Genomic DNA, 56,366 nt, shown 5'->3' on the forward strand with positions numbered 1-56,366 from the left:
GTTACATTCCGAACCCGGAAGCTAAGCCTTACAGCGCCGATGGTACTGCAGGGGGGACCCTGTGGGAGAGTAGGACGCCGCCGAACTATTTTTGAGAGGACCCTTGGTCCCGGCACACATGCTGGGACCAAGGGTCCTTTTTGTATTTCCAGAATTCTTCTCGGAGCGCGCCGGCACCCCGGCTGCGTGAGAATGATTGCGGTACCGAAGACAGGAGTCCCCGATGTCCACCAACTCTCCCGACGAGCGACCGGAGCGCGAGCAGCGCCGCCGGGACAGTGGTGACCGCGGCGGTTACCGCGGCGGCGACCGTCCGAGTCGAGACCGTCGGGACGACCGTCCGTCCTTCGGTGACCGTGACCGGGATCGTGGGCCGCGCCGTGACGGCGACCGTCCCCCGTTCCGTCGCGATGACCGCCGGGACGACAACCGTGGTGGCGGTGGCGGCTATCGCGGTGGTGACCGGCGCGATGACAACCGTGGTGGCGGTGGCGGCGGCGGTTTCCGTGGCCGTGATGACCGTCCGTCGTACGGCGACCGTGACCGGGACCGTGGGCCGCGTCGTGACGGTGACCGTCCGTCCTTCGGTGACCGCGACCGTGGGCCGCGCCGTGATGGCGACCGTCCGCCGTTCCGGCGTGACGACCGCCGGGATGACAACCGTGGTGGCGGCTTCCGCCGTGACGACAGCCGTGGTGGCGGGGGTTACCGCGGTGGTGACCGGCGCGACGACAACCGTGGTGGCGGTGGCGGCGGCGGTTTCCGCGGCCGTGACGACCGTCCGTCGTACGGCGACCGTGACCGGGACCGGGGACCGCGTCGTGACGGTGACCGTCCGTCCTTCGGTGACCGCGACCGTGGGCCGCGCCGTGATGGCGACCGTCCGCCGTTCCGTCGTGACGACCGGCGGGATGACCGGCGTGACGATCGTCGTGACGACAACCGTGGTGGCGGCTTCCGCCGGGATGACAACCGTGGGGGCGGGGGTTACCGCGGTGGTGACCGGCGCGACGACAACCGTGGTGGCGGTGGCGGCGGCGGTTTCCGCGGCCGTGACGACCGTCCGTCGTACGGCGACCGTGACCGGGACCGGGGACCGCGTCGTGACGGTGACCGTCCGTCCTTCGGTGACCGCGACCGTGGGCCGCGCCGTGATGGCGACCGTCCGCCGTTCCGTCGTGACGACCGGCGGGATGACCGGCGTGACGATCGTCGTGACGACAACCGTGGTGGCGGCTTCCGCCGGGATGACAACCGTGGGGGCGGGGGTTACCGCGGTGGTGACCGGCGCGATGACAACCGTGGTGGCGGTGGCGGCTATCGCGGCGGAGATCGCGGGCGCGACGACCGTGGTGGGCGTTCCGGTGGCTTCCGCGGGCGGGACGACCGGCGCGGCGACGACCGGCGCGGTGGCGGCGGTTACCGTGGCCGCGATGACCGTCCGTCGTACGGCGACCGTGACCGGGACCGTGAGCCGATCAAGCGGCTGCCGATTCCCGAGGATGTCTCCGGCTACGAGCTCGACAAGGACGTGCAGCAGGAGCTTCAGTCCCTGCCCAAGGGGCTGGCCGAGGACGTCGCGAAGAACCTGGTGATGGTCGCGCGGCTCATCGACGAGGACCCCGAGGGTGCCTACGGGTACTCCAAGGTGGCCCTGCGGCTCGCGTCCCGCGTCGCCGCCGTGCGCGAGGCCGGTGGCTTCGCCGCGTACGCGAACCAGAAGTACAGCGAGGCGCTCGCCGAGTTCCGGGCCGCGCGGCGGATGACCGGGAACGTCGAGCTGTGGCCGGTCATGGCCGACTGCGAGCGTGGGCTCGGGCGGCCGGAGCGGGCGCTCGACATGGCCGGGGCGCCCGAGGTGCAGAAGCTGGACAAGGCCGGGCAGGTCGAGATGCGGCTCGTCGCGGCCGGCGCGCGACGGGACATGGGGCAGCTGGACGCCGCCATCGTGACGTTGCAGAGCCCCGAGCTCGCCTCCCACTCCGTACAGCCGTGGACCGCGCGACTGCGGTACGCGTACGCCGACGCACTGCTGGCCGCCGGGCGTGAGGACGAGGCCCGCGAGTGGTTCGCCAAGGCCGTCGAGTCCGACAAGGACGGCAGCACGGACGCGTCCGACCGGCTCGCCGAGCTGGACGGTGTCGAGTTCGTCGACGCGTTCGACGAGAGCGATGACAGCGACGAGGACGACAGCGACGGTGTCGTGGCCGGCGGTCCGGACGAGGGCGACGACGCGGACGACGACGAGGAGCGCGACGAGCGGTAAGTGCCGCTTGTGGTGCGAGTGACGGGCGGGTTCCTTTCGGGGAGCCCGCCCGTTCGTCGTTTCAGTCGTCGGTGAGGGTGCGCAGGACCAGGCCCGTGGCCGGCTTCGGGCCGAAGGACGTCGACTTACGGGGCATCGTCACGCCCTGGCGTGCCAGTTCGCGTACGACCTCCTCGCGGACCGGGTGCATCAGGACCGCGGTGCCGCCGTCCCTGCGGGCCTTCTCGACCGTCGCCGCCGTGTCGTGGATGTACGCGATGTCGGCGGGGGAGTCCTCGGGGATGCCCCAGACATGGCCGAGGAGCGTCGAGTGCAGGACGGTCGCGTCCAGGGTGCGCCAGGCCTCGGGGCGGTCCGTCGGGATCGTACGGTCGAGGAGCGCGGCGTCCGGGCGGTCGAGCAGGTGGTACGTGTCGTCGGCGCCGGTGAGGAGGAAGGCGTTGCCGTGCGCCGCCGCCTCCGCCAGGGCTTCCAGCGCCTGATCGAGAGGGCCCGCGACGTCCCGTACGCGGAAGGAGACGCGGGCCGTCGCCAGTGCCTGCTCGATCGGGAGGCGGTGGAGGAGACGGTGGATGGCGCGGACGCGCAGCGGGTAGCGGGCCGTGTCGACGAGGAGGACCAGGCCGTAGTCCCACGGGGTGGGCGACGGGTGCTCCGTGCGCAGGCGCAGGTAGGTCGCCCAGCGGTGGTGGCCGTCGGCGATCAGGGCCTGGTGGGCGGCCAGGTCGGCGCGGACCTGACGCTGCTCCGCCGGGTCCGTGATCGACCAGAGGCGGTGGCTGTAGCCGTCCTCGGTGGTCGTCGTGAGGAGCGGTGCGCGCCGGACCGTGCGCTCGATGACGGCGGTGGCGCCGGTCGCGTTGCCGTTGCCGCGGTAGGTGAGCAGGAGCGGTTCGAAGTTCGCTTCCGTGGTGCGCATCAGGCCCGCGCGGTCCTCGACCACGTGCGGCATCACGTCCTCGTGGGGCAGCACCACGCCTTCCGAGGCGTCGGAGAGACGCAGGGCGCCGATGAGGCCGCGCTGGAGCATGTCGCCGCTGCGCTGCTCGTACACGTAGAGAGCCGGTGCGGGGTCGGCGGCGAGGACGCCCTCGGTGAGCCAGCGGTCGAGGGTGGCGGCGGCCTGTTCGTTGCGGGACTGCGGGGACGTGGCCTGCGGCAGGATCAGCCGGACGATGTTGTACGGGTCGGCGCTCTCGAGGTGGAGCAGTCCGTCGGGGCGCACGACGACGTCGTAGGGGGGCGAGGTCACGGCGGCGAGGCTGCCGACCCGTTCCGGGACGTAGCGCACCCCCCTGAAGGGGATCAGATCCAGGCCGTCACCTGCAGTGTTCATTCGTGCATCGTACGAGTGTCAGTGGCGTGGGGGATGATCGGGGGACTGGATCGAACGAGGAGCGATACGTAATGAGCCAGAGTGCGAGTGGGGCGGCCGGCGACGGTTCCCGGGTGCGGCCGCAGGGCAGTGAGCGGGCGCTGAGCGAGGCGTACGACACGGCGCTGCTCGACCTGGACGGGGTGGTGTACGCGGGTGGGCACGCCATCGCGCACGCCGTCGACTCGCTGGCCGAGGCCAGAGAGGGCGGCATGGGGCTCGCGTACGTCACGAACAACGCGCTGCGCACGCCCGATACCGTCGCCGAGCACCTGACCGAGCTCGGGATTCCGACGGAGGCGGGGGATGTCATCACGTCCGCGCAGGCCGTCGCCCGTCTCATCAGTGAGCAAGTGCCCGAGGGCTCGCGGGTGTTGGTAATCGGCGGGGAGGGCCTTCGGGTCGCGCTGCGGGAGCGGGGGCTCGTCCCCGTGGAGTCCGCGGACGACGACCCGGCGGCCGTCGTGCAGGGGTTCGGGGGGCCCGACCTGGCGTGGGGGCGGTTCGCCGAGGCCTCTTACGCGGTCGCGCGCGGGGTGCCGTGGTTCGCGTCCAACACCGACCTGACGATCCCCAGCGGACGCGGCATCGCGCCGGGGAACGGGGCGGCGGTCGAGGTCGTCCGGATCGCGACGGGCGCGGAGCCGCAGGTCGCGGGGAAGCCGCTGCCGCCGATGCACCGGGAGACCATTCTGCGGACCGGGGCGAAGAGGCCGCTGGTGGTGGGCGACCGGCTCGACACGGACATCGAGGGCGCGTTCAACGGGGAGGTGGACTCGCTGCTCGTGCTGACCGGTGTGACCGACGGGGCCCAGCTCCTCGCCGCGCCGCCGCAGCACCGGCCGACGTATGTGGACGTGGATCTGCGCGGGATGCTGACCGGGCAGCCCGAGGTGACGGGGGAGGCCGGCGAAGGGTTCCGGTGCGGTGGGTGGACGGCCGCAGCCGGGGACGGACGGCTCGAACTCGAGGGGGAGGGCGAGGCGATCGACGGGCTGCGGGCGTTGTGCGCCGCGGCGTGGACGGCTGCCGGGGACGGAGTGTGCGAGCTGGATTCGGCCAAGGCGCTGGCGCGGCTGGGGCTGTAGCGGGAGGCGGGCCGGGGCGGCGGGGACGCGGCGGGGTGTTTCTCCGGGGGTGCGGTCGAGCCCTGCGGGACGCGATCGACCCCTGCGGGATACGGCCGGATCGGAGGGTAGGCTAACCTAACTCCGTGTTGGTCGACAGTCCCCCAGAAGCCGGCGCGGCGACCACTCCCGCGCCCCCCGGCCGCCGAGCGGCGATACGCGGCGCCGGGCTCCTCGCCTCGGCTCTCGTGCTGCTGGTCGTGCTCGTCCTGAGCATCGCCATCGGCGCCAAACCGCTCTCCCTGGACCAGGTCTGGCACGGCCTCTTCCACGACACCGGCCGGTACGCCGACATCGTCGTCGGGGAGCGGATATCGCGGACCCTGCTCGGGCTCATCGCCGGACTCGCGCTCGGTCTCGCCGGCGCCGTGCTCCAGGCGCTGACCCGCAACCCGCTCGCCGACCCCGGCATCCTCGGTATCAACATGGGCGCGTCGGCCGCCGTGGTCACCGCCATCAGCTTCTTCGGCGTGACCTCGCTCAGCGGCTACGTCTGGTTCGCGTTCCTCGGCGCCGCTGTCGTCGGCGTTCTCGTCTACGTCCTCGGCGGCACGCGCAACGCGACGCCGGTGCGGCTCGCGCTCGCCGGTACCGCGATCACCGCGGCGCTCTCCGGCTACCTCTACGCCGTGATGATCACCGACGACGTCGCCCTGAACCGGATGCGCTTCTGGCAGGTCGGCTCGCTGGCCTCCGCCAAGATGGACACCATCCAGCAGGTCCTTCCGTTCATCGCGGTGGGCGCGGTGCTCGCCCTCGGGCTCGCCCGGCCGCTCAACGCGATGGCCATGGGCGACGACACCGCCCGCGCGCTCGGCGCCCACCTGGGCCGCACCCGCGCGCTGAGCATGGCCGCCGCGACACTGCTGTGCGGCGCGGCCACCGCGGCCTGCGGGCCCATCGTCTTCGTCGGCCTGATGGTGCCGCACATCGTCCGCTCGTTCACCGGGCCCGACATGCGCTGGATCCTGCCGTACGCGGCGATCCTCTCGCCGGTGCTGCTGCTCGGCGCCGACGTCGTCGGCCGGCTCGTGGCCCGCCCGGCCGAGCTCCAGGTCGGCATCGTCACCGCCGTCATCGGGGCGCCGGTCTTCATCTTTCTCGTACGACGCCGGAGGCTGGCCCAGCTGTGAAGACGACCAAGGCCATCCGCACCCCGGGCGGGCTCTCCGTACGGCTCGACTTCCGTTCGGTGGTCGTCGTCGCGCTGTTCGTCGTGGCCGCGCTCGCCGCGAGCGTCGTGCTCATCGGCACCGGCGACTTCCCGATCCCGGCCATGGACGTGCTGCGCACGCTGGCCGGACAGGGCGATCCCGGGCAGGAGTTCATCATCAACGACCTGCGTCTTCCGCGGGTCCTCGTCGGCCTCCTGGTCGGCGGCGCGCTCGGCCTGTCCGGCGCGCTCTTCCAGTCCATCTCCCGTAATCCGCTGGGCAGTCCGGACGTGCTCGGGCTGGGCCAGGGTTCGATCGCCGGCGCCCTGACGATGATCGTGGTCGTCGGCGGCAGTGCCACGCAGGTCGCGCTCGGCGCGCTCGTGGGCGGACTCGTCACCGGCCTCGCGATCTACCTGCTCGCCTGGAAGCAGGGCGTGCACGGCTACCGGCTCGTCCTCGTCGGCATCGGCGTCTCCGCGTTCATGACGGCCGTCAACGGCTATCTGCTCACCAAGGCCGACTTCGTGGACGCGGCCCGCGCCACCGTGTGGATGACCGGCTCGCTCGACGGGCGCGACTGGACCCAGGTCTGGCCGCTGCTCGTCCTGTTCGTGATCGTCGTGCCCGTCGTCGCCCTGTACGCGCGGCCGCTGCGCATGCTGGAGATGGGCGACGACGCGGCCGGCGGCCTCGGCATCCGCGTCGAGCGGACCCGCATGGTGCTGCTCGTCGCCTCCGTCCTCCTGACCGCCGCCGCGTCCGCCGCGGCGGGCCCGGTCGCCTTCGTGGCGCTCACCGCCCCGCAGATCGCCCGGCGCCTGACGAAGTCGCCCGGACCGAACCTGGTCGCCTCGACCTGGCTCGGCGCGACCCTGCTGATCGTGGCGGACCTGGCCTCGCAGCGGGCCTTCGGCGTCTCCCAGCTGCCCGTCGGCGTGGTGACCGGTGTCGTCGGCGGCGTCTATCTGCTGTGGCTGCTGGTCACCGAGCGGAAGGCGGGCCGGATATGAGCGCCCGCGGCTCTCATGACCCTCGTACGAACCAAAGGAGCACCGCTGTGAACAGGCTGACAGCCGACAACGTGACCCTCGGATACGACCAGCGCGTCATCGCCGAGCAGCTGTCGGTGGAGATCCCCGACCACTCCTTCACGGTCATCGTCGGCCCGAACGCCTGCGGCAAGTCCACGCTCCTGCGCGCCCTGTCGCGGATGCTCAAGCCGAGCTCGGGCCGGGTGCTCCTCGACGGCAGCGTCATCCAGTCGATGCCCGCGAAGAAGGTCGCCAAGACGCTCGGCCTGCTGCCGCAGTCGTCCGTCGCGCCCGACGGCATCACCGTCGGCGACCTCGTCGCCCGGGGCCGCTACCCGCACCAGGGCCTGCTGCGCCAGTGGTCGCCGCAGGACGAGAAGGTCGTACGGGAGTCCATGGAGGCCACCGGCGTCGCCGAACTCGCCGAGCGCTACGTCGACGAGCTCTCCGGCGGCCAGCGCCAGCGCGTGTGGATCGCCATGGCGCTCGCCCAGCAGACGCCGCTGCTGCTGCTGGACGAGCCGACGACCTACCTCGACATCCAGCATCAGATCGACGTCCTGGACCTCTGTGCGGAGCTGCACGAGGAGCAGGGGCGCACGCTCGTCGCCGTCCTGCACGACCTCAACCACGCCGCCCGGTACGCCACGCACCTCATCGCGCTGCGCGACGGCGCGGTCATCGCCGAGGGCGCGCCGAAGGACATCGTGACCGCCGAGCTCGTCGAGCGGCTCTTCGGCATGAAGTGCCAGGTCATCGACGATCCGGAGACGGGGACTCCGCTGGTGGTGCCGGCTGCGCGCAAGGCCCGTAGGCCCGAAGTCGCTAAAGCAGCGTCCTGAGGCGCAGCAGATCGCGGAACGACGCCTCCAGTTTGATCCGGCCGGAGGCCCAGGCCTTCGCGAAGTTCAGCTGCCCGTTCACCATCGCCACCAGGTCGTCGCCCGTCATCGCCAGGCGGATCTGCGCCTTCTGCGCGGGCGGGCCCTGGCGGGTGTCGAGCACCTTGATCCGGCCGTCTTCGAGACGGCCGGAAAACGTCACGTCCAGGTCGGTGATGCGGCAGCTCAGGGAGCGGTCGAGCGCCGCGGCGGCCCGGACGTCGCCGTCCGCGCCCGCCATGTTGTCCGAGAGTTTCTCGAGTGCCGCGCGGCACTCCTCCGTCGTCGCCATCGTGATCGACGGTACACCGGGCTTCCGGGGTAGCGTCGGGGCATGAGTGAGACTCCCCCCGAGGCGGCGGTTCCCGAGGAGCCGTCGTACGAGCCCGCGGCGCCCGCCCCGCTCGGCATCGAGCGCATCCCCACGGGGCACGCCGAGGTGGACGCGCAGCTGGAGCGGCTCGGCGACGTGGACCACCTCGCGGCGGACGGGCACGTCGAGGTGTACGAGGATGTACATCAGGGGTTGCGAGCGGCGCTGACGGCGCTGGACGCGCGGCCCCCGGCACCCTCTTCTTCGTTCGACAACAGGAGCTGAACCGACCGTGGCAGGTGTGGCACGTCGCCGCCTCGACGCTGAACTCGTCCACCGCAAGCTGGCGCGGTCGCGCGAGCACGCCAGCCAGCTGATCGCCGCGGGGCGGGTGAGCGTGGCCAAGATCGTCGCGACCAAGCCCGCGACGCAGGTGGACGCCGGTGTGTCGATCGTCGTCGCGCAGGACGACAGCGACCCCGACTACGTCTCGCGCGGCGGGCACAAGCTCGCGGGCGCGCTCGCCGCGTTCGTGCCGCAGGGGCTCGCGGTCGAGGGCCGCCGGGCGCTGGACGCGGGTGCGTCCACCGGCGGGTTCACCGATGTGCTGCTGCGGGCCGGCGTCGCCCACGTCGTCGCCGTCGACGTCGGGTACGGGCAGCTCGCCTGGTCGCTGCAGAGCGATGAACGGGTCACCGTCAAGGACCGTACGAACGTACGCGAGTTGACGCTGGAGGCGATCGATGACGTACCCGTGGACATCGTGGTCGGAGACCTGTCCTTCATCCCGCTCGGCCTGGTGCTGCCCGCCCTCGCGCGGTGCGCGGCGCCGGACGCGGACCTGGTCCTCATGGTGAAGCCGCAGTTCGAGGTGGGCAAGGAGCGTCTCGGCAGCGGAGGCGTCGTGCGGAGCCCCGAGCTGCGGGCCGAGGCCGTGCGGGGCGTCGCCGCGCAGGCCTGGAAGCTGGGGCTCGGCGTACGTGGCGTGACCGCGAGCCCCCTGCCCGGGCCCTCCGGCAACGTCGAGTACTTTCTGTGGCTGCGTGCCGGGGCGCCCGAACTCGACCCGGCCGACGTTGACCGTGCAGTGGCGGAGGGGCCGCGTTGACACAGACCCGAGCTCGTACTGTTTTCCTGCTCGCGCACACGGGGCGGCCCGCCGCCATCCGCAGTGCCGAGCTCGTCGTCCAAGGGCTGCTCAAGAACGGCCTGGGGGTACGGGTTCTGGAGTCCGAGGCCTCCGACCTGCCGTTGCCGGACACCGTGGAACTCGTGAAGGAGGCCACGCCGGCCTGTCTCGACGCGTGCGAGCTGCTGATCGTCCTCGGCGGTGACGGCACGCTGCTGCGCGGCGCCGAGTTCGCGCGGGCGTCCGGTGTGCCGATGCTCGGGGTGAACCTGGGGCGCGTGGGGTTCCTCGCCGAGGCCGAGCGCGACGACCTCGACCAGGTCGTCGAGCGGGTCGTCTCCAAGGAGTACGAGGTCGAGGAGCGGATGACGATCGACGTCGTCGTACACCGCAACGGCGACGTCGTGCACCAGGACTGGGCCCTCAACGAGGCCGCCGTGCAGAAGACCGAGCCCGAGCGGATGCTCGAGGTCGTCCTGGAGATCGACGGGCGCCCCGTGACCGGCTTCGGCTGCGACGGGATCGTGTGCGCGACGCCGACCGGGTCGACCGCGTACGCCTTCTCGGCGGGCGGGCCCGTGGTGTGGCCCGAGGTCGAGGCGCTGCTCATGGTGCCGATCAGCGCGCACGCCCTGTTCGCGAAGCCGCTGGTCACGTCGCCGAACTCGGTGCTCGCCGTCGAGGTGCAGCCGCACACGCCGCACGGAGTCCTGTGGTGCGACGGGCGGCGGACCGTGGAGCTGCCCGCGGGGGCGCGCGTGGAGGTGCGCCGCGGGGCGGTGCCGGTGCGCCTGGCCCGGCTGCACCACGCGGTGTTCACGGACCGGCTCGTGGCGAAGTTCGCGTTGCCGGTGGCGGGGTGGCGGGGCGCGCCGCACTGAGCGCAGGGGGCCCGGCGACGGGCCCAGGTCCACTCGGCCGGGTGACAGACCCCCTCGTAACGGCCCGCGCCACCTGCTGATTCGGGCCCGGAGGCCGGGGCCCGTCGCACGGGCGGCCCCCGACCTCGTATGGTCGTGTTCGTGTTGGAGGAGATGCGGATACGGTCGCTCGGAGTCATCGACGACGCGGTGGTCGAGCTGTCGCCCGGATTCACGGCGGTGACCGGCGAGACGGGCGCGGGCAAGACCATGGTCGTCACGAGTCTCGGGCTGCTGCTCGGCGGGCGCGCCGACCCCGCCCTCGTACGGATCGGCGCGAAGAACGCCGTCGTCGAGGGCCGTGTCACCGTGCCCGCGGACTCGGCGGCCGCGGCGCGCGCCGAGGAGGCCGGCGCCGAGCTGGAGGACGGGGTGCTCCTCGTCAGCCGCACCGTCTCAGCGGAGGGACGCTCTCGGGCGCATCTGGGCGGGCGCTCGGTGCCCGTCGGGGTGCTGAGCGAGCTGGCCGACGAGCTGGCCGCCGTGCACGGGCAGACCGATCAGCAGGGGCTGCTCAAGCTCGGGCGGCAGCGGCAGGCGCTCGACCGGTACGCCGGGGACGCCGTCGCGGGGCCGCTCGCCAAGTACAAGGCCGTCTACCGGCGGCTGCGCGCCGTCAGCGCCGAGCTGGACGAGATCACCACGCGCGCCCGGGAGCGGGCGCAGGAAGCCGATCTGCTCCGCTTCGGGTTGGACGAGATCGCGGCCGTCGAGCCGCGCGCCGGTGAGGACGTCGAGCTGACCGAGGAGGCGTCGCGGCTCGGGCATGCGGAGGCCCTCGCCTCGGCCGCCGCCGTCGCGCACGCCGCGCTCGCCGGGAACCCCGAGGACCCGGAGGGTGTCGACGCCACGACGCTGGTCGGCGGCGCCTCCCGGGCCCTCGACGCCGTACGGTCCCACGACCCGGCGCTCGCCGCGCTCGCCGAGCGGATCGGCGAGGTGCAGATCCTGCTCACCGACGTCGCCGCCGAACTCGCCGGGTACGCCGACGACCTGGACGCCGACCCGCTGCGCCTCGCGGCGGTCGAGGAGCGGCGCGCCGCGCTCACCCAGCTCACCCGCAAGTACGGGGAGGACGTCGCCGGAGTGCTCGCCTGGGCCGAGGCGAGCGCCGCGCGGCTGCTCGAACTCGACGGCGACGACGAGCGGATCGACGAGCTGGCCGCCGAGCGCGACGCGCTGCGCGGGGAACTCGGCGCGCTCGCCCAGGAGTTGACCAACGCCCGCACCGAGGCCGCCGCACGGTTCGCCGCCGCCGTGACCGAGGAGCTGGCGTCGCTCGCGATGCCGCACGCGCGGATCTCCTTCGACATCCGGCAGACCGAGACCGACGGCGCCGACGGCGTCGAGGTCGACGGGCGGATCGTGGTCTGCGGCCCGAGCGGTGTCGACGAGGTCGAGCTGCTGCTCGCGCCGCACCCGGGCGCCCCGGCCCGGCCCATCGCCAAGGGCGCTTCCGGCGGTGAGCTCTCGCGCGTGATGCTCGCCGTGGAGGTCGTCTTCGCGGGCACCGACCCCGTGCCCACCTACCTGTTCGACGAGGTCGACGCCGGTGTCGGCGGCAAGGCGGCCGTCGAGATCGGCCGCCGGCTCGCCAAGCTCGCCAAGTCCGCGCAGGTCGTGGTCGTCACGCACCTGCCGCAGGTCGCCGCGTTCGCCGACCGGCAGCTGCTGGTCGAGAAGACGAACGACGGTTCCGTGACCCGCTCGGGCGTGACCGTGCTCGAAGGCGAGGACCGCGTACGGGAGTTGTCGCGGATGCTCGCCGGCCAGGAGGACTCGGAGACGGCGCGCGCGCACGCCGAGGAGCTTCTCGCGGCGGCCCGCGCGGACGCCTGAGCCCCGCGTAGGGTGACCGCATGATCGACCTCAGCCGTGCCCTTCGGACCGCCTCCGTCGCCGCGGGCGTCACCCGTGGCGCCTGCGGCATCCTTCGCCGTACGAAGCCGGAAGGCGTCGGGGAGCGGAAGAACTACGCGGGCCGTACCGTCGACCTGTGCCCCGGGCCCGCCGCGGTGCTCGGTGTCGCGGCCGGAGCGCTCACCGCCGATCCGGGCACGCGCGGCGCCGCGCTCGTCGCCACGCTGGCCGCCGGTGCCTGCGGCGCGTACGACGACGTGGCCGGGGCGGGCGATCCGCGGCGCGGCTTCCGGGCCCACCTCGGCGCGCTGCGCTCCGGCGAACTCACCAGCGGCGCCGTGAAGTTGTTCGGCATCGGCGCTGCCGGGCTCGTCGCGGGCGCGCTGCTCAAGGAGCGCCCCGCCGACAAGGTGCTCGCGGGTGTCGTCGTCGCCGGCACCGCGCACCTGATCAACCTCGTCGACGTACGGCCCGGACGCGCGGCCCAAGTCGCCCTCGCCGTCGGCGCTCCGGGGCTGCTGCGCGGCTCGCTCGCGGCCGCGCCGATGGGCGCCGCCGCTGCCGTGCTCCCCGACGACCTCGGCGAACGCGGCATGCTCGGCGACTGCGGGGCGCACGCGCTCGGCGCCGCCCTCGGCGTGGCGATCGTCGCGGGCAACGGATGCGGCGGGCTGCTCGCGCACGCGGCCGCGCTCGTCGCCGCGACCGCGTACGGGGACCGGGTGAGTGCCCTCGCGCGGGGCACGGGCACCCCGCTCAACTCACCCGTGTGAGTGGTCCGGTGTGCCGTGTTGCCCGTGCGCGCGCGGTGCGGGACCGTGGCCGGTGCCGGAACGTGCGTACGGACTGGCATCCTTGGCCCGGACCCCCCTGGATCACGGTCCGCACCCGCCCGGTCCACCCGCCCCCGACCCCACAGGAGCCCCGCCGCGTGAGCCACGTGAGCAGCCACTCAGCGCACGGACAGTCGCCGCTGCGCACCGTGCAGGTGCTGGGTGGCGGCAGCGCGGGCAGCAGCGCCCATGTCCGGTCCCTGGCCGCCGGGTTGGTGGCGCGCGGGGTCCGCGTCACGGTGTGCGCGCCGTCCGAGGCCGAGCATGCGTACGGGTTCGGTGACGTCGGCGCCCACCATCTGCCGGTGCCGCGCCGCAGCGACCCGGCGTCCGTCGCCGCGCTCCGCGTGGCCTGCGCGGACGCCGACCTCGTGCACGCGCACGGGCTGAACGCCGCGCTGCGCGCCTCCCTCGCGCTCAGCGGCCGCCGCGTCCCGCTCGTCGTCACCTGGCACACCCGCTCGTACGCCGAAGGGACCCGCGCCCACCTGCTGCGGATCCTGGAACGGCGCGTGGCCCGGGCCGCCTCCGTGGTCCTCGGCACCTCGTCCGAGCTGGTCGACCGGGCCCGCGCCCGCGGCGCCCGTGACGCCCGGCTCGCCGCGATCTCCTTCCCGCCGCCGCGCCGCACGGACACCGGGGACGCGGCGGAGGAGGACGCCGAGCGCGCCCGGAACAAGACGCGGGCCGAACTCGGCGCCGTGGGCCGGCCGTTGCTGATGGCCGTCGGCAGCCTGGAGCGGCACCGCGGCTACGAGGTGCTGCTCGACGCCGCCCACGCCTGGCTGCACCACGACCCCGTGCCGCTGCTCGTCATCGCGGGGGAGGGGCCGCAGCGGGCCGAGCTCCAGCGGCGCATCGAGAGCGAAGGGCTGCCGGTGCGGCTCGCGGGCCGCCGTGACGACGTCGCCGAGCTGCTGCACGCCGCCGATCTCGCGGTGCTGCCCAGCAGTTGGGAGTCCCGCTCACTGCTCGCGCAGGAAGCGCTGCACGCGCGGGTACCGCTGGTCGCGACCGATGTCGGCGGCATCCCCGAACTGGTCGGCGACGCCGCCGAGTTGGTGCCGTACGGGGACGCGGCGGCGCTCGCCGAAGCCGTCGAGCGGCTGCTCCGCGACCCCGGGCGCTGCGCCGAGCTGCGCGAGCGCGGGGTCGCGCAGGCCGCGTCCTGGCCGAGCGAGGACGCCACCGTGGCCCAAGTCCTGAGCATCTACGACGAGTTGACCGGGCCCTACTAGGGCTTACCGGTCTACCTGGGTCTACCTGGGTCTGATAGGGGCTGATTGGGCCTTCTACTGCACGTGCCGCCGCGCCCGCAGGGCCAGGCTCAGCGCGAGCACCGTCTGCGGGTCGTCCAGGTCCGTGCCGAGCAACTCCCCTATCCGGGCGAGCCGGTTGTAGAGGGTCTGCCGGTTCAGGTGCAGCTCGCGGGCCGTCTCCGCCTTGCGGCCCGCGTGCGCCAGGTACGTCTGGAGTGTGGGGAGCAGCGGCGGCTTGGAACGCTTGTCGTGGTCACGGAGCGGGCCGATCGCGCGCTCCACGAACGCCGACAGGTCCGGATGGTCGCGAAGCCGCCACAGCAGCAGGTCGATGTCGAGACGCCGCGCGTCGTACCAGGGCCGGTCGTCCAGGCCCTGCGCCGCCGTCGCCGTCTCCGCCGCGTGCCGCAGGCCCGCGGCGGCCGCCGCCCAGCCGCCCGCGCCGCCGACCACCACGACCGGTGGCAGCGCGCCCGCCCGCTGCATCCCGGCCCGCTCGACGCCCGCCCGCAGCGCCGCCGCGACCCGGTCCGCGACCGCCGTGCGCTCCGACTCCGTGCGCAGCCCGAGCAGCAGCGGCACCCGCCCCTCGACGGGTCGTACACCGAGCAGGACCGGCACGCCGACCGACGCCAGCTCCTCGGAGACGGCGCGCGCGAGGACCGCCCAGCCGCCGCCGGGGGAGAGACCGACGGACCCGGCCGCCGCCTCCGGCAGCCGCATCACGACGGGGAGCAGCGGCCCCTGCCCGGTCGGCTTGAACCCGAGGACGCGGGCCTGCGCAGGCGCGTCGTCCGGAGTGATCCGCCCCTCGGCGAGGTCGGTGAGGAAGTCGCCGCGCCCGCGCGCCGCCAGCTCCTCCTCCTGGCGGGCCTGCATCAGGACCACGGCGAGGGAGGCGGCGGCCCGCTCGGCGGCGATCCGGTGCACAGGCGCGAGCGCCGTCGACACCGGCAGGAGCACGAGGCGCGCCCGCACCGATCCGGCCCCCGGCCCGCCGCCCGGCACGTCCACGAGCAGCGTCCCGGCCGGCGGCTCGTCCTTGTGCGTGCCGCGCATGCCCTCCCACACCTGGAGCGGATCGGCGACCTCGCCGTCGACCCCGGCCGCGTACAGAAGCTGTCCGTCGACGGTCTCCAGGAAGACCGGGTTGCCGCTGAACTCGGCCAGGATGCGCAGGACTTGGGGCACGCCTCCGCCGCCGAGCAGCGCGTTCGTGCACCGCCGGTGCACCTCCTCGGCGCGCTGGAGCAGGGCGTAGTGCCCGTTGACGATCTCGGTGTGGATCTCCTCGGTGACCGTCACGAACGGCACCTCACGGTGCAGCTGCACCAGCGGCAGGCCCGCCGAGCGCGCCGTCTCCACCAGCGCCGACGGCAGCCGCGCGAACCGCTGCCCCAGCTCGATGACGAGCGCCGCGATGCCCCGCTCGGCCAGCTTCCGGACGAACGCCCGCTGCTCGGCGGGCCGCGTCCCGATCCCGTATCCCGTGGTGAGGAGCAGTTCGCCGCCCTTGAGCAGCGACGCGATGTTCGGCACCTCGCCCGCGTGCACCCAGCGCACGGTCCGCTGCAACCGCTCGCCGCCCGCCACCACCTCGGGCAGCCCGCTGCGCAGCCCGGGCAGCTCCAGGGCGCGCTGCACGGTGATGCCGCCGGGGCTGCCGGCAGAGGAGTACTCGGGGGAGGTGCTGTCCATGACGTGGACGCTACCGGCGTGCGGGTTCCGGGAACATCTCCGGCCGGTTACGGGAGCGATCATCACCCCCGATTCCGCGACAACTCGTCGCGCCGTGGCGGAAATTGCGCGACCGGGTGTCTGTTGTGGCGTACGTCACTCCACCGCCACACTGACGCATCCGAACGCACTCCCCATGTTGATCTACGGATTTCGCAGCGGCAGCCCCCAGAGAGGGACGTAAATGCCAGAGACAGTGGAGAACGGCGCACGCGGCACCACCCCCGGACCGCCCCCGGTGCAACGCCTCAAGGCCAACTCGGTCGGGCTCGTCGGCGTGGTCTTCATGGCCGTCGCCACGGCCGCCCCGATCACGGCGATGACCGGCAACCTGCCCATCGCCGTCGGCTTCGGCAACGGCACGGGCGCCCCCGCCGGCTATCTCTTCGCGACACTCGTCCTGACGGTCTTCTCCGTCGGCTACGTCGCCATGGCCAAGCGCATCACGGCGGCCGGCGCCTTCTACGGCTACATCTCGCACGGCCTCGGCCGCATCGCCGGCATGGCGTCCGGCATGCTCGCCGTCCTCGCGTACGTCGTCTTCGAGGCGTCCATCGTCGGCGTCTTCTCGTACTTCGCGAAGACCACCGTCCACGACCAGCTCGGCGCGGACATCCCGTGGATCGTCTACGCGGCGGCCATGCTCGCGGTGACGGCGGTGCTGTCCTACTTCGACATCAACCTCACCGCGAAGGCGCTCGGCGTGATGCTGATCGCCGAGATCGCGGTCCTCTTCGCGGTGGCGACGGCGGTCCTGATCCACGGCGGCGGCCCCGACGGCATCCCGGTGGAGCCGATCAACCCGAAGAACGCCTTCACCGGCACCTCCGCCGGGCTCGGCCTGTTCTTCGCGTTCTGGTCGTGGGTCGGCTTCGAGTCGACGGCGATGTACGGCGAGGAGTCCCGCGACCCCAAGCGCGTCATCCCGAGGGCGACGCTGATCTCCGTGGTCGGCGTCGGCCTCTTCTACATCTACGTCTCCTGGATGACGATCGCGGGCAACGGCCTGTCCGGCTCGGTGAAGGTCTCCTCCGGCACCAGTCCGCTCGACCTCTTCTTCAACCCGGCCGAGACGTTCATCGGCGCGTGGGCGGTCGACGCGTTCCAATGGCTCCTGATCACCGGCTCGTTCGCCTGCGGCATGGCCTTCCACCAGTGCGCCTCGCGCTATCTGTACGCGATCGGCCGCGAGGGCTTCCTCCACCCCGGCCTCGGCCGCACGCACAAGAAGCACGGCTCGCCGTACATCGCCTCGTACGTCCAGTCGGTCATCGCGGTCGCCATCGTGGCCGCGTTCTGGCTCACCGGCCAGGACCCGTACATCCACCTGTACACGCTGCTCGCCATCCTCGGCACGATGGCGATCCTCATCGTCCAGACGCTGTGCTCGTTCGCGGTGATCGGCTACTTCCGCCGGCACCACCCCGAGGACCGGCACTGGTTCAAGACGCTGGTCGCCCCGCTGCTCGGCGGCATCGGCATGATCGCGGTGGTCGTGCTCCTGGTCCTGAACATGGACACCGCCGCCGGCACGGCCGCCGACTCCCTCTTCTTCAAGTCGATCCCGTGGATCGTGGGCCTGGTCTTCTTCGGCGGCCTCGGCCTCGGCCTGTACCTCAAGGCCCGCCGCCCGCACCGCTACGAGGTCATCGGCCGCATCGTCCTGGAGGACGCGGCCGAACGAGACGAGGAGCCCGCCACCGCGACCGTGTGATCCGCAGGCACCCACTCGCCCGTCAAAGGAGAACGTCATGGCTCGTACGAACCTGATGCACGCCCTGAGACACCTGGCCGCCGAACACCGGGCCGCGGCCCAACTGGGGATCCCGGTGGGGGAGTTCCGCGAACGCCGCGCCTCCCGCCGTACCGTCCTCAAGGCGGCCGCGGCGACCGGAGCGGCCGCCGCCGCGCTCCCCGCCCCGAAGGCGGCAGCGGCGGCCGCCGCCCCGAGGATCGCCGTGGTCGGCGCCGGCATCGCCGGACTGACCGCGGCCCTCACCCTGCACGACGCGGGCTACGCCTGCACCCTCTACGAGGCGAACCCGGACCGCGTCGGCGGCCGCATGTACTCCCAGCGCGACCACTGGGCGTACGGGCAGACGTCCGAGATCGGCGGCGAGCTGATCGACACCAGCCACAAGAAGATGCTGGAGCTGTGCCGCCGCTTCAGCCTGCCGACCGAGGACTTCCTGGGCGGCGGCCCGAACGGCGCCGAGGAGATCCTCTGGTTCAACGGCTCCTACTACCCGCGCGAACAGGCCGACGAGGACTTCAACGCCGTCTACCAGGCCCTCCACCAGGACCTGCAGAACTCCGGCGAGGTCTTCTGGAACCAGACCACGCCCACCGGCACCGCCCTCGACACCATGTCCCTCTACGAATGGATCGACTCGCGCGTGCCGGGCGGGCACGGCTCCCCGCTCGGCCGCTTCTTCGACGTCGCCTACAACGTCGAGTACGGCGCGGACACGGCCGACCAATCGGCCCTGGCCCTCGTGCTCCTGATGGGCTATCAGACCAATCCCGGCAACTTCAACATCTGGGGCCTGTCCAACGAGCGCTACCACATCACCGGCGGCAACGACCGGCTCCCGCACGCCATCGCCGACTCCCTGCCCGCCGGCACGATCCGCCACGGCATGTCCCTCCAGGCGGTGAAGGCCAACACCGACGGCACCCAGACCCTCACCTTCACCGAGACCGGCGGCGCCACCCGCACCGCCACCGCCGACCACACGATCCTGTGCGTCCCGCTGCCGATCCTTCAGCAACTCGACCTGTCCAAGGCCGGGTTCGACACCCGCATGAAGAACCTGCTGCGCGACGCCCGCATGGGCTACTGCACCAAACTCAACATGCAGTTCACCAGCCGCCCCTGGCGCGGCACAGGACCCTGGCCGGGCGTCTCGTCCGGCGACTGCTTCACCGACGCCGCCTTCCAGCAGACCTGGGACACGACGAAGGTGCAGCCGGGCACCGGCGGCATCCTGATCCAGTACGGCGGCGGCTCGCTCGCCAAGTCCCTTGCCCCGTCAGGCCCGTTCGCGTACGAGAACGACCCCTACGTCCGCGACCTGGCCACCCGCTACCTCACGCGGATCGACCCGGTCTTCCCCGGCACGAAAGCCGCCTGGACCGGCAAGGCCCAGCTCTCCGCCTGGCACAAGAACCCGTACGCCCTCGGCGCCTACTCGTACTGGCCCGTCGGCTACCTGCACCGGTACGCGGGCTACGAGGGTGTCGCCCAGGGCAACATCCACATCGGCGGCGAACACTGCTCCTACGACTTCCAGGGCTTCATGGAAGGCGGCGCGTCCGAAGGAGAACGCGCCGCCAACGAGGTGATATCCGCGGTGCGTTAGCCGCCGTACGCCCCCGAAGCGGTCAGCCGCAGTGCCGTGTCGATCAGCGGCACGTGGCTGAACGCCTGCGGGAAGTTGCCGACCTGGCGCTGCAGCCGCGGATCCCACTCCTCGGCGAGCAGCCCCAGGTCGTTGCGGAGCCCGAGGAGCTTCTCGAAGAGCTTGCGGGCCTCGTCGACCCGGCCGATCATCGCGAGGTCGTCCGCCATCCAGAACGAGCAGGCGAGGAACGCCCCCTCGTCACCGGGCAGCCCGTCGACACCGGCGTCCTCGCCGTCCGTCGGGTAGCGCAGGATGAACCCGTCCTCCGTCGACAGCTCCCGCTGGATGGCCTCGATCGTGCCGATGACGCGCTTGTCGTCCGGCGGCAGGAAGCCCATCTGCGGGATGAGCAGCAGCGAGGCGTCCAGCTCCTTGCTGCCGTACGACTGCGTGAACGTGTTCCGCTCCTTGTCGTAGCCCTTCTCGCACACGTCCCGGTGGATGTCGTCGCGCAGCTCGCGCCACTTCTCCAGCGGGCCGTCCGCGTCACCGGACTCGATGAGCTTGATCGTCCGGTCCACCGCGACCCACGCCATGACCTTCGAGTGCACGAAGTGCCGGCGCGGCCCGCGGACCTCCCAGATGCCCTCGTCCGGCTCGTCCCAGTGGCCTTCGAGGTAGCGGATCAGCTTGAGCTGGAGCAGCGACGCGTAGTCGTTGCGGGCCAGGCCCGTCATGTGCGCCAGGTGCAGCGCCTCGGTCACCTCGCCGTAGACGTCGAGCTGGAGCTGGTGCGCCGCTCCGTTGCCGACGCGGACCGGCGCCGAGTTCTCGTACCCGGGCAGCCAGTCCAGCTCCGCCTCGCCGAGCTCACGTTCGCCCGCGATGCCGTACATGATCTGGAGGTTCTCGGGGTCTCCAGCGACCGCCCGCAGCAGCCACTCGCGCCAGGCGCGGGCCTCCTCGCGGTACCCGGTGCGCAGCAGCGACGACAGGGTGATCGCGGCGTCGCGCAGCCAGGTGTAGCGGTAGTCCCAGTTCCGTACGCCGCCGATCTCCTCCGGCAGCGACGTGGTGGGCGCCGCGACGATGCCGCCGGTCGGCGCGTACGTCAGCGCCTTCAGCGTGATCAGGGAGCGGACGACGGCCTCGCGGTACGGGCCGTGGTACGTACAGTGCTCGACCCACTCCCGCCAGAAGTCCTCCGTCGCCGTCAGCGCCCCCTCGGGGTCCGGCAGCGGCGGCTGGCCCTTGTGGGAGGGCTGCCACTGGATGGTGAACGCGATCCGGTCACCGGGCGCCACCGTGAAGTCCGAGTACGTCGTCAGGTTCTTGCCGTACGTCTCGACGTCGGTATCCAGCCACACGGAGTCGGGCCCGGCCACCGCGACCGTACGCCCGTCCACCTTGTGCACCCACGGGGTGATCCGCCCGTAACTGAAGCGCATCCGCAGCACCGAGCGCATCGGCACGCGCCCGCTGACACCCTCCACGATCCGGGTGAGCTGCGGCGCGCCGTCGCGCGGCGGCATGAAGTCCGTCACGCGCACGGTGCCGCGCGGGGTGTCCCACTCGGATTCGAGGACGAGCGAGTCGCCGCGGTAGGTGCGCCGCGCCGCCGTCGGTGGCGCCGCGTCGGCCGCGTGCGCCGGACCCAGGCGCCAGAAGCCATGGTCCTCGGTGCCGAGCAGCCCGGCGAAAATGGCATGCGAGTCGAAGCGGGGCAGACACAGCCAGTCCACTGTGCCGTCCCGGCAGACCAGGGCAGCGGTCTGCATGTCTCCGATGAGTGCGTAATCCTCGATGCGCCCGGCCACGTGCATCTCCAGTCGAACGGCCACGTACGCCCCCGGAAGAGAAGAAATCGGGGGCCAACTGTCAAAGCCAACGGTCAAAGGGGGGTCAACGGATCGTCTAGATACGTCGTCCTGATTCGTTGTTGTCAAACGAACTGACGAGCCGGTTGTTCCGGCGGCGGCACCGGCGAACGGACTTCGTGTTCCGGTGAACGGTCGGGAACGGGCGGGGGTGTTGCCGTTGTGGTGCCGTTTTCCAGCGTGACTCGCCAGCCGAGTGTCCGAGCAGGATACGACGCGCTCAAGTGATCTGCGTGCCGCTCACGACAACGCGTCTGAGCCGAACGGGTGAGCGTCGGGTGACGAAGTGGTGCCCCTGTGGTGACCCGTGCGCGGAGCGTGGCCGGAAGCAGCCTCGCCGCGTCGCTGATACCCTGGTAGCCCGTGAGCCGGTGGTCATAGAACCCCCGAACCGCAGCGACGGCGCCTCCCCCGAAAGTCCTGGAGAGCACGCCGGTACGCACCCCAGACCGCGACCACGGGAGCCCCCTCTTGGCCATGCAGCCGAAATCTTCGACGACCAAGCACATCTTCGTCACCGGGGGTGTCGCCTCCTCCCTCGGCAAGGGGCTCACCGCCTCCAGCCTCGGCATGCTGCTCAAGGCGCGTGGCCTCCGTGTCGTCATGCAGAAGCTCGACCCGTACCTGAACGTGGACCCGGGCACGATGAACCCCTTCCAGCACGGTGAGGTGTTCGTCACCAACGACGGCGCCGAGACCGACCTGGACATCGGCCACTACGAGCGCTTCCTCGACCGCGACCTCGACGGCTCGGCCAACGTCACCACCGGCCAGGTCTACTCGCAGGTCATCGCCAAGGAGCGGCGCGGCGAGTACCTCGGCGACACCGTCCAGGTCATCCCGCACATCACGAACGAGATCAAGCACCGCATCCGCCGCATGGCGACGGACGAGGTCGACGTCGTGATCACCGAGGTCGGCGGCACCGTCGGCGACATCGAGTCGCTGCCGTTCCTGGAGACCGTCCGCCAGGTCCGCCACGAGGTCGGCCGCGACAACGTCTTCGTGGTGCACATCTCGCTGCTGCCCTACATCGGCCCCTCCGGCGAGCTGAAGACCAAGCCCACCCAGCACTCCGTGGCCGCGCTGCGCAACATCGGCATCCAGCCGGACGCGATCGTGCTGCGCTGCGACCGCGAGGTCCCCACGGCCATCAAGCGCAAGATCTCGCTGATGTGCGACGTCGACGAGGACGCCGTGGTCGCGTGCCCCGACGCCCGCTCGATCTACGACATCCCGAAGACCGTGCACGGCGAGGGCCTGGACGCGTACGTCGTCCGCAAGCTGGACCTGCCGTTCCGCGACGTGGACTGGACGACGTGGGACGACCTGCTCGACCGTGTCCACAACCCCGACCACGAGATCGTCATGGCCCTGGTCGGCAAGTACATCGACCTGCCCGACGCCTACCTGTCGGTGACCGAGGCGCTGCGCGCCGGCGGCTTCGCCAACAAGGCCCGCGTCAAGATCAAGTGGGTCACCTCGGACGACTGCAAGACGCCGGCCGGCGCCAAGAAGCAGCTCGGTGACGTCGACGCGATCTGCATCCCCGGCGGCTTCGGCGACCGCGGTGTCAGCGGCAAGGTGGGCGCCATCCAGTTCGCCCGCGAGAACAAGATCCCGCTGCTGGGTCTGTGCCTCGGCCTCCAGTGCACCGTCATCGAGGCGGCGCGGAACCTGGCTGACATCCCGGACGCCAACTCGACCGAGTTCGATGCGGCCACCGCGCACCCGGTCATCTCCACGATGGCCGAGCAGCTCGACATCGTCGCCGGTGAGGGCGACATGGGCGGCACCATGCGGCTCGGCATGTACCCGGCGAAGCTCGCCGAGGGCTCCATCGTGCGCGAGGTGTACGACGGCAAGGAGTACGTCGAGGAGCGCCACCGTCACCGCTACGAGGTGAACAACGCGTACCGCGCCGAGCTGGAGAAGAAGGCCGGCCTGCAGTTCTCCGGCCTGTCGCCCGACGGCAAGCTCGTCGAGTACGTCGAGTACCCGCGCGAGATCCACCCCTACCTGGTCGCCACGCAGGCGCACCCGGAGCTGCGCTCGCGCCCGACACGTCCGCACCCGCTCTTCGCCGGTCTGGTGAAGGCGGCCGTGGAGCGCAAGGTCGCGGCCGCCGCGGGGGCCAAGAAGGCCAAGTAAGGCTTGTAACACAAGCGATGTACGGTTACCGGGGTGCGTGCCATTTGCGGCACGTGCCCCGGTTTCTTTTGCTTACGTGGGAGGACGTTCCGGCATGACGGACAAGGCGACGATCCAGGACACCGCTGCGGAGTGGGAGGTCCGGGCGACCGAGACCCCGTTCGTCGGGAACAAGACCTCCGTGCGTACGGACGATGTCGTCATGCCCGACGGGTCCGTGGCGCGGCGCGACTACCAGGTCCACCCCGGCTCCGTCGCCGTGGTCGCCCTCGACGACCAGGACCGGGTGCTGATCCTGAAGCAGTACCGGCACCCCGTGCGCATGAAGCTCTGGGAGATCCCCGCCGGGCTGCTCGACATCCCCGGCGAGAACCCGCTGCACGCCGCGCAGCGCGAGCTGTACGAGGAGGCGCACGTCAAGGCCGAGGACTGGCGCGTCCTCACCGATGTCTACACGACGCCGGGCGGCTGCTCCGAGGCCGTACGCATCTTCCTCGCGCGGGATCTGTCCGAGGCGGACGGCGAGCGGTTCGAGGTGGAGGACGAGGAGGCCGACATGGAGTTCGCGCGGGTTCCGCTGGCGGACCTCGTGCGCGGAGCGCTCGCCGGTGAGCTGCACAACAACTGTCTTGTGGTGGGCGTGCTCTCGCTGAGCGCGGTGCTGGCGGGGGACGGGGTGGACGCGCTGCGGCCCGCCGAGGCGCCGTGGCCTGCGCGGCCGTTCGAGGCCTAGCGCCGTTGCGGGGCGCGGTCGCGTTGCCGGGTGCGGCTTCGGTGGGGGCTGGTCGCGCCCCGCGGCGGAGCCGCTCATGACACAGCCCCGCGCCCCTGGAGATGCTCCGCATCTCTCGGGGAAATGCGACGCGAAGCGTCTGTGTTTCAGGGGCGCGGGGAACTGCGCGACCAGCCACGACGAAACGCGCGCCCGGAATCCGACCGATGCGACCATCTGCTGATCCGACCGAGTGACTTCGCCGCGCCGCCCGCCAAGGGCACCCGCACCCCCTGAACTAGGCTCGCAATCGCCCCTGCCGACCCCCGGAGGGGCTGGGTGAGACGGAGCGTGGCCCGTGACGGATCAGGCGGTCGAGTCGGACGACGTGACGGTGGTCGGGGAGTCCTCCGGGCGCTCCCGCAAACGGCGCCGGACCCGTCGGGGACAAGATGTGACGTCCGGTCAGTTCCTGGGGCGCAGACGGGAGTTGAAGGAGCTCAGGTCCGACATCGAGCGGGCCGGGCTCGACACCCTGTCGGGGCGCAAGGCACCCCGCGCCCGAGTGCTGCTGGTCGCCGGCCGCCCCGGCACCGGCCGCACCGCACTCGCCGAGGAACTCCTGCGCCAGGTCGCCGACCAGTACCCGGACGGCACCGTGCGGACCCGGCTCACCGCCCCCGACGGCACCCCCGTACCGACCGAACGCATCGCGCGTGACCTGCTGAACGCGCTCGAACTGCCCGCACCCCCCGGCGAGTCCGCGGACGACCTCACCGAGCGGCTGCGCGAAGGGCTCTCCGTGCGGCGTGTCGTGCTGCTGCTCGACGACGCCGGGGACGCCGAGCAGGTCGAGCCGCTGCTGCCCGAGAACGCCGACTGCCTGGTCGTGGCGGTCGCCGCCGGCCCGCTCACCGGGATCTCCGACGTGCGGCCCTGCACGCTCGGCGGGCTCGACACCAAGTCCGCCCTGGAACTGCTGACCCGGCACACCGGGTCCGTCCGCATCACCTGCGACCCGCGCTCCGCCGAGTCCCTCGTCGAGCTGTGCGGCGCCGAGCCGGCCGCCCTGGAGATCGCCGGGGGCTGGCTCGCCGTACGGCCCAAGGAATCCGTCGCCGACCTGGCCAAGCAGCTGCACGCCCAGGACGGGGACGGGCCCGCGCTCGCCCGTGTCTTCCGGCACGCGTACGCCTCGCTGGCCGGGCCCGCCGCCCGGATACTGCGATACCTGTCGCTGGCGCCCGAGGGGTACGTCGACCCGCACACCGCGTCCGCGCTCGCCGGCTGCTCCGTGTCCGCCGCCCGCACCACGCTCGACGACTTCGTGGCGCTCGGCCTCGTCCGGCCCGTCGACTCCGAGCTGCCGCAGTACGAGGTGCCGGGCTGCCTGGTGCCGCTCCTTCGCGGGCTCACCGAGACACAGGACCGGCCCGGCGAGGTGCAGCTGGCCCGCGCCCGGATGCTGGAGCGGACCGTACGGCTGCTCACCTCGTGCCGCGCGATCACCGAGCCCGACGGCTCCCCGGCCCGCAAGAAGCTCGCCGGGCTGCCCAGCGCCCTGCGGTTCGCGGACCCGGAAGCGGCCGCCGAGTGGCTGCGCGTGCGGCAGCCCGCGCTGCTCGCGGCGGCCCGGCTGGCCGTCGCCGACGGGGAGTTGGACACCCTGGCGCGCCGCCTGATGGCCGCTCTCGTACGGGCGATGGTCGCGCACCGGGGCACCGAGGCGGCGGCGCCCGAGCTGTACGGGATCCACCGGCTCGTGCTCGACGTCGCCGAGCGCAGGAACCTGCCGCGGGAGAAGGCCGCCGCGCTGCTCAACCTCGCCGATCTCGACGCGCAGACCGGCCGGACCACGGAGGCCCTCGCCCGGTACCGGGCCGCGCTGGACGCGGGACGGGCCGCGCAGGACCCGTATGCGACCGGCCGCGCGATGGAATCCGTAGGAGGCGCGTACCAGGAGCTGGGGGACTGGCAGCGGGCCGCCGACTGGTTCGGGCGGGCCCTGTCGCAGCGGCTCACGCGCGGCGAGCGGGCCGACGCCGCGCGGCTGCACGGACGCATCGCCGCCGTGCACACGTACGCGGGGCGCTACGGCGAGGCGATGCGCGGCTGGCGTTCGGCGGTCGCCGGGTACCGCAAGGAGGGCGATGTCGCCGCCCAGGCAAGGGCGTTGAGCGAACTCGCGCGGGTGCAGGAGTACGCGGGGCGGCCCGAGGAGTCGCTCTGCACGTGCCAGGAAGCCGTCGAGTGGGCGCGGCAGGCCAAGGACGTACGCCTTCAGGCGGCGCTTCAGCTGCGGCTCGCGGACACCCTGGAGCGGCTCGGGGACCCGGCCGCGGCCAAGCTGCACCGGGGTGCGGCCGAGCGCATGCTGGGAGAGGAGATCGCCGGCGCGCCCGGAAACGGCGCCGCGGAGGCAAACCCTTCGGAACAAGCCGCTAACGCCTACGAAATCCGTAGTGCATCCCCGAAAGATTGATGCATCGAAAGGCTAGACAGCTCGACAACCTTCATTAGACTGGCTCCGCCGCGTTGTTCCGCGGTGTCTCCTGGTGTGTCCGACGACGCACTGGTATGTAGTGCATCGCCCGTTAAATCCCCTGAGCCAAGGACCGTGATCGACGATGAAGGTCGGCATCCCCCGCGAGGTCAAGAACAACGAGTTCCGGGTGGCCATCACCCCCGCCGGTGTGCATGAGCTGGTGCGCCACGGCCACCAGGTCTTCATCGAGCAGAACGCCGGTGTGGGCTCCTCGATCACGGACGCCGAGTACGTCGGCGCCGGCGCGCAGATCCTCGCCACCGCCGACGAGGTCTGGGCGACCGCCGACCTGCTCCTGAAGGTCAAGGAGCCGATCGCCGAGGAGTACCACCGCCTCCGCAAGGACCAGACGCTCTTCACGTACCTGCACCTCGCGGCCTCCAAGGAGTGCACCGACGCGCTCCTGGAGTCGGGCACCACCGCGATCGCGTACGAGACGGTCGAGACCGCGAACCGCCAGCTGCCGCTGCTCGCCCCGATGTCCGAGGTCGCGGGCCGCCTGGCCCCGCAGGTCGGCGCCTACCACCTGATGGCCGCCAACGGCGGCCGCGGCGTCCTGCCGGGCGGTGTCCCCGGCGTGCACGCCGGCAAGGCCGTCGTCATCGGCGGCGGCGTCTCCGGCTGGAACGCCGCGCAGATCGCCATCGGCATGGGCTTCCACGTGACCCTGCTCGACCGCGACATCAACAAGCTCAAGGAAGCCGACAAGATCTTCGGTACGAAGATCCAGACGGTCATGTCGAACTCCTTCGAGCTCGAGAAGGCCTGCCTCGACGCCGACCTCGTCATCGGCGCGGTCCTGATCCCCGGCGCCAAGGCCCCGAAGCTCGTCACCAACGAGCTCGTGTCGCGTATGAAGCCGGGAAGTGTCCTTGTCGACATCGCGATCGACCAGGGCGGCTGCTTCGAGGACTCGCACCCGACGACGCACGCCGAGCCGACCTTCCCGGTCCACAACTCGGTCTTCTACTGCGTCGCCAACATGCCCGGCGCCGTGCCCAACACGTCGACGTACGCGCTGACCAACGCCACGCTGCCCTACATCGTGGAACTGGCCAACCGTGGCTGGGTCGAGGCCCTGCGCCGTGACCCCGCGCTCGCCCTGGGTCTCAACACCCATGACGGCAAGGTGGTTTACAAGGAGGTCGCCGAGGCGCACGGTCTGGAGCACCTGGAGCTCGAGACGCTGCTCGGCTGACGTCAACCAAAGTCGTCAATCTCACGCCTACGGCCGGACCTTGTGAGGGGTCCGGCCGTATTTTTACGGACGCGGCATGGGTACGGACATGGTCAACTCGCCTTGAACGTAACCCTTTAACCGATTCGCGCAGCCGCGAAACGCACCGAAGAGCCGTCGTACGCCCTTGACATGAGGGTGTTCCGTTACCGACACATCCTGCCGGGTCCGGCGGATTGTGTTGCTGCGGAGCGGTGACACGCCATAGAGTCGCCAACCGTCGGCATGGTGCCACGCTGACCTATCGATAAATGTTCCTGGTCACATCCAAGGAGGTAAGACGACTTGTGAATGAGTCGACATTTACTCCCGGAGGTGGCCAGCCAGGCGGACAGGTTCCCGCGGGGCTTCAAGCTGTCGGCTCCGTAGCTGTGCGTACCTTCGCGGCCCACCAGAGCGGCTCCCAGAGCACCTCCCAGCAGACGCCGACGCAGACAGCACACCAGAGCATGGATGGCCATCACGTGAACGCCATGGCCGGCGACCGAAGTGGCGACACACACAGCCACTTCGCCGACTACGACGAACTGTCCCCCGAGGGGCACTTCTACGACCCCGACGCCGAATACGAGCCCGACCCCGAGTACGCGGCCACGCTCGCCCCGGACGCTGCCCGCCAGCGCCGCGAGCGCGTCGGTCCGACCGGGCGTCCGCTGCCGTACTTCCCGATCCCAGGCCCGCTGACCGACCACGGTCCCGCGAAGATCATCGCGATGTGCAACCAGAAGGGCGGCGTCGGCAAGACCACGTCGACCATCAACCTGGGTGCGGCACTCGCGGAGTACGGTCGCCGGGTCCTGCTCGTCGACTTCGACCCGCAGGGTGCCCTGTCGGTCGGCCTCGGCGTGAACCCGATGGAGCTCGACCTCACGGTCTACAACCTGCTCATGGAGCGGGGGATGTCCGCGGACGAGGTGCTCCTGAAGACCGCGGTCCCGAACATGGACCTGCTCCCGAGCAACATCGACCTGTCCGCTGCCGAGGTGCAGCTGGTCAGCGAGGTCGCGCGCGAGTCCACGCTGCAGCGGGCGCTGAAGCCGCTGATGGCCGACTACGACTACATCGTGATCGACTGTCAGCCCTCGCTCGGCCTGCTCACCGTGAACGCGCTGACGGCCGCTCACAAGGTGATCGTGCCGCTGGAGTGCGAGTTCTTCGCGCTGCGCGGTGTGGCCCTGCTGACCGAGACGATCGAGAAGGTCCAGGAGCGGCTGAACCCGGAGCTCGAACTCGACGGCATCCTCGCCACGATGTACGACTCCCGGACCGTGCACAGCCGTGAGGTGCTCGCGCGGGTCGTCGAGGCCTTCGACGATCACGTGTACCACACGGTGATCGGCCGGACCGTGCGCTTCCCGGAGACCACCGTCGCCGGCGAACCGATCACCACGTACGCGTCCAACTCCGTGGGTGCCGCCGCCTATCGCCAGCTCGCCAGGGAGGTGCTCGCCCGGTGTCACGCCGAGTGAGTCTGCCGGGGGCCGACGAACTGTTCCGTACGACCGGCGGCATGGCTCTGCAGGCGTCGTCGCCGCGGCGCCCCGCGAACGGTGAGGCGCGGGTGCCGAACCCCGCCGGGGAGAGCGACGAGGCGGCCGCCGCCGCGCCCGCCGCCTCCGGCGCCGGTGAGGACGGTGACGCGGACGCCCCGTCCGCCGAACACACCACCGCCGAGGCGGAGTCGGACGCCGGATCGCGCAGCCGCGGCGCCGCCGCGGAGGCCTCGGAGAAGTCGGCCAGACGTGCGCAGGAAGGTTCTGGCAGCGGCCGGGGCACGGCTGCCGCCCGGCGCCGCTCCCGAGCCGCCAACCGGCGCCCCAGCGGGCGTGAGCGGCACGACGAGAAGATCACCGTGTACGTCTCCGCCGAGGAGCTGATGGACCTCGAGCACGCGCGTCTGGTGCTCCGCGGTGAGCACGGGCTCGCCGTCGACCGCGGCCGCATCGTGCGCGAGGCGGTCGCCGTGGTCCTGGCCGACCTGGAGTCCCGCGGGGACGCGAGCATTCTCGTCCGCAGGCTGCGTGGGCGGTAGCCTCCGGCACTGTGCCTGTGAACGATTCGTCCTCTTCTGTGCCTGAGCGGGGTGCGCGTCGGCGTGCGCTGGGGCGCGGGGCGCTGTCCGATCCGGCCGAGCCGGAGCGCGCTGCCGGGCCGGCGGCGGAGCCCGTTGAAGAGGCGCCCGGCGCTGGGGGCCGCCTTGCCCACCCTGCCGCCCCAGGCGGCAGATTGCCCAGGACGGCGGAGCCCGAACCTGAAGGTGAGGGAGGCGACGACGGGAAGTTCACCGTTCGGCTCTCGAACTTCGAAGGGCCCTTCGATCTGCTCTTGCAGCTGATCTCGAAGCACAAGCTCGACGTCACCGAGGTCGCGCTGTCGAAGGTGACCGACGAGTTCATGGCCCACATCCGGGGCATGGGCTCGGACTGGGATCTCGATCAGACGACCGAGTTCCTGGTCGTCGCCGCGACGCTGCTCGACCTGAAGGCCGCCCGGCTGCTGCCCGCCGCCGAGGTGGAGGACGAGGCCGACCTCGCGCTCCTGGAAGCCCGGGACCTGCTGTTCGCGCGGCTGCTCCAGTACCGCGCGTACAAGCGGATCGCCGACATCTTCAGCGGCCGGCTCGACGACGAGGCGCGGCGGTATCCGCGGACCGTGGGGCTCGAACCGCACCACGCCGAGCTGCTGCCCGACGTCGTCATCAGCATCGGGGCGCAGGGCTTCGCCGAGCTCGCCGTGAAGGCCATGCAGCCCAAGCCCAAGCCGCAGGTGTACGTCGACCACATCCACGCGCCGCTGGTGAGCGTGCAGGAGCAGGCCGGGATCGTCGTGGCGCGGCTGCGCGAGCTGGGCGAGGCGAGCTTCCAGGACCTGGTCGCCGACACAGAGGACACCCTCACCGTCGTCGCGCGCTTCCTCGCGCTCCTTGAGCTGTACCGGGAGAAGGCCGTGGGCCTGGAGCAGGAGACCGCGCTCGGGGAGCTGCTCGTGCGCTGGACCGGCGGCGAGGACGAGGCGGAGCCCGTGGTGACGGACGAGTTCGACCGGGCTCCCGACCCGGAGACCGAGCAGAAGGAGGGTGCGTCATGACCGTGGAGGCAGAGGCCGGGAGCGGTGTCGCGGCGCTCGATCTCAAGCCCGCGCTCGAAGCCGTGCTCATGGTCGTGGACGAACCCGCCACCGAGGAGCACCTCGCCAAGATCCTGCAACGGCCGAGAAGGGCCGTGGCCGACGCTCTGCGGGCCCTGGCCGACGAGTACACGGTGCAGGGCCGCGGCTTCGAGCTGCGGCTCGTGGCGGGCGGCTGGCGCTTCTACACCCGCCCGGAGTACGCCGCAGCCGTCGAGGGGTTCGTGCTCGACGGGCAGGTGGCCCGGCTCACACAGGCCGCTCTGGAGACCCTCGCCGTGGTCGCGTACCGCCAGCCGGTCAGCCGATCCCGGGTCTCCGCCGTGCGCGGAGTCAACTGTGACGGGGTCATGCGGACCCTGCTCCAGAGGGGTCTGGTGGAGGAGGCGGGCGCGGAACCCGAAACAGGTGCGATCCTGTACAGGACGACGAACTACTTCCTGGAGCGGATGGGCCTGCGAGGCCTGGACGAGCTGCCGGAACTCGCGCCCTTCCTCCCCGAGGCGGACGCGATCGAGGCGGACACGCTGGAAGGGGTGCCGTCGTTCGACCCGGACGCACCCGATGCGCCGGGTACCGACGCAGACGACTAACGGAAATTTGATGCGAAGCAGCAGCGGCAGGAACAGCAGCGGAAACAACGGCGGGAGCCGTGGTGGCAACAGCGGCGGCCGCGGCGGGAGCAGCGGTGGCCGCGGTAACTACCGCGGTGCCGGTAACAACCGCGATGACAGGCGTGACGACCGGCGCGACGACAAGCGGGACGACCGGCCGGCCCGTCCGAAGAAGCCGCGTCCGGAGGAGCGGCGCTACGACGTGGGCCCCGGCGGCACCCAGGAGGGTCCCAAGTCGGGCCGCGGCGCCTCGGCGCGCGGAGGCGCCAAGGGCGGCCCCAAGCGGGGCCAGCAGTCCGCGCCGAGCCGTGGGCGCTGGGTCCCGGCGACGTCGCGCGAGTACGAGGCGCGCGCCGAGGAGCGCAACCGCGAGCGCTACGCGGGCAAGCAGAAGGTCAACCTCCCCAAGACGTTCCCCGGCGCCGAGCAGGAGGGCGAGCGGCTCCAGAAGGTGCTCGCCCGCGCCGGCTACGGCTCGCGGCGTGCCTGCGAGGAGCTCGTCGACCAGGCCCGTGTCGAGGTCAACGGCGAGATCGTGCTCGAGCAGGGCATGCGCGTCGACACCGAGAAGGACGTCATCAAGGTCGACGGTCTGACCGTCGCCACGCAGTCGTACCAGTTCTTCGTCCTGAACAAGCCGGCCGGCGTCGTCTCCACCATGGAGGACAACGAAGGACGGCAGTGCCTCGGCGACTACACGAACAACCGTGAGACGCGGCTGTTCCACGTGGGCCGGCTCGACACCGAGACCGAGGGCGTCATCCTGCTCACCAACCACGGCGAGCTGGCGCACCGCCTGACCCACCCGAAGTACGGCGTGAAGAAGGTCTACCTCGCGCACATCGTGGGCCCGATCCCGCGTGACCTGGGCAAGCAGCTCAAGGACGGCATCCAGCTGGAGGACGGGTACGCGAAGGCGGACCACTTCCGTGTCGTCGAGCAGACCGGCAAGAACTACCTGGTCGAGGTGACCCTGCACGAGGGCCGCAAGCACATCGTGCGGCGGATGCTGGCCGAGGCCGGCTTCCCCGTCGACAAGCTGGTCCGTGTCGCCTTCGGGCCGATCACGCTCGGCGACCAGAAGTCGGGCTGGCTGCGGCGTCTGTCGAACACCGAGGTCGGCATGCTCATGAAGGAAGTCGACCTCTAGAGATCTGAGGCATGCGCATCGGCCGGTTCCCGGAGAAATCCGGGGGCCGGCCGATTCCTTTTCGCCGTCCCGGCGGTCAGTACCAGGGATGGACTGCCGAAGGGGAGTGGGCGGCGTGGCCGATCGTGAGGAGTTCGTGCGGGTGGCGGAGCCGCTGCGGCGGGAGCTGCTCGTGCACTGCTACCGGATGCTCGGGTCGGTGGACGACGCCGAGGACCTGGTGCAGGAGACGTATCTGCGGGCCTGGCGGGCGTACGACGACTTCGAGGGGCGGGCCAGCGTACGGACCTGGCTGTACCGGATCGCCACCCGTACGTGCCTGACGGCCATCGAGACGCGGGGGCGGCGCCCGCTGCCGTCCGGGATCGGGGCGCCGTCGGACGCCCCGCAGGAGCCGGTCGGGCGGGCCTCGGACGACGTGCCGTGGCTCCAGCCGCTGCCGGACGCCCTGGTGGACCCGGCGTCGCTCGTCGTCGCGCGGGGGAGCGTGCGGCTCGCCCTGGTCGCCGCGTTGCAGGAGCTGCCCGCGCGGCAGCGGGCCGTCCTCATCCTGCGCGAGGTGCTCGCCTGGCGGGCGTCCGAGGTCGCGGCCGCGCTCGGCACCAGCACGGCTGCCGTCAAGAGCACCTTGCAGCGGGCCAGGGCACGGCTCGACGAGGTCGCCTCGGCCGAGGACCTGCTGTCCGAACCGGCCGCCGTCGACGAACGGGCCCTGCTCGACCGCTACATGGCCGCCTTCGAGCGCGGCGACGCCGACGCCCTTGCTCAACTCCTGTACGACGGGATCGAGTTGGAGATGCCGCCGTACGCCGCCTGGTTCAGCGGCAAGAAGGACGTACTGGCTTTCCTGGGGGCGCGGGTGCTCGACCCGTTCGGCGGCCTCCGGGTCCGGATGCGGCCCACGCGGGTCAACGGGCAGCCCGCGGTGGGGACTTACAAGCCGGAGGGCGAGGTGTACCGGCCGCACTCCGTGCAGGTGCTCACCCCGGGGGCCGACGGGGAGCGGATCGCACGGATCACCGCGTTCCTCGATCCCGGGCTCGTCGAGCGCTGCGGGCTGCCTCCGGTGCTGCCCCGGGAGCGGTCGTGAACCCCGACGAGCTGCTCGAGCGCGCCCTCGCGTACGCGCTCGGCAGCCTGGCCGGGGTCACCGCCTGCCAGCTGTCCCGGCCGACCCCGTGCGCGCGCTGGGACCTCGGGGCGCTCATCGGGCATCTCGACGACTCCCTGGACGCGCTGCGGGAGGGGCTCGGGGGCGGCTGTGTGGGGCCTGGAGGGGGTGTGGCGGCCTGTCCGGGGGGCGACCCCGGGGAGGGCTTCAGGGCGCGTGCGCGGGCGCTCCTGGGGACGCCCGTACGGGACGGGGCGGCCGTCGTCGTCGCGGACCGGGACCTGCCCGCCGGGATCGTGGCCGCCGTCGGCGCCGTGGAGATCGCCGTGCACGGCTGGGACGTGGCGCAGGCGCGCGGCCTCGCGCGGCCCGTGCCGTCCGCGCTCGCGGCCGAACTGCTGCCGCTGGCACGGCGGTTCGTGGCGTGCGACGACCGCGGCCCGCGCTTCGCCCAGCCGGTCGAGCCGGGTCCCCGCGCCCGCCCCGGCGACCGGCTCGTCGCCTTCCTCGGGCGCCGCCCCGGGCCGCCGCGATTCCTTTTCGGACCGGGCCCGGTCTGTCTTCCGTGACTGCGCACCACCCGTAGATCCGGAAGGACAGTCACCGTCATGGCAGACATGATCGATACGGAAACCCTCATGGGAGCAGGGGGCGGGCCTGGCCTCGCGTCCCGCGCCCCCACGACACCCACCCGCGCGGCGCCGCCCGTGCGCCGCGGCTGGACCGTGGCGCTCGCCGGGCTCGGCGCGCTGCTCGGCTCGCTCGACGTGGTCGTCGTCTCCACCGCGCTGCCCGCCCTGCGCGCCGACTTCGGGGCGAGCCTGTCGCAGCTGGAGTGGACGATCAACGCGTACAACCTGGCCTTCGCCTGTCTCACGCTGACCGGCGCCGCGCTCGGCGACCGGTTCGGGCGGCGGCGGATGTTCGTCGCCGGGCTCGCCCTGTTCACGCTGGCCTCGGCCGTCGCGGCGCTCGCACCGGGACCCGGGCTGCTCATCGCGGCGCGGGCTGTGCAGGGCGCGGGCGGGGCGCTCGTGCTGCCCCTGACGCTCACCCTGATCAGCGACGCCTTCCCGGCCGAGAAACGGGGCGTGGCCATCGGCCTGTGGGGCGGCGTCACCGGGGTCGGGGTGGCGATCGGCCCGGTGCTCGGCGGGGCCGTCACCGAAGGGCTGTCCTGGCAGTGGATCTTCTGGATCAACGTGCCGATCGGACTGGCCATGATCCCGCTGTCCTTCCTGAAGCTGCGCGAGAGCCGCGGGCCGCGTCCCCAACTCGACCTGGTGGGGCTTGTGCTGGCCGCCGCGGGGATGTGGGCGCTGACGTGGGCGCCGGCCCGTGCGCCCGAGGCCGGGTGGGGGAGCGTCGAGGTGACCGGGGCGCTGGTGCTCGGCGTCGTGCTCGTCGCGGCGTTCCTGCGCTGGGAGCGGCGGGCCCGGTATCCGATGCTGCCGCTCGCGTACTTCAGGCTGCGCGGGTTCTCGGCGGCGAACGGGGCGCTGTTCCTCCAGCTGGTGTCCCTGCTCGGGGCGGTGTTCATGATCTCGCAGCTGTTCCAACTGGGGCTCGGGAACTCGCCGTTGGAGGCCGGCGTGCGGATTCTGGTGTGGACCGGGATGCCGTTGCTCGTCGCGCCGGTCGCGGGCGCGCTCGCCGACCGGTACGGCAACCGCCTGTTCATGCTGACCGGGCTGCTGCTCGAAGCGGCCGGGCTCGGTCTGATGGCCGTGGTCACCGAGCCGGGGGTGGCGTACGGGAAGCTCGTCGTGCCGCTGATCCTCGCCGGGGTCGGCATCTCCATGGTGTTCCCGACCGCGGCCAACGCCGTCACCTCGGCGGTGCCGCCCGCCGACGCGGGCGTGGCCTCCGGCGTGAACATGGCGCTGCGGGAGCTGGGCGGGGTGTTCGGCGTGGCGATCGCCGCGGTCGTCTTCGCGCGGGCCGGCGGGTACGGGTCGCCGCAGGCGTTCATGGACGGGTTCGTGCCCGCGCTGTGGGTGTCGGCGGGGGCGTCGGCAGCGGGAGCGGTGGTCGCGGCGTTCGTGCCGGGGAAGGCGGGGGAGGCGCGGGACGCGAAGGCCATGGCCGAGCGCTGACGGCGCGTACCTCTCGACCCTGCCTCTTGGCTTCCGCTGCTTGTCGGCTCGTGCCTCTTGCGTGGTTCCGCCCCTCTCTTTATAGTCAACTAGACGTTAAAGAGAGGGGTGGGTCATGCAGGAATACGACAAGCACGCCTACGAGCCCTTCGCCGTCACCGTCGACCTCGCCGTGTTCACCGTCCGCGCGGGCGCCCTGCGCGTCCTGCTCGTCGAGCGCGGACAGGAGCCGTACGCCGGCCGCTGGGCGCTGCCCGGCGGTTTCGTGCAGCCCGACGAGGCGGCCGAGACGGCGGCGCGGCGCGAGCTCGCCGAGGAGACCGGGCTCGGGGACGTCGACGGGCGGCTGCACCTGGAGCAACTGCGCACCTACAGCGAACCGGACCGCGACCCGCGGATGCGGGTCGTCTCCGTCGCGTTCGCCGCGCTGGTGCCCGATCCGCCCGAGGTCAGCGGCGGCAGCGACGCGGCGCGGGCCGAGTGGCTGCCGTACGGATCACCTGCGTACGGGCCGCTCGCCTTCGACCACGACCGGATCCTCGCCGACGCCCACGAACGGGTCGGCGCCAAGCTCGAGTACACCTGCCTGGCCACGGCGTTCTGCCCGCCCGAGTTCACGCTCGGCGAGCTGCGGCAGGTCTACGAGGTGGTGTGGGGCACCGAGTTGGACCCCGCGAACTTCCGGCGCAAGGTGCTCGCGACGCCCGGATTCGTCGCGCAGATCCCCGGCGCGTCCCGGCTGACCGGCGGACGCGGCAAGCCCGCGGCGCTGTACCGGGCCGGCGGCGCCGTCTCGCTCCATCCGCCGCTGCTGCGGCCCGCACCCGATCACGACGACACCGAGGGAACCCGCCGATGACGAAGACCGCCGCCACCGGAGCGCTGCTGGGGCTCGCCCTCGGGGACGCGCTCGGATTTCCGACCGAGTTCAACGACGTACCGTCGATCCTCGCCAAGTGCGGGCCCTGGCGGGAGATGGAGCTGCCCGGGCCCGTCGCGTACATCACCGATGACACGCAGATGACGTTGGCGGTGGCGCGGGCGCTGCGCACCGGCATGGGCCGTGGCCCGCTCGGGCCGAAGCGGTTCGAGCGGCCGCTGCGCGAGGAGTTCGTCGACTGGTTCCACTCGCCGCAGAACAACCGGGCGCCCGGACGTACGTGCCTGGTCGCCTGCCAGCGGCTCGACGGCGACCGCCTCTGGCAGGACGCCAGTCAGATCCACTCCAAGGGCTGCGGCGCCAACATGCGCGTCGCGCCGCTCGGCCTCGTGCCGGAGCTGACCGACGAACAGCGGTCGGGGGCCGCGCAGTTGCAGGCCGCGCTCACCCACGGGCACCCCACCGGGCTCGCGGCGAGCGACCTCACGGCGCGGGCCGTGCACCTGCTCGCGCGCGGCGCCGAGCCCACCGGACTCGTGGGGCAGCTGCGGTCGTACGCGCTCGACAACCGCACGCGGTACCGCGAGGACTGGCTCGGCGACCTGTGGCGGCGCTCCCAGGACCCGAGCCCCGAGCACTTCATGGCGCGCGGCTGGGACGACTGCCTCGCCGTCCTCGAGCGGTTGGAGGCGGCCCTGCGCGTCGCCAACCCGGAGGTCGATCCCTGCCTCGCCACGGGGGAGGGCTGGATCGCCGAAGAGGCCCTCGCCACCGGCCTGTTGTGCTTCCTCCTCTTCGTCGACGAGCCGCTCCTCGCGCTGCGCCGCGCCGCGTGTACGTCGGGGGACTCGGACTCGATCGCCTGTCTGGCCGGGGCGTTCGCGGGGGCGTATCTGGGGTCGGATGCCTGGCCGGCGGCGTGGGTGGAGCGGGTCGAGCACCGGGACGAGCTGCTCGGGTTCGGGGCGGAGTGGAACGGGGCCGGGCGGTAATTCGGTGGGGCGGGCGTACGGGGTCGGCCATCATCGGCGTATGACCTCCGACGCCTCCACGACAGCCTCCGTGACCGCCGCCGTGGACCTGGCCGCCATCATCGCCGCCGAACCCGACCCGCTGCTCTTCGCCACGGTCTCCGGGGCGCACCTGTACGGGTTCCCCTCGCGGGACTCCGACATCGATCTGCGCGGCGTGCACCTTCTGCCCGTCGAGGCGCTGGTCGGGCTGCGCGAGCCGGAGGAGACCCGGTCGCGGATGTGGCTCGCGGACGGTGACGAGGAGGACGTCGAGATGGACCTCGTCACGCACGACCTGCGGAAGTTCGTACGGCTCATGCTGCGGCGCAACGGGTATGTGCTGGAGCAGCTGCTGTCGCCGCTGGTCGAGCACACGACGCCGGCGCACGCCGAGCTGATCGCGCTCGCGCCCGGCGTCGTCACGCGGCACCACGCCCACCACTACCGGGGGTTCGCCGGGACGCAGTGGCGGCTCTACGAGAAGACGCGCGAGCTCAAGCCGCTGCTGTACACGTTCCGTGCGCTGCTCACCGGGATCCATCTGATGCGCAGCGGTGAGGTGCAGGCTCATCTGCCCACGCTGATCGGGGAGTTGGGCGGGGTCGCGCCCCGGTATCTGCCGGAGCTGATCGCGGCGAAGGCTGTCGCGGAGCATGCGGGGGCCGAGGTCGACTTCGGGCGGGTGGCCGGTGATGTCGAGGGGCTGCATGGCGTGCTGGATGCTGCGCAGGCGGGGTCGGGGTTGGCGGAGGAGGCGTCCGCGTATGACGCGCTGGATGACTTTGTGGTGAGGGTGCGTTTGGCGGGGTGAGCGGGGCTGTTGCGCGGGCCTGATGAAGCGCGCGCCCGGCGCTGGGGGGCTGCCTTGCCCATCCTGCCGCCCTTGGCGGCAGATTGCCCAAGGCGGCGGGCGCCTGCCTTTCAGGGCTGGGCCGAGGCTCTGCGGGTGCGGATCAGGAAGGCCTCCACGCGCGGGCGGTCCGGGTTCTCGGGGAGCGGGGTGTGCCGGGAGGCCTCTTCCGCCTCGGCTGCCAGGGCGGTCAGGCGGTGCTCCACCTCCGGCCACGGCACCTCGCCGCGCTTCACCGCGAGCAGGGACTCCCGGGCCTCGCCCACGTCGATCGTCAGCTCGCCCGTGCGCAGCAGGTCGCGGCACGACATGAGCAGGCGCAGCAGGTGCATCGCGTGTTTCCAGCGCGGGGCGCCGTGCGTGCGGACATCGGCCTCCAGCTTCCTGCGCTGGCCGTCGGCGTAGCGGGCGAACGTGGTGTGCGCCTGGCGGGACAGGAACGCGCCGCGCAGGGCGAGGAGTTCCTCGCCGACCGGGGTGACGCGTTCGACGAGCGGGGAGTGCAGGCACTCCAGGATGTTCGGGTTGGCGCGCAGGGCGAGTTCGCAGAAGCGCTCCAGCTCCCAGGAGAACTGTTCGTCGGCCGGGCCCTCGATGTGCGTCGGCGGCTTGTCGAAGCGCCAGAAGAGCGGCGTGGGCGCCAGGTACACGCCCCGCCGGTCCGTGTCGCTGTCCTGCGTCGCCAGGCCGAAGGCGCGCGAGCCCATGACGCAGCTGTAGACCGTGTGGTCGCGGACCAGGTCGTGCGGTTCCATCCGCTGAGATTAGGCGGAAGGATCAGGCGAGCGTGATCGAATTTCCGGTGACCTTGATCTGCCGGGGGTCCAGCGGGCGTGGCGCCGGGCCGGCCGTCACCGCGGCGTCCGCGATCTTGTACTTCGAGCCGTGGCAGGCGCAGTTGATCGTGCCGCCCGACACGTCGCGGACCGTGCAGCCCGCATGCGTGCAGACCGCGGAGAACGCCTTGAAGGTCCCCTTGTCGGGCTGGGTCACCACGACCTTCTCGTCCGCGAAGACGGTGCCACCGCCGACCGGGATGTCCGAGGTCTTCGCCAACTCGTCGGCGGCAGAAGGCGTTTGAGGCCCTGAGCCGGTCGGTTCCGCACGCGTCGCCGGTGGCTGTTCCCGCTCGCCCCCGCCCTCGTCCCCGTACTTGCTGCACCCCGCCGCCAGCGCCGCCGCCCCTACGACGAGCACGCTCCTGCGGCCCGGTGACCTCATGTCGTCACCCCCACCGTGCGGAAGAACCACAGCGCCGACGTCAGCCACAGCAGCGTGAGCACCGCGAACGCGAGGCCGCCGACCAGCGGCAGGAGCCGGCCCGGAAGGCGCTCCGCGCGCAGCAGCAGCATCTTGGCGCTGAACGCCCCGAAGAAGAAGCAGCCGAGGAACGAGTGCCACATCACGCGCGTCGAGTACGTCTGATAGCCGAGCGCGTACAGGCAGTGCACCGCCACCGGCACCGCGACGAGGAACGCGATCCGGCCCGACCAGCGGTGCAGGGCCGGCGCCCACGACGGGCCGCGCAGCTTCCCGTAGACCATGAAGGCCGAGACGATCTGGACGAGCGCGAAGGCGAAGGCCACCGTCGCCAGCCACGACTTGACGGCGCTGGTGCTGGAGAACCCGGCGATGTTGAACGCCGTGCCCTGCGGGTCGTGGACCTTCCCGTACGCGCCGAGCCCGACCGCCACCACGGCCGCGACGACCGCGGGCACCAGGTAGCGGGCCGCGCCGGGGCGGCGGTGGTCGGGGCCGGAGCCGGGGAAGCTCTGCGTGGCGGCGTTCGGATCGACGGTCATGAGAACCCCTTCTCGGGCCCGAGGCGGTCAGGGGACCACGGGACGTGCGGTGAGCTGCTCGCCGTCGACCGTGACGGAGCCGGTCTCCGGGTCGATGGGCGGCGCGGCCGACGGCTCGTCGTCGCGGCGCACGATGCCCACCTGACGGCCGCCGGGCAGCACGATCCAGCCGCCGGCGACCTTCGCGCCGCGCACCTCGGTGGTCGCCCGGTACAGGCCGGACGGCTTGACGGCCTTCTTCGCCGTGAACGCGTACGGATGCCCGCCTACCTCGACGGTGCCGCGGATCCGGTCGTTCGCGAGTTTCCCCTCCAGGCGCGCGCCGTGGCTGCCGCTGAGCTTCATGGAGCCGTCGTCCTCGACGTTCCCCTTCAGCCAGGACTCCTTGGTGCGGCCGTCGCAGAAGTACGCGATCGCCTTGTCGCCGTTCACGGAGACCGAGACGGCGGACGTGTCGTCGTCCGTGCGGCCCGCGTAACTGCTCTTGGGGCGGCCCGCGCTCCGCGTCGGACTCGGGCTCGCCGAAGGACTCGACGACGGGCTCGCCGTGGACGGGGCCGCTTTCGAGGGGGACGCCGTGACCGAGGCCGCGGGCTGCGTCCCGTACGACGCCGTGCCCTCGCCGGTCGTCGCGTTCAGGGACAGCATGAACAGGCCGAGGGCCAGCCCTGCGAACAGTGTGAACAGGGGTCCTGAACGCTTCATGGTCGAGCCTCCCCCGAGGCGGCAGCGGTGCCGCTCCTATGCAAGCAGCTCCGGCCGAGTGGCGACAGGGGGCGGTTCGGGTGACATTGGCAGGGTCTGCGGTGGGAGCCGCGCGCCCCCTCCGCGCTGATTTCTCGTACGTCTCGTACGTCTCGAAAGGCGTGACCATGGCGAGCAACAACGGCGGTCTTGACCTCGGCAGCCTTCTCGGCGGCCTCCTGGGCGACAAGGCGGGGGGCGGCTCCGCGGGCAGCGTGCTCACGTCGCTGCTCGCCGCCTTCACCAAGGGGCAGAGCGGCTCGGCGGGCGGCAACCCCCTGGGCGGACTCCTGGAACAGATCACCAAGTCGGGCCTGGTCAGCCAGGATCAGGTCGAATCCTGGGTGGGCAAGGGCGACAACAAGTCGCTCACCCCGGAGCAGGTCAAGGACGCCCTGCCGGACGTGACGCTGCAGAAGGTCGCCGCCGAGTCCGGCGTCACGCCCGACGAGGCCGCCAAGGAGATCGCCGGGGCGCTGCCCACGGCCGTCGACAAGCTCACCCCCGACGGAGAGGTCCCCGGTCTCTCCCTCGACGAGCTCGTACAGCAGCAGAAGCTGTAGACGTACGTCCACGTCTGCGCGGCCCCCGTCTCGGCAGGCGGGCGCCGCGCACCGGTGCGTACGGCCCCAACTACGCTGGGCGGCGGCAGAACGTACGGACAGGATCAAGGAGTGACACCGTGGCGGTACGAGCGGTGCGGGGCGCCGTCCAGCTGGAGCGGGACGAGGCCGGGCACATGGACGAGCAGGTCAGCGAGCTGCTCACCGCCGTCATCGAGCGGAACGGGCTGACCCACGACGACCTGATCTCGATCTGGTTCACGGCGACGCCCGACCTGCACTCCGACTTCCCGGCCGCCGCCGCCCGCAAGCTCGGCATCGTCGACGTCCCCCTCATCTGCGCCCAGGAACTCGACATCGCCGGCGCCATGCCGCGCGTCGTCCGCCTCCTCGCCCACGTCGAGACCGAACTGCCCCGGTCCGAGGTGGCGCACGTCTACCTCGGCGCCGCGGCCGCCCTGCGCAAGGACATCGCCCAGTGAGAACCGCACTCGTCATCGGCACCGGCCTGATCGGCACCTCCGCCGCCCTCGCCCTCGCCTCGCGCGGCGTCACCGTGCACCTCGCCGACCACGACCCGCAGCAGGCCCGCACCGCGGCCGCCCTCGGCGCCGGGACCGACGAGGAGCCCGAGGGGCCCGTCGACCTGTGCGTCGTCGCCGTGCCGCCCGCGCACGTCGCCGGTGAGCTCGCCGAGGCCATGCGCCGGCAGGTGGCCCGCGCCTACATCGACGTCGCCAGCGTCAAGGGCGGCCCGCGCCGCGAGCTGGAGGCGCTCGGCCTCGACCTCACCCCCTACATCGGTACGCACCCGATGAGCGGCCGGGAGCGCAGCGGCCCGCTCGCCGCGACCGCCGACCTCTTCGAGGGACGCCCCTGGGTGCTCACGCCGACCCGGGACACCGACACCGAGGTGCTCAACCTCGCCCTGGAGCTGGTCGCGCTCTGCCGCGCGGTGCCCGTCGTCATGGACGCGGACGCCCACGACCGGGCCGTCGCCCTCGTCTCGCACATGCCGCACCTCGTCTCCAGCATGGTCGCGGCCCGCCTGGAGAACGCCGAGGAGGCCGCCGTACGGCTGTGCGGCCAGGGCATCCGCGACGTGACCCGGATCGCCGCCTCGGACCCGCGGATGTGGATCGACATCCTCTCCGCGAACCCGGGGCCCGTCGCCGACCTGCTCTCCGCGGTCGCGGGCGACCTGGAGCAGACGGTGGCGGCGCTGCGCTCCCTGCAGTCCTCCGACGACGCCAAGCGCCGCGAGGGCGCCGACGGCGTCGAGACGATGCTGCGGCGCGGGAACGCGGGCCAGTCCCGGGTCCCCGGCAAGCACGGCGCGGCCCCGGCGGCGTACGAGATCGTGGCCGTCCTCATCTCCGACCAGCCCGGCGAGCTGGCCCGCATCTTCGCGGACGCCGGTGCGGCCGGGGTCAACGTCGAGGACGTACGGATCGAGCACGCGACCGGGCAGCAGGCCGGTTTCGTGCAGCTGATGGTGCAGCCCGCGGCCGCGCCCAAGCTGGCCGCCGCCCTGCGCGAGCGCGGCTGGGCCATGCGGCAGTAAGAGACGGTGGAAGAGGCGGCAGTAAGACGCGCTCGCGGGAGCCAGTAACCTTGTGCGGGGCGCTTTTGCGCCCCGCCCCCGCCCCGTGTACTCAGAAAGGTGCCCGTCACCGTGGAAACCGCCGCCCCGGCAGCAGTGATCGTCGCCATCGACGGCCCCTCCGGAACGGGCAAGTCGAGCACCTCGAAGGCCGTCGCCGCGCAGCTCGGCCTGAGCTACCTGGACACCGGCGCCCAGTACCGGGCGATCACCTGGTGGATGGTGCACAACGGCATCGACCTGACCGACCCCTCCGCCATCGCCGCGGTCGCCGGCAAGGCCGAGATCGTCTCGGGCACCGACCCGTCCGCCCCCACCATCACGGTGGACGGCACGGACGTCGCGGGCCCCATCCGCACCACCGAGGTCACCTCCAAGGTCAGCGCCGTCAGCGCCGTCCCCGAGGTGCGCGCCCGGATCACCGAGCTCCAGCGCTCCATCGCCGCCGCGGCCGAGAAGGGCATCGTCGTCGAGGGCCGTGACATCGGTACGACGGTGCTGCCCGACGCCGACCTGAAGATCTTCCTCACCGCCTCGCCCGAGGCCCGTGCCGCCCGCCGCTCCGGCGAGCTGAAGGGCGCCGACGTCAAGGCGACGCAGGAGGCCCTGATCAAGCGCGACCAGGCCGACTCCAGCCGCAAGACGTCGCCGCTGGCCAAGGCCGACGACGCCGTCGAGGTCGACACCACGGAGCTCACGTTGCAGCAGGTCATCGAGTGCGTCGTGACCCTCGTCGAGGAGAAGCGGGCCTCGAAGTGAGCCAGGCTCCCTCGGAGCGGGGCGCCGAGGTCGGGCGGCGCATCGGCGTCGGTCTGATGTACGGGCTGTGGAAACCGCGCGTGCTCGGGTCGTGGCGGGTGCCCGCCGCAGGCCCGGTGATCTTCGCCGTGAACCACTCCCACAACATCGACGGCCCCATGGTCATGGGTGTCGCCCCGCGGCCGACGCACTTCCTGATCAAGCAGGAGGCGTTCGTCGGGCCGCTCGGTCCCTTCCTCGAAGGGATCGGCCAGGTGAAGGTCGACCGTTCCACCGCGGACCGGACGGCCATCACGCGTGCGCTGGGCGTCCTCGCCGACGGCGGTGTGCTCGGCATCTTCCCCGAGGGGACGCGCGGCGAGGGCGACTTCGCCTCGCTGCGGGCCGGGCTGTCGTACTTCGCGGTGCGCTCCGGCGCCCCGATCGTCCCGGTGGCGGTGCTGGGAAGCACGGAGAAGCACGGACGGTTGATAAAGGGGCTGCCCCCGCTCAGGAGCCGGGTCGACGTCGTGTTCGGCGACCCCTTCGAGGCGGGCGACGGCAGCGGACGGCGTACGCGCAAGGCCCTCGACGAGGCGACCGTGCGCATCCAGGAGCGGCTCACCGCCCACCTGGACGACGCCAGGCGCCTGACCGGGCGCTGAGCGAGACTTTCAGTAGTGCGCGCACCTCTCGTGGGTACGCGCACCGATCACCACGAATGAACGACGAGGTACGGACTTCATGAACGACCAGATCCAGCCCGAGGGCTCCCCGGACCATGAGCACGGGGCGCTCGGCGACTCTGAGTACGCGGAGTTCATGGAGCTCGCCGCCGAAGAGGGCTTCGACATCGAGGACGTCGAGGGCGCGATCGAGGAGGCGGGCCACGGCCCGCTGCCCGTGCTCGCCGTCGTCGGCCGCCCGAACGTCGGCAAGTCGACCCTGGTGAACCGCATCATCGGCCGCCGTGAGGCCGTCGTCGAGGACAAGCCGGGCGTCACCCGCGACCGCGTCACCTACGAGGCCGAGTGGGCGGGCCGCCGCTTCAAGGTCGTCGACACCGGTGGCTGGGAGCAGGACGTGCTCGGCATCGACGCGTCGGTGGCCGCGCAGGCCGAGTACGCGATCGAGACCGCTGACGCCGTCGTCTTCGTCGTCGACTCCACGGTCGGCGTCACCGACACCGACGAGGCCGTCGTACGCCTCCTGCGCAAGGCCAACAAGCCCGTCGTGCTCTGCGCCAACAAGGTCGACGGCCCGTCCGGCGAGGCCGACGCCACCGCCCTGTGGTCGCTCGGCATCGGCGAGCCGCACCCCGTCTCCTCGCTGCACGGCCGCGGCACCGGCGACATGCTCGACGCGGTCATCGAGGCGCTGCCCGAAGCGCCCCCGCAGACCTTCGGCACCGCCGTCGGCGGCCCGCGCCGCATCGCGCTGATCGGCCGTCCGAACGTAGGAAAGTCGTCGCTGCTCAACAAGGTGGCCAACGAGGACCGCGTCGTCGTCAACGAGCTGGCGGGCACCACCCGCGACCCGGTCGACGAGCTGATCGAACTCGGCGGTGTCACCTGGAAGTTCGTCGACACCGCCGGTATCCGCAAGAAGGTCCACCTGCAGTCCGGGGCCGACTACTACGCCTCGCTGCGCACCGCCGCCGCGGTCGAGAAGGCCGAGGTCGCGGTCATCCTGATCGACGCCTCGGACTCGATCAGCGTCCAGGACCAGCGCATCGTCACGATGGCCGTGGACGCCGGACGCGCGATCGTCATGGCGTACAACAAGTGGGACACCCTCGACGAGGAGCGCCGCTACTACCTCGAGCGCGAGATCGAGACCGAGCTCGCGCAGGTCGCCTGGGCGCCGCGGGTGAACGTGTCGGCCCAGACCGGCCGCCACATGGAGAAGCTGGTCCCCGCGATCGAGACGGCCCTGGCCGGCTGGGAGACCCGCGTCCCGACGGGCCGCCTGAACTCCTTCCTCGGCGAGCTCGTGGCCTCCCACCCGCACCCGGTCCGCGGCGGCAAGCAGCCCCGCATCCTGTTCGGCACGCAGGCCGGTACGAAGCCGCCGCGGTTCGTGCTGTTCGCCTCCGGGTTCATCGAGGCCGGCTACCGGCGCTTCATCGAGCGCCGGCTGCGCGAGGAGTTCGGCTTCCAGGGCACGCCCATCCACATCTCGGTGCGGGTGCGCGAGAAGCGCGGCAAGAAGAAGTAGCAGAGCTCAGCGCTCGTGGCGCGGACCGGGCGGCAGCGCGGCAGGGAAGTGATGTCCCTGACTGTGCTGCCGCCCGTTCGTCTGTGGGTGCTGCATGTGCTGGCCGTGCTGCGTGTTCTGCGCGTTCCAGTGGTGCTGAGCCGTCGGGTAGTGCGGGCTGCCGTGGTGGCGCGCTCCGTACGGGCCCGTGCCGAACGCCGTGAACCCCAGATCCTCCTCGCCGCTGCGGTCGCCGGGCAGCGCCCGGAAGGACCGGCGGTACTCCGCGTACAGGGCGTCGTAGATCGGCGTGGCCGAACGGGTGGCCGGCTGCTCCTCCGCCGGACGCATCGACGGGATGTGGTGCGGGTACGGCTGTCGCCGGCCTGCCGGGGATGAGGTGGGGTCGTATGGGTGCACGTATGTGCCAACGACCCGGACCCCCGACGGATGCGCCCTTGGCCTCGGCTTTTGCGGGGCGTCAGGAGTGTGACCGGCGCATTCGTGGGGGTCCGGGGGACGGGCTCGGGTGCGGTCCGGGCTCGGCTCAGGTGTCGGCCCGGGTACGGGCTCAGGTACCGGCGAGCGGCATCGCCGCCGCGACCAGACGGCCGTTCGCCGCGGCCTTGTCGAGGGCGTCGCGGAGCAGGTCCTCGCGGCCCTGACGGCCGATCGAGCCGACCGGGGCAGCGAACACGAGCACCGTGTGCGTCTTGTTGGCCGCGGCGCGCCAGCCCTCGGTGACCTGGAGCGGCTGGTGCGCCTGCCACCAGGCGACCTGGGAGGGCGAGCCGCCGGTGCCGGGCTGGAGGACCGCGTGCAGCTGGCCCATGGCGAGCAGCACCGACCAGCCGGGCAGGGTGCGCGGCGCCTCGGTCAGCTCGGCGAGCGGCATGAAGCCCTGCTCGATCAGGAGCGGCAGGAAGTCGTCGCCGCCGGCCTCGGCGCCGGGGCGCGAGATGGGGCCCGTGGGCTCCACGACCAGCGCCGGGTGCAGCTCGCCGCCGAGCAGCACCAGGCCGCTGGTGACGCCGAGCACGGCCTGGGCCTGGGTGGCGGCGGGTGCGTCCCCGGAGTAGCCGGCGACGGCCCGTACGGCGCCCTGGAGCTGGTCCTCGGCGACCTGGACGACCTGGGAGGGCAGGCAGGCGGCGTGGGCGAAGGCCAGGACGGCGGTCTCGTCGCCGACGAACAGCACCGTGCTGGTGCGTTCCTGCTCGGGGTCGCCGGGGGTGCGGCACGACGTGCAGTCGTACCCGCCGGGGGCGTTCTCCCCGGCGAGCAGCCGGTCGGCTTCTTCGTCGCCGATCTCGGCGCGGACGTCGTCACTCACGTCGAGCAAGCGCGGCACGGGTGGCTCCTCACATCGGATGTGTGCGTATGAAGGGTCAACGGGTGATCTGTGGCCGGAGTCACGCCCGGAACCGAACGGAATCCACCCATCCGAAGCGCACGGTGAAGAGGCGCCCGGAATTTGTCACTCCATGCCAACTTGTCGGTATTCCGAGCAAGTTGAACCGGTGAGCTGGGTCACAGATCACCGGAGTGCGTGGTCGACAAATTCGGACATCGGGCAATTAAGTGGGTGGCCTGAATTCGTCGCTACTTCGGGTAACGGCGAACTGGCCTGGAGTGACGAGGAGTTGGTTGATGCGGGCCGTGTGGGCTGCCTAGATTCCAGCGCCGTCTGCACCTCGCAGTCCACGAGAGGGAATCTCATGTCCGTGCCGACACGTACGGCTCGAACGACAGCGGCATTCGCCGGGGCGGCTCTGCTCGCCCCGCTCGGTCTCCTCGCCCTCGGCGGCACCGCCCACGCGGCGGACGCCGGCGTCTGGGACCGCATCGCCCGCTGCGAGAGCGGCGGAAACTGGCACATCAACACCGGCAACGGCTACTACGGCGGGCTCCAGTTCTCCGCCGGCACCTGGCGCGCGTACGGCGGAGGGGCCTACGCCGGGACGGCCGACCGGGCGTCCAAGGCGCAGCAGATCGCCGTCGCCGCCAAGGTGCAGCGCGCGCAGGGCTGGGGCGCCTGGCCCACCTGCTCGGCCCGGGCCGGCGCGTACGGCGGTGCGCCGTCGGCGGCGAAGGCCTCCAAGAGCGCGCCCAAGTCCACGGCCCCGAAGCGGGCTTCGGGGCACGCGGACCGCGGATCGGCCCGGCGCGGCGGCTACGTCGTGCGCTCCGGGGACACGCTCGGCAGCATCGCGGCGGCGCACGGGGTGAGCTGGAAGCGCCTCTACGCCGTCAACGAGGCGGTGATCGGAGCCGATCCGGACCTGATCGTGCCGGGCCGGCGCCTGCTGCTGGGGTAGCCCGTCCGCCGACCGGGTGGGGCCGCGCCGGGTGCGGCGCGGCACGGGAGGCGCCCCCGTGCCCGCTGCTTAGCGTGACGCGATGCACCTGATGCCCGCCCTGATGTCCACGATGCCGAAGCCGCCGGAGGTCCGGCGCTGGGCGGTGAGCCTGCTGGGCGCACTGCTCGCGCTGGCGCTTGTCCCGGTCGCCGCGTCCGCCTCCCCGCCGCCCGCCCCGGGCCCGGGGGTCATCGTCCGCAAGCCGTACGACTGCGCCCGCGATCAGTGGCCGTGGTCCTGCCTCGCGGAGTGCGAGAGCAGCGGCGACTGGAAGAAGAACACCGGCAACTCCTTCTACGGGGGGCTCCAGTTCTGGCAGCCCACCTGGGAGGAGCACGGCGGGCTCAAGTATGCGCCGCGCGCGGACCTCGCGACCCGCGCCGAGCAGATCGAGATCGCCGAGGAGGTGCTGCGCAGCCAGGGCTGGCGGGCCTGGCCCGCCTGCTCGAAGGCGTACCGGCTCGACGGGCGCGTCCATGTGGTGCAGCGCGGCGAGACGCTCGCCTCGATCGCGGCCCGGTTCAAGGTGAAGGGCGGCTGGCGGGCGCTGTACAAGGCCAACCGGGACATGGTCGGCCCGCACCCGGACCGGCTCAACGTGGGGACGATGCTGCTCATTCCGAAGACCGGTAAGTCGTAGCCCGCTCGGCTGTCCCGCAAGGGGTGGCCCGCTCGGTCGCCTCGCCCGCGAACACCACGGTGCCGCGGCCGAGTTCGTACACCAGGACTGCCGCCCCGCCCGCGCCGCCCGTGCGCAGGCCGGGCGGCAGTCGCTGTTCGGCGAGGACCACGCAGGCGTCCAGACCGCCCAGCAAGGCGTACGTGCGGTGCGCCACCGGCGGGGACATGCCCTGGGCCGGTTCGTCGACCAGGACCACGCGGGCGCGCGACAGCAGGGCGCGGGACACGGCGAGCATGCGCTGCTCGCCACCGGAGAGGGTGCCCGCGCGACGTCCGAGGAGCGGGCGCAGCTCCGGATAGGCGTCGAGGGCGGTGGTGAAGTCCCCGTCGGGGGAGGCGAGTTCGAGGTTCTCGGCAACGCCGAGGGAGGCGAAGACGGCCTGCCGGTCGGGGACGAAGCACAGGCCCGCCGCCGCGCGGGCGTGCGCCGTGCGCCGGGTGACGTCGACGCCGTCCCAGGTGACGGTCCCGCCGGACAGCGCGACGGTGCCGGCGAGGGCGCGCAGGACGGTGGTGCGGCCGGAGCCGTTGCGGCCGAGCAGGACGGTGACCGTCCCGGCGGGGGCGGCGAGGGTGAGGCCGTGCAGGGCTTCCAGGGGGCCGTAGCGGACGCGGGCGGCGCGCAGTTCCATGCCCCGCCTCATGGTGTCCGCCGCTCGTCCAGCACCGCGTCCGGGCGCCCGGACGACACCAAATTGCCCGCCGTCAGGACGTGGACCGTGTCCGCGAGGTCCGCCACCAGGTCCAGGTCGTGCTCGACGACCAGCACGGCCGTCCCGTCGGCGGCCAGAGCCTTCAACAGGCCTGCCAGATAAGCGACTTCTGCGTCGTCCAGGCCCGCCGCGGGTTCGTCGAGCAGCAGGACGTGCGGGCCGCCCGCGAGGGCGCGGGCCAGTTCGACCCGGCGCAGGGTGCCGGTCGGCAGATCGGCGGTGGGCCGCTCGCCCCGCAGGCCGAACAGCCGGAGCAGGCGGGGGACGGCCGCCGGATCCCGGACGCGGCCCTGCTCGGCGCCGATGCGAAGGTTCTCGGCCACGGTCAACGACGGGAAGACGACGAGCTGTTGGAACGTGCGGGCCACGCCGAGCCGGGTGCGGGCGTGGGCCGGCAGCGCGGTGATGTCCCGCTCCCCGAACCGCACCCGGCCCGCGTCGGGCCGCAGCGTCCCGGCGAGGCAGTGGAACAGGGTGCTCTTGCCCGCCCCGTTGGGCCCGATGACAGCGGTGATCCGCCCGGCGGGGACGCGCAGGCTGACGTCACGCAGGACGGGGCGGCCGTCGTAGGTGACGGTGAGGTGGGCGGCGGAGAGGGTGGGCGTGGGCTGTGTGGGGGAGTGGCTCAGCTCTCTGCCGCCGCCCCCCGACTTGGGCAATCCGCCGCCTTGGGCGGCAGGGTGGGCAAGGCGGCCCTCCAGCGCGGGCCGCGCTTTGTGGAGGCCCCCGCCCCGACGCAGCGCATCCCGCACTTCAGCGCCCCGCACAGTGAGCCGCCCCCGCCCCCGTCCCCGTACGAGAACCGCCCGCACCGCCTCGTACGGCCCCTGCGGGAAGCGGCCCACCAGTACAGCGAGGACCCCCACGACCGCCGCCGCGACCCCGCCGCGCGCCCCCGCGTCGAGGCCCACCAGGAGCGCCGCGCCGGCCAGGGCGCCGAGGGGGCTGTCCGCGCCGAGCACCACGATCGCCGCGAACCACAGCAGGCCGCGCACCGGGTCGTACGCGCCGGGGTCGAAGGAGCGCAGGCCGAACGCCAGCAGGCCGCCGCCGAGCGCCGCGAGCCCCGCGCCCACCACGAACGCCGCCACCTTCAGCGCCGGCACCGGCACCCCGGCCGCCGACGCCCCCGCCTCGTGGTCCCGTACGGCGGCCAGCGCGCGTCCGGTGCGGCCCCGGCGCAGCGCCGCGACGACGGCCAACGCCCCGGCGAGCAGGGTCAGTTCGAGGACGTAGTACGCCCGGTCGCCGTCGAAGCCGGCCGGGCGGCCCGGGGCGAGGCCCGACGCCGCGTACGGCTGCGCGAACACGAACCGGCTGACTCCGACGCCCACCGCGAACGTGGCCAGTGCGAGCGCGAGGCCGTGCCGGCCGATCGCGGGTACGGCGGTGAGCAGCCCGAGCGGAGCGACCAGCAGGACCGCGAACAAGAGCGCGGCGAGGCCGGGGAGTTGGGGGAGTCCCGGGAACCTCCCCAGCGACAGGAGCGAAGCGAAGAGGGCGCCGAGGCCCGCGAACGCGCCCTGCCCGAGCGCCAGTTGACCCGCCCGGCCCGTCACCACCACCAGCGAGAGCAGGATCAGGGCCAGCGCAGGTATCTGGATCGACGTCTGGAGGTCCGAGCCCGCGAAGCCCAGCGGCAGCAGGAACAGGACCGCCGCCACCGGCCAGGCGCCCGGCGGCGCGGGCACCACGTGCCGGGTCGCCGCGCGCGGCAGATCCCCCTTCCCGCCGATCCCGGGCAGCACGAGCGCCGCGACGAGCAGCGCCACCACGAACAGGTTCGCCCCGACCGCCTGGAGCAGCGGCTCGGCCCGGCCGCCCGGGTGCAGCCGCGTCAGCTGGCTCTGTGCCACCCCGATGGTGAGCGCCACGACGACCGCCACGGAGAGGAGCCGCATCCGCGCGGCCACCGCCACCGCCACGACCTCCATCACGAGCAGCGGCAGACCGTACGGGTCGAGCCGCACGTACGGGGCGAGCAGCACGCCCGTCAGGCCCGCCGTGAACGCGCCGAACGCCCAGCCCGCCGCCGCTACCCGGTCCGCGTCGACACCACCGAGCACCGCCAGCGGCCGGTTGTCGACGACGGCCCGCAACTGCCCGCCGAACCGCGTCCACCGGGTGACCGCCCACACCGCGACCCCGAGCGCGCACGCCACGCCCAACTGCCCCCATGGTTCGGCCGGGATGAGCGTCGGGGCGTCCTCCTGCGCGCCCGTGCCCCACAGCAGCGCCGCCGCGCCGACGAGCAGGACGAACACGCCGATCGACGCGACGAGGGTGCGCGCCGGATCGGCCCCTGCGGTGGCGAGTGACCTGAACACCCAGCGCTCCAGGGCGAGTCCGAGCGCCGGAGCCGCGCCGAGCAGCACGAGCGCCGCCCCCGCCCACAGCGGCCAGCCCCACCCCACCACCAACTGCCGCAGCAGACAGGCGCAGAACATCGCGATCGCCCCGTGCGCGAAGTTGAGCACACCCGTCGCGCGGTGGGTGACGATCAGGCCGATCCCGGTCAGCGCCGCCGCCGCGCCCACGGACAGGCCGGCGAGCGTGAGGTCGTACGTGAGGCCGTCCGCGAAGGGGGGCACCGCCTCAGCTCCCGCCGCGGGGCTCGCAGATGGGGCACGGGCCCAGGCCGCCGGACGCGATGGCGCCCGCGTCGGCCGGCACCGCCTGCGGCTTGCCCTCGACGAGCGGACAGTCCGCCCGGTGCCACAAGGTGCCGCCGGGGACCATCAGAAGGTCGCCGCTGGAGGCGAGCGGGGCGAGGTCCGGCTCGCCCGCGGCCGGGTTGTCGACCGCGACCAGAAGCTCGTACAGCTCCGTCACGCGGGAGGTCGCCAGGGTGCCTCTGCCGTACGTGAGGAGCACGGCGCCGGCGACGATCAGGGCCGCACCGGGCACCGTGCACGAGGCGAGATAGGGCAGTTGGCGCTCGGCGAACCGCTCGCCGGACATCCCGTACCAGCCGACCACGCAGAGCACCGCTCCCGCGGCGAGAGCGGCGAGGCCCGCCCACAGGACGGGGCGCACTGTACGTAGCCGGGCAGTCCGCATCGTTGGCTCCCCACGGTGTCGTGTGTTGCCTGTGTCTGGTCTTGTCGGCCGATCGCTTGCACTATGCCTTCTGACAGGCCAACCCTGAAAGCTCCGGGCGGAGTTGAGGTCCGGACCGACATCCGGCGGTGAGCCCTTTGGTTCTCTGGAGCAGCAGCGGGAGCAGCATCGGGACGGGGCGCGGACGGGCCGCGGCGCTCGTCCTCGTCACGGCCCTGGCACTCGGACCGGCGCTCACGGCGTGCGGCGACGACAGCGGCGGCGGGGACGGCAGTCCGCCGCCCACCCCGTCCTCGCAGGAGCCGAGCCCGTCGTCCGGGAAACCGAGCCCCCGCGCGGACGCGCCGAAGGACCGGGCAGCCGCCGAGAAGGAGATCAAGAAGAACTGGAAGAAGTTCTTCGACCCCTCCGTGCCGATGAAGGAGAAACAGACCGTCCTGGAGGACGGCGCGAAGATGGGGCAGGTCCTCAAGAGCTTCAGCGGCGACAAGCGCGGGGGCCAGGTCGAGGCGACCGTCGACACCATCGCGTTCACGTCGGCGACGGCCGCGGACGTGACGTACGCGCTGGCGCTCAAGGGCGCCACCGTCCTGCCCGACGCCAAGGGGACCGCGGTCGAACAGGACGGGACGTGGAAGGTGTCCGTCAACACGCTGTGCGCGCTGGTGCAGTTGAGCGGCAATGCCTCGCCCGGCCCGGGCTGCTAGGGCGTTCGCCGCGGGCCTCGCACTCCTGGCGGTCACGGCATGCGGCTCGCGGCTGCCGGAGAGCGACTTCGAGCACCGCGCCACGCCCACGGCGCCACGGTCCGCGGCGCCGATCCGCGTCGGCATCGTCACCAGCGCCACCAGCCCCGTCGGCGGCAGCACCTTCACCGACACCCGCGACGGCGCACAGGCGTACTTCCGGAACCTGAACGCGAAAGGCGGCATCCAGGGACGCCGTGTCGAGGTGCACACCTGTGACGACGGCGGCAGCGGCGTCGGCAACAACGGATGCGTGCACCAGCTCATCGACGAGGAGAAGGTCGTCGCCCTCGTCGCCACGACCTCCCTCGACTACGCGGGCGCGGAACGCGTCTCCCGCGCGCGCGTGCCCGACATCGGCGGCCAGCCCATCGGTGCCGCCTACGACACGTATCCGCACCTGTACGGGATCTACGGCAGCCTCGCGCCGCGCGACGGGACGCCCGGCTGGGACGGCAAGCTCTACGGCGGCACCGAGGTGTACCGCTACTTCAAGCGCGAACAGGGCGCCCGCACCGCCGCCGTCGTCTCCTACAACCAGGCGGCGTCCGCCGCGTACGCACGGCTCGTGAGGCGCGGTCTGAAGGCCGAGGGGTACCGCGTGGTCACCGAACAGGTCGACTTCGCCCTGCCGAACTTCCGCGCCGTGGCAGCCGACTTGAAGGAGCGCGGCGTCGACCTGGTCTTCGACGCCGTCGACGCGCACGGCAACGCCCGGCTGTGCGCGGCCATGGACCGGGCCGGCGTCCGCGTCACCGCGAAGGTCACGAACGTACAGAACTGGACGTCGTCCGTCGCCGCCGACTACAAGGACGCCCCGCACTGCCGGGACGCCCTGTGGGCGACCGGCGCGAGCCGCAACTACGAGGACACCGGGCACCCGGCCGTGCGCGCCTTCCGCGCCGCGACAAGGACGTTCAAGACGCACTCCCAGTGGCAGCTGGAGGGCTGGGCCGCAGCGATGTGGTTCAGGGACGCCGCGCGCTCCTGCCCCGGCGGCGACGTCACGCGCGCGTGTGTCGACCGCTTCATGAACCGGGGGACGCCGTACACCGCCGACGGGCTCCTGATCCCCGTCACCTACCGGAGGCTTCCCGATCCGCCCCGGGCCCGGAAGGCGTGCCTGTCGGTCGCACGGTGGACGGACAGTAAGGGCTGGGTCACCCAGGACGGTGACATGAACGACACGTGCTTTGACGTTCCGCAACTCTCCTACCAGCCATGACGTGCCCCTGATGGACGAAATGGCCAAATGGTTCCACGGATTGCTTACCAATCCGGCAACCGTTCTGGAACAAGATGATGATGAAGAACAACCCTCGTCGGGGCATCCCTGTCTAACCATGCGGTAGGCGGACTGTCCGCAGGATTTGGTGAGATACGGGGACGCATGCAGATTTCTTTCCTGATTCACAATGCGTACGGGATCGGAGGGACGATCCGCACCACGTACAACCTGGCCAACACCCTGGCCGAGCACCACGACGTGGAGGTTGTCTCCGTCTTCCGCCACCGTGACGAGCCGGTCTTCGCGCCTGACCAGCGCGTCCGGCTGCGACACCTCGTCGACATCCGCACGGACTCCGCCGGCTACGACGGCGACGAGCCCGGGTTCTCCGAGGCCGCCTCCGTCTTCCCGCGGGCCGAGGGCCGCTACGAGCAGTACAGCGCGCTCACCGACCGGCGGATCGCCGAGCACCTCGCGGGCGTCGAGGCCGACGTGGTGATCGGCACGCGGCCCGGGCTCAACGTGCACCTGGCCAAGGAGACCCGCCGCGGCCCGCTGCGCGTCGGCCAGGAACACCTCACGCTCGACACGCACAGCCCGAGCCTGCGCCGCACGCTGCGCAGCGTGTACCCGCGTCTGGACGCGCTCACCACGACCACCGAGGCCGACGCACGCGCCTACCGCGCCGGCATGCGGCTGCCCGGCGTCCGCGTCGAGGCCATGCCCAACCCGGTGCCCGAGCCCGGCGTCGCGCCCGCCGACGGCTCCGGCAAGTGGGTCGTGGCCGCGGGGCGGCTCGCTCCCGTCAAGCGGTACGACCTGCTGATCAGGGCCTTCGACAAGGTGCGCGCCGAGCGGCCCGACTGGCGGCTGCGCATCTACGGCGGCGGCAAGCAGAAGGACAAGCTCCGCGACCTCATCGACGAACTCGGCCTGTACAACCACGTGTTCCTCATGGGCCCGGCCAACCCGATCGAACCCGAATGGGCGAAAGGTTCCCTCGCGGCCGTGACCTCGACCTTCGAGTCGTTCGGCATGACGATCGTCGAGGCGATGCGGTGCGGTCTGCCGGTCGTCTCCACCGACTGCCCGCACGGCCCCGGCGAGATCATCGACAACGGCGTCGACGGCCGCCTGGTCGAGGTGGGCAACGTCGACGCGATCTCCGGCGGCCTCCTCGAACTCATCAACGACGACGACCTGCGCCGGGAGATGTCCGCGCGCGCCGTCACCCGCTCCGCGCGCTTCGACCCGGCGCGCATCGCCGAGCGCTACGAGAAGCTCTTCGGCTCGCTCACCGCACGCGGCGGCTCCACCTCGCTGCTGCACCGGGCGCGC

At 72.2% G+C, this 56,366-nt stretch carries 53 protein-coding genes and 1 rRNA gene (1 of these 54 running past the window's edge); 41 read left to right on the forward strand and 13 right to left on the reverse strand.

What is annotated here, in order from left to right; genetic code table 11:
• From rrf to AB0L37_RS33000, 3 genes are all read left to right on the forward strand, one after another.
• A 5S ribosomal RNA gene (rrf, locus tag AB0L37_RS32990) occupies positions 1-86 on the forward strand; the annotation flags it as partial.
• 195 nt (positions 87-281) lie between these two features.
• On the forward strand, positions 282-1,595 hold the full coding sequence (locus AB0L37_RS32995) for a hypothetical protein (RefSeq protein ID WP_365514055.1): 1,314 nt from the start codon (positions 282-284) through the stop codon (positions 1,593-1,595).
• The gene (locus AB0L37_RS33000) at positions 1,487-2,266 is read left to right on the forward strand and encodes a tetratricopeptide repeat protein (RefSeq protein WP_365514038.1); all 780 of its coding nucleotides are present in this window, start codon (positions 1,487-1,489) and stop codon (positions 2,264-2,266) included. Before AB0L37_RS32995 ends, AB0L37_RS33000 begins: the two co-directional genes overlap by 109 nt.
• 61 nt (positions 2,267-2,327) lie before the next feature.
• Here the strand turns inward: AB0L37_RS33000 and AB0L37_RS33005 are convergent, their stop codons facing one another.
• Positions 2,328-3,602 (reverse strand): DUF1015 domain-containing protein, encoded by a 1,275-nt coding sequence (locus tag AB0L37_RS33005; protein ID WP_365513866.1) that lies wholly within the window; start codon positions 3,600-3,602, stop codon positions 2,328-2,330.
• A 71-nt stretch (positions 3,603-3,673) separates the two neighbouring features.
• Between AB0L37_RS33005 and AB0L37_RS33010 the strand changes: the two genes are divergently transcribed.
• The 4 genes from AB0L37_RS33010 to AB0L37_RS33025 all read left to right on the forward strand — a co-directional run bounded on the left by AB0L37_RS33010 (position 3,674) and on the right by AB0L37_RS33025 (position 7,798).
• Positions 3,674-4,729 carry an HAD hydrolase-like protein gene (locus AB0L37_RS33010; protein ID WP_365513869.1) on the forward strand — a complete coding sequence of 352 codons (1,056 nt, stop codon included), beginning with the start codon at positions 3,674-3,676 and terminating at the stop codon, positions 4,727-4,729.
• A gap of 125 nt (positions 4,730-4,854) precedes the next feature.
• Positions 4,855-5,901, forward strand: coding sequence for an iron chelate uptake ABC transporter family permease subunit (locus AB0L37_RS33015; RefSeq protein WP_365513872.1), 1,047 nt, complete (start codon positions 4,855-4,857; stop codon positions 5,899-5,901).
• Complete coding sequence (locus AB0L37_RS33020) at positions 5,898-6,935, forward strand: iron chelate uptake ABC transporter family permease subunit (RefSeq protein WP_365513875.1); 1,038 nt, start codon at positions 5,898-5,900, stop codon at positions 6,933-6,935. Before AB0L37_RS33015 ends, AB0L37_RS33020 begins: the two co-directional genes overlap by 4 nt.
• Positions 6,932-7,798, forward strand: a complete 867-nt coding sequence (locus AB0L37_RS33025) for an ABC transporter ATP-binding protein (RefSeq protein WP_365513878.1) — start codon at positions 6,932-6,934, stop codon at positions 7,796-7,798. Before AB0L37_RS33020 ends, AB0L37_RS33025 begins: the two co-directional genes overlap by 4 nt.
• On the opposite strand, the gene AB0L37_RS33030 is transcribed toward AB0L37_RS33025, so the two are convergent.
• On the reverse strand, positions 7,782-8,129 hold the full coding sequence (locus AB0L37_RS33030) for an SCP2 sterol-binding domain-containing protein (RefSeq protein ID WP_365513881.1): 348 nt from the start codon (positions 8,127-8,129) through the stop codon (positions 7,782-7,784). The two genes, AB0L37_RS33025 and AB0L37_RS33030, sit on opposite strands and share 17 nt — an antisense overlap.
• Positions 8,130-8,171: 42 nt before the next feature.
• On the opposite strand from AB0L37_RS33030, the gene AB0L37_RS33035 reads away from it, so the two are divergent.
• From AB0L37_RS33035 to AB0L37_RS33060, 6 genes are all read left to right on the forward strand, one after another.
• Positions 8,172-8,435 (forward strand): hypothetical protein, encoded by a 264-nt coding sequence (locus AB0L37_RS33035; RefSeq protein ID WP_365513884.1) that lies wholly within the window; start codon positions 8,172-8,174, stop codon positions 8,433-8,435.
• A 7-nt stretch (positions 8,436-8,442) separates the two neighbouring features.
• The gene (locus AB0L37_RS33040; RefSeq protein ID WP_365513887.1) at positions 8,443-9,258 is read left to right on the forward strand and encodes a TlyA family RNA methyltransferase; all 816 of its coding nucleotides are present in this window, start codon (positions 8,443-8,445) and stop codon (positions 9,256-9,258) included.
• Positions 9,255-10,160 carry an NAD kinase gene (locus AB0L37_RS33045; RefSeq protein ID WP_365513890.1) on the forward strand — a complete coding sequence of 302 codons (906 nt, stop codon included), beginning with the start codon at positions 9,255-9,257 and terminating at the stop codon, positions 10,158-10,160. The genes AB0L37_RS33040 and AB0L37_RS33045 overlap by 4 nt, the downstream gene beginning before the upstream one ends.
• A 153-nt stretch (positions 10,161-10,313) precedes the next feature.
• On the forward strand, positions 10,314-12,038 hold the full coding sequence (gene recN / locus AB0L37_RS33050; RefSeq protein ID WP_365514041.1) for a DNA repair protein RecN: 1,725 nt from the start codon (positions 10,314-10,316) through the stop codon (positions 12,036-12,038).
• A 20-nt stretch (positions 12,039-12,058) separates the two neighbouring features.
• Positions 12,059-12,832, forward strand: a complete 774-nt coding sequence (locus AB0L37_RS33055) for a hypothetical protein (RefSeq protein WP_365513893.1) — start codon at positions 12,059-12,061, stop codon at positions 12,830-12,832.
• Positions 12,833-12,990: 158 nt separating this feature from the next.
• Positions 12,991-14,130 (forward strand): glycosyltransferase family 4 protein, encoded by a 1,140-nt coding sequence (locus tag AB0L37_RS33060; RefSeq protein WP_365513896.1) that lies wholly within the window; start codon positions 12,991-12,993, stop codon positions 14,128-14,130.
• A 54-nt stretch (positions 14,131-14,184) separates the two neighbouring features.
• Here the strand turns inward: AB0L37_RS33060 and AB0L37_RS33065 are convergent, their stop codons facing one another.
• The gene (locus AB0L37_RS33065) at positions 14,185-15,849 is read right to left on the reverse strand and encodes a PucR family transcriptional regulator (protein ID WP_365513899.1); all 1,665 of its coding nucleotides are present in this window, start codon (positions 15,847-15,849) and stop codon (positions 14,185-14,187) included.
• Between the two features lie 223 nt (positions 15,850-16,072).
• Here AB0L37_RS33065 and AB0L37_RS33070 point away from each other — a divergent pair, with 223 nt between their 5' ends.
• The gene (locus AB0L37_RS33070) at positions 16,073-17,602 is read left to right on the forward strand and encodes an APC family permease (RefSeq protein WP_365513902.1); all 1,530 of its coding nucleotides are present in this window, start codon (positions 16,073-16,075) and stop codon (positions 17,600-17,602) included.
• 37 nt (positions 17,603-17,639) lie between these two features.
• Positions 17,640-19,250 (forward strand): NAD(P)/FAD-dependent oxidoreductase, encoded by a 1,611-nt coding sequence (locus tag AB0L37_RS33075; RefSeq protein ID WP_365513905.1) that lies wholly within the window; start codon positions 17,640-17,642, stop codon positions 19,248-19,250.
• On the opposite strand, the gene AB0L37_RS33080 is transcribed toward AB0L37_RS33075, so the two are convergent.
• Complete coding sequence (locus AB0L37_RS33080) at positions 19,247-21,049, reverse strand: glycoside hydrolase family 15 protein (RefSeq protein ID WP_365514044.1); 1,803 nt, start codon at positions 21,047-21,049, stop codon at positions 19,247-19,249. The two genes, AB0L37_RS33075 and AB0L37_RS33080, sit on opposite strands and share 4 nt — an antisense overlap.
• 537 nt (positions 21,050-21,586) lie before the next feature.
• On the opposite strand from AB0L37_RS33080, the gene AB0L37_RS33085 reads away from it, so the two are divergent.
• The 15 genes from AB0L37_RS33085 to AB0L37_RS33155 all read left to right on the forward strand — a co-directional run bounded on the left by AB0L37_RS33085 (position 21,587) and on the right by AB0L37_RS33155 (position 38,555).
• Complete coding sequence (locus AB0L37_RS33085; RefSeq protein WP_365513908.1) at positions 21,587-23,260, forward strand: CTP synthase; 1,674 nt, start codon at positions 21,587-21,589, stop codon at positions 23,258-23,260.
• Positions 23,261-23,354: 94 nt separating this feature from the next.
• Positions 23,355-23,993: an NUDIX hydrolase gene (locus AB0L37_RS33090; RefSeq protein ID WP_365513911.1), complete on the forward strand. Its 639-nt coding sequence runs from the start codon at positions 23,355-23,357 to the stop codon at positions 23,991-23,993.
• A 337-nt stretch (positions 23,994-24,330) separates the two neighbouring features.
• A complete protein-coding gene (locus AB0L37_RS33095) occupies positions 24,331-26,454 on the forward strand; it encodes a tetratricopeptide repeat protein (protein ID WP_365513914.1) in 2,124 nt (707 codons plus the stop codon).
• Between the two features lie 145 nt (positions 26,455-26,599).
• Positions 26,600-27,715: an alanine dehydrogenase gene (gene ald, locus AB0L37_RS33100; protein WP_365513917.1), complete on the forward strand. Its 1,116-nt coding sequence runs from the start codon at positions 26,600-26,602 to the stop codon at positions 27,713-27,715.
• 326 nt (positions 27,716-28,041) lie between these two features.
• On the forward strand, positions 28,042-29,223 hold the full coding sequence (locus AB0L37_RS33105) for a ParA family protein (RefSeq protein ID WP_365513920.1): 1,182 nt from the start codon (positions 28,042-28,044) through the stop codon (positions 29,221-29,223).
• Positions 29,208-29,786, forward strand: a complete 579-nt coding sequence (locus AB0L37_RS33110; RefSeq protein ID WP_365513923.1) for a hypothetical protein — start codon at positions 29,208-29,210, stop codon at positions 29,784-29,786. The genes AB0L37_RS33105 and AB0L37_RS33110 overlap by 16 nt, the downstream gene beginning before the upstream one ends.
• Positions 29,787-29,980: 194 nt before the next feature.
• The gene (locus AB0L37_RS33115) at positions 29,981-30,841 is read left to right on the forward strand and encodes a segregation/condensation protein A (protein ID WP_365513926.1); all 861 of its coding nucleotides are present in this window, start codon (positions 29,981-29,983) and stop codon (positions 30,839-30,841) included.
• Positions 30,838-31,473 (forward strand): SMC-Scp complex subunit ScpB, encoded by a 636-nt coding sequence (gene scpB, locus AB0L37_RS33120; RefSeq protein WP_365513929.1) that lies wholly within the window; start codon positions 30,838-30,840, stop codon positions 31,471-31,473. Before AB0L37_RS33115 ends, scpB begins: the two co-directional genes overlap by 4 nt.
• A gap of 10 nt (positions 31,474-31,483) precedes the next feature.
• Positions 31,484-32,644: a pseudouridine synthase gene (locus AB0L37_RS33125; protein WP_365513932.1), complete on the forward strand. Its 1,161-nt coding sequence runs from the start codon at positions 31,484-31,486 to the stop codon at positions 32,642-32,644.
• Between the two features lie 115 nt (positions 32,645-32,759).
• The gene (locus AB0L37_RS33130; protein WP_365513935.1) at positions 32,760-33,734 is read left to right on the forward strand and encodes a sigma-70 family RNA polymerase sigma factor; all 975 of its coding nucleotides are present in this window, start codon (positions 32,760-32,762) and stop codon (positions 33,732-33,734) included.
• The gene (locus tag AB0L37_RS33135) at positions 33,731-34,324 is read left to right on the forward strand and encodes a TIGR03086 family metal-binding protein (RefSeq protein ID WP_365513938.1); all 594 of its coding nucleotides are present in this window, start codon (positions 33,731-33,733) and stop codon (positions 34,322-34,324) included. The genes AB0L37_RS33130 and AB0L37_RS33135 overlap by 4 nt, the downstream gene beginning before the upstream one ends.
• A gap of 39 nt (positions 34,325-34,363) precedes the next feature.
• Positions 34,364-35,851 (forward strand): MFS transporter, encoded by a 1,488-nt coding sequence (locus tag AB0L37_RS33140; protein WP_365513941.1) that lies wholly within the window; start codon positions 34,364-34,366, stop codon positions 35,849-35,851.
• 115 nt (positions 35,852-35,966) lie between these two features.
• Complete coding sequence (locus AB0L37_RS33145; protein WP_365513944.1) at positions 35,967-36,710, forward strand: NUDIX domain-containing protein; 744 nt, start codon at positions 35,967-35,969, stop codon at positions 36,708-36,710.
• Positions 36,707-37,723 (forward strand): ADP-ribosylglycohydrolase family protein, encoded by a 1,017-nt coding sequence (locus tag AB0L37_RS33150; RefSeq protein WP_365513947.1) that lies wholly within the window; start codon positions 36,707-36,709, stop codon positions 37,721-37,723. Before AB0L37_RS33145 ends, AB0L37_RS33150 begins: the two co-directional genes overlap by 4 nt.
• Positions 37,724-37,763: 40 nt before the next feature.
• Positions 37,764-38,555, forward strand: coding sequence for a nucleotidyltransferase domain-containing protein (locus tag AB0L37_RS33155; protein ID WP_365513951.1), 792 nt, complete (start codon positions 37,764-37,766; stop codon positions 38,553-38,555).
• 110 nt (positions 38,556-38,665) lie between these two features.
• Here AB0L37_RS33155 and AB0L37_RS33160 read toward each other — a convergent pair whose 3' ends face one another.
• The 4 genes from AB0L37_RS33160 to AB0L37_RS33175 are packed head-to-tail and all read right to left on the reverse strand — an operon-like array spanning position 38,666 to position 41,101.
• Complete coding sequence (locus AB0L37_RS33160; protein ID WP_365513954.1) at positions 38,666-39,349, reverse strand: nucleotidyltransferase domain-containing protein; 684 nt, start codon at positions 39,347-39,349, stop codon at positions 38,666-38,668.
• A gap of 22 nt (positions 39,350-39,371) precedes the next feature.
• A complete protein-coding gene (locus AB0L37_RS33165) occupies positions 39,372-39,815 on the reverse strand; it encodes a Rieske (2Fe-2S) protein (RefSeq protein WP_365513957.1) in 444 nt (147 codons plus the stop codon).
• Positions 39,812-40,396 carry a DUF6529 family protein gene (locus AB0L37_RS33170; protein WP_365513960.1) on the reverse strand — a complete coding sequence of 195 codons (585 nt, stop codon included), beginning with the start codon at positions 40,394-40,396 and terminating at the stop codon, positions 39,812-39,814. The genes AB0L37_RS33165 and AB0L37_RS33170 overlap by 4 nt, the downstream gene beginning before the upstream one ends.
• A 27-nt stretch (positions 40,397-40,423) precedes the next feature.
• On the reverse strand, positions 40,424-41,101 hold the full coding sequence (locus tag AB0L37_RS33175; protein WP_365513963.1) for a hypothetical protein: 678 nt from the start codon (positions 41,099-41,101) through the stop codon (positions 40,424-40,426).
• 167 nt (positions 41,102-41,268) lie between these two features.
• Here AB0L37_RS33175 and AB0L37_RS33180 point away from each other — a divergent pair, with 167 nt between their 5' ends.
• From AB0L37_RS33180 to der, 6 genes are all read left to right on the forward strand, one after another.
• Positions 41,269-41,703 (forward strand): YidB family protein, encoded by a 435-nt coding sequence (locus AB0L37_RS33180; RefSeq protein WP_365513966.1) that lies wholly within the window; start codon positions 41,269-41,271, stop codon positions 41,701-41,703.
• A 119-nt stretch (positions 41,704-41,822) separates the two neighbouring features.
• Positions 41,823-42,185 (forward strand): chorismate mutase, encoded by a 363-nt coding sequence (gene aroH, locus AB0L37_RS33185; RefSeq protein WP_338694990.1) that lies wholly within the window; start codon positions 41,823-41,825, stop codon positions 42,183-42,185.
• Positions 42,182-43,267: a prephenate dehydrogenase gene (locus AB0L37_RS33190; RefSeq protein WP_365513969.1), complete on the forward strand. Its 1,086-nt coding sequence runs from the start codon at positions 42,182-42,184 to the stop codon at positions 43,265-43,267. Before aroH ends, AB0L37_RS33190 begins: the two co-directional genes overlap by 4 nt.
• A gap of 111 nt (positions 43,268-43,378) precedes the next feature.
• Positions 43,379-44,065 (forward strand): (d)CMP kinase, encoded by a 687-nt coding sequence (cmk, locus tag AB0L37_RS33195; protein ID WP_365513972.1) that lies wholly within the window; start codon positions 43,379-43,381, stop codon positions 44,063-44,065.
• Positions 44,023-44,709, forward strand: coding sequence for a lysophospholipid acyltransferase family protein (locus AB0L37_RS33200; protein WP_365513974.1), 687 nt, complete (start codon positions 44,023-44,025; stop codon positions 44,707-44,709). The genes cmk and AB0L37_RS33200 overlap by 43 nt, the downstream gene beginning before the upstream one ends.
• Before the next feature lie 79 nt (positions 44,710-44,788).
• Positions 44,789-46,261 (forward strand): ribosome biogenesis GTPase Der, encoded by a 1,473-nt coding sequence (gene der, locus AB0L37_RS33205; protein ID WP_365513977.1) that lies wholly within the window; start codon positions 44,789-44,791, stop codon positions 46,259-46,261.
• 6 nt (positions 46,262-46,267) lie between these two features.
• On the opposite strand, the gene AB0L37_RS33210 is transcribed toward der, so the two are convergent.
• Both AB0L37_RS33210 and AB0L37_RS33215 read right to left on the reverse strand, forming a co-directional pair.
• Entirely contained in the window at positions 46,268-46,591 is a 324-nt protein-coding gene (locus tag AB0L37_RS33210; RefSeq protein WP_365513980.1) for a hypothetical protein, read from the reverse strand.
• A gap of 220 nt (positions 46,592-46,811) precedes the next feature.
• Entirely contained in the window at positions 46,812-47,591 is a 780-nt protein-coding gene (locus AB0L37_RS33215; RefSeq protein WP_365513983.1) for a hypothetical protein, read from the reverse strand.
• A 367-nt stretch (positions 47,592-47,958) separates the two neighbouring features.
• Between AB0L37_RS33215 and AB0L37_RS33220 the strand changes: the two genes are divergently transcribed.
• Together AB0L37_RS33220 and AB0L37_RS33225 are read left to right on the forward strand one after the other, a co-directional pair.
• Entirely contained in the window at positions 47,959-48,558 is a 600-nt protein-coding gene (locus AB0L37_RS33220) for a transglycosylase family protein (protein WP_365513986.1), read from the forward strand.
• Positions 48,559-48,649: 91 nt separating this feature from the next.
• Positions 48,650-49,240 (forward strand): transglycosylase family protein, encoded by a 591-nt coding sequence (locus tag AB0L37_RS33225; RefSeq protein WP_365514047.1) that lies wholly within the window; start codon positions 48,650-48,652, stop codon positions 49,238-49,240.
• On the opposite strand, the gene AB0L37_RS33230 is transcribed toward AB0L37_RS33225, so the two are convergent.
• Genes AB0L37_RS33230 through AB0L37_RS33240 form a run of 3 tightly spaced genes read right to left on the reverse strand, consistent with a single transcriptional unit; the run spans position 49,215 to position 53,054 of the window.
• The gene (locus AB0L37_RS33230; protein ID WP_365513989.1) at positions 49,215-49,913 is read right to left on the reverse strand and encodes an ATP-binding cassette domain-containing protein; all 699 of its coding nucleotides are present in this window, start codon (positions 49,911-49,913) and stop codon (positions 49,215-49,217) included. The two genes, AB0L37_RS33225 and AB0L37_RS33230, sit on opposite strands and share 26 nt — an antisense overlap.
• Before the next feature lie 8 nt (positions 49,914-49,921).
• Positions 49,922-52,585, reverse strand: a complete 2,664-nt coding sequence (locus AB0L37_RS33235; RefSeq protein ID WP_365513992.1) for an ATP-binding cassette domain-containing protein — start codon at positions 52,583-52,585, stop codon at positions 49,922-49,924.
• Between the two features lie 4 nt (positions 52,586-52,589).
• Positions 52,590-53,054, reverse strand: coding sequence for a hypothetical protein (locus AB0L37_RS33240; RefSeq protein WP_365513995.1), 465 nt, complete (start codon positions 53,052-53,054; stop codon positions 52,590-52,592).
• Between the two features lie 167 nt (positions 53,055-53,221).
• Between AB0L37_RS33240 and AB0L37_RS33245 the strand changes: the two genes are divergently transcribed.
• The 3 genes from AB0L37_RS33245 to AB0L37_RS33255 all read left to right on the forward strand — a co-directional run.
• Positions 53,222-53,761: a hypothetical protein gene (locus AB0L37_RS33245; RefSeq protein WP_365514050.1), complete on the forward strand. Its 540-nt coding sequence runs from the start codon at positions 53,222-53,224 to the stop codon at positions 53,759-53,761.
• Positions 53,736-55,025, forward strand: a complete 1,290-nt coding sequence (locus AB0L37_RS33250; protein ID WP_365513998.1) for an ABC transporter substrate-binding protein — start codon at positions 53,736-53,738, stop codon at positions 55,023-55,025. The genes AB0L37_RS33245 and AB0L37_RS33250 overlap by 26 nt, the downstream gene beginning before the upstream one ends.
• A 165-nt stretch (positions 55,026-55,190) precedes the next feature.
• Positions 55,191-56,366, forward strand: partial view of a glycosyltransferase family 4 protein gene (locus tag AB0L37_RS33255; RefSeq protein ID WP_365514001.1) — the 5' portion only. 81 nt of this gene lie beyond the right edge of the window; only the first 1,176 of its 1,257 coding nucleotides appear in the window; its start codon is at positions 55,191-55,193; its stop codon lies off the right edge, out of view.

Source organism: Streptomyces sp. NPDC052225, from assembly GCF_040679615.1.
GTDB lineage: Bacteria > Actinomycetota > Actinomycetes > Streptomycetales > Streptomycetaceae > Streptomyces.

What these genes read in the sequence shown, in the direction of transcription:
- AB0L37_RS33005 (WP_365513866.1), bottom strand. Translation starts at nt 3,602, where the DNA reads ATGAACACTGCAGGTGACGGCCTGGATCTGATCCCCTTCAGGGGGGTG.
- AB0L37_RS33010 (WP_365513869.1), top strand. Translation starts at nt 3,674, where the DNA reads ATGAGCCAGAGTGCGAGTGGGGCGGCCGGCGACGGTTCCCGGGTGCGG.
- AB0L37_RS33025 (WP_365513878.1), top strand. Translation starts at nt 6,932, where the DNA reads ATGAGCGCCCGCGGCTCTCATGACCCTCGTACGAACCAAAGGAGCACC.
- AB0L37_RS33030 (WP_365513881.1), bottom strand. Translation starts at nt 8,129, where the DNA reads ATGGCGACGACGGAGGAGTGCCGCGCGGCACTCGAGAAACTCTCGGAC.
- AB0L37_RS33035 (WP_365513884.1), top strand. Translation starts at nt 8,172, where the DNA reads ATGAGTGAGACTCCCCCCGAGGCGGCGGTTCCCGAGGAGCCGTCGTAC.
- recN (WP_365514041.1), top strand. Translation starts at nt 10,314, where the DNA reads ATGCGGATACGGTCGCTCGGAGTCATCGACGACGCGGTGGTCGAGCTG.
- AB0L37_RS33055 (WP_365513893.1), top strand. Translation starts at nt 12,059, where the DNA reads ATGATCGACCTCAGCCGTGCCCTTCGGACCGCCTCCGTCGCCGCGGGC.
- AB0L37_RS33065 (WP_365513899.1), bottom strand. Translation starts at nt 15,849, where the DNA reads ATGGACAGCACCTCCCCCGAGTACTCCTCTGCCGGCAGCCCCGGCGGC.
- AB0L37_RS33070 (WP_365513902.1), top strand. Translation starts at nt 16,073, where the DNA reads ATGCCAGAGACAGTGGAGAACGGCGCACGCGGCACCACCCCCGGACCG.
- AB0L37_RS33075 (WP_365513905.1), top strand. Translation starts at nt 17,640, where the DNA reads ATGGCTCGTACGAACCTGATGCACGCCCTGAGACACCTGGCCGCCGAA.
- AB0L37_RS33085 (WP_365513908.1), top strand. Translation starts at nt 21,587, where the DNA reads ATGCAGCCGAAATCTTCGACGACCAAGCACATCTTCGTCACCGGGGGT.
- AB0L37_RS33090 (WP_365513911.1), top strand. Translation starts at nt 23,355, where the DNA reads ATGACGGACAAGGCGACGATCCAGGACACCGCTGCGGAGTGGGAGGTC.
- ald (WP_365513917.1), top strand. Translation starts at nt 26,600, where the DNA reads ATGAAGGTCGGCATCCCCCGCGAGGTCAAGAACAACGAGTTCCGGGTG.
- scpB (WP_365513929.1), top strand. Translation starts at nt 30,838, where the DNA reads ATGACCGTGGAGGCAGAGGCCGGGAGCGGTGTCGCGGCGCTCGATCTC.
- AB0L37_RS33125 (WP_365513932.1), top strand. Translation starts at nt 31,484, where the DNA reads ATGCGAAGCAGCAGCGGCAGGAACAGCAGCGGAAACAACGGCGGGAGC.
- AB0L37_RS33140 (WP_365513941.1), top strand. Translation starts at nt 34,364, where the DNA reads ATGGCAGACATGATCGATACGGAAACCCTCATGGGAGCAGGGGGCGGG.
- AB0L37_RS33145 (WP_365513944.1), top strand. Translation starts at nt 35,967, where the DNA reads ATGCAGGAATACGACAAGCACGCCTACGAGCCCTTCGCCGTCACCGTC.
- AB0L37_RS33150 (WP_365513947.1), top strand. Translation starts at nt 36,707, where the DNA reads ATGACGAAGACCGCCGCCACCGGAGCGCTGCTGGGGCTCGCCCTCGGG.
- AB0L37_RS33155 (WP_365513951.1), top strand. Translation starts at nt 37,764, where the DNA reads ATGACCTCCGACGCCTCCACGACAGCCTCCGTGACCGCCGCCGTGGAC.
- AB0L37_RS33160 (WP_365513954.1), bottom strand. Translation starts at nt 39,349, where the DNA reads ATGGAACCGCACGACCTGGTCCGCGACCACACGGTCTACAGCTGCGTC.
- AB0L37_RS33165 (WP_365513957.1), bottom strand. Translation starts at nt 39,815, where the DNA reads ATGAGGTCACCGGGCCGCAGGAGCGTGCTCGTCGTAGGGGCGGCGGCG.
- AB0L37_RS33170 (WP_365513960.1), bottom strand. Translation starts at nt 40,396, where the DNA reads ATGACCGTCGATCCGAACGCCGCCACGCAGAGCTTCCCCGGCTCCGGC.
- AB0L37_RS33175 (WP_365513963.1), bottom strand. Translation starts at nt 41,101, where the DNA reads ATGAAGCGTTCAGGACCCCTGTTCACACTGTTCGCAGGGCTGGCCCTC.
- AB0L37_RS33180 (WP_365513966.1), top strand. Translation starts at nt 41,269, where the DNA reads ATGGCGAGCAACAACGGCGGTCTTGACCTCGGCAGCCTTCTCGGCGGC.
- der (WP_365513977.1), top strand. Translation starts at nt 44,789, where the DNA reads ATGAACGACCAGATCCAGCCCGAGGGCTCCCCGGACCATGAGCACGGG.
- AB0L37_RS33210 (WP_365513980.1), bottom strand. Translation starts at nt 46,591, where the DNA reads ATGCGTCCGGCGGAGGAGCAGCCGGCCACCCGTTCGGCCACGCCGATC.
- AB0L37_RS33220 (WP_365513986.1), top strand. Translation starts at nt 47,959, where the DNA reads ATGTCCGTGCCGACACGTACGGCTCGAACGACAGCGGCATTCGCCGGG.
- AB0L37_RS33225 (WP_365514047.1), top strand. Translation starts at nt 48,650, where the DNA reads ATGCCCGCCCTGATGTCCACGATGCCGAAGCCGCCGGAGGTCCGGCGC.
- AB0L37_RS33230 (WP_365513989.1), bottom strand. Translation starts at nt 49,913, where the DNA reads ATGGAACTGCGCGCCGCCCGCGTCCGCTACGGCCCCCTGGAAGCCCTG.
- AB0L37_RS33240 (WP_365513995.1), bottom strand. Translation starts at nt 53,054, where the DNA reads ATGCGGACTGCCCGGCTACGTACAGTGCGCCCCGTCCTGTGGGCGGGC.
- AB0L37_RS33250 (WP_365513998.1), top strand. Translation starts at nt 53,736, where the DNA reads ATGCCTCGCCCGGCCCGGGCTGCTAGGGCGTTCGCCGCGGGCCTCGCA.